Raw genomic sequence first — 53578 nt, forward strand, 5'->3', positions numbered from 1 at the left:
AGGCTATCGTATTGATTTTCTTGCTCGACAAATTCGGATCGATTTGGTTTGGGTGGGAGAGAATACAGAGGAAAATGAACAGAGTTTGCGTTATATAGCTACTCGCGCTTTAAACCCAGACAAATTAAACTTGCTAACCAAAGAAATTGGTGCAGCAGTGGCTTTACTTAAAGACCCTGAATCAATTAAAATTAAGGATGAATATCTGAATGAAATTCAAGTAATTTTGGTGAAAGATTTTACCAATCAACAAGATTTTGCAACAAGATTTAAGTTGAATTCAGATACGATCGATCGTTTCTTGAAGGGTGAACCAATCCATTACAAAGAATTTATTACAATGTGTAATGCTTTGGAACTTGACGATCGCAAAATTGAAGAAATTCATCAACCAGTATACAGCGATCTCGAACTCGAGGTGCGATCGGATGCGCGAGAATATGGCTTTCAAGTTTCTCGTTCCGATCTGCTGAAATTGTTGGAAGTTCCTGCTTCCGAGTCATTTGCAAACGATCCACCCGATACAACCCCAAAAATTGGCAAAAATATCCCCAAATTACGTACCGAATTAGCAGAGGAATTGAAAAAATATTCTCTCCCATCTCAGCGTGGTGCTTTAGTTGTTGTTACGGGTTTTAAAGAAAGAGAAACTTTCGCGCGATCGGGAGTTTGGCGAAGTTTATCCAAACTAATAGAAACCGAAGAGGATTCTTGGGAAGATGTCCCTGTACTCTCTAACGAAGATCGAGGAGATTATATAAGAACGTTGTTTCCCATGCCCTTTTCTTTGTTTAAATTGGTAACAGAAGCAATACAAAAAGTATGGGACGATATTGCCGATCGCCTAAAGTCATCCAGCGATCGCGATCTTAATAAGAATGACGATAATCCAACAAGGAGATCTTAATGTTTAACTCAAAGTATAATCCTATGGATGTAATTTTTTATTCTGCGATCGAGAGATTCTTAGGACGCTCTTTTGAACAAGGTGCAAAAGGTCAAAAATTACACCCGAATTCTTTAATCTATGTAGAGCGAAAAGCAGATGCAGAACTCTGGCAGTTTTTGACAAGCGATCGCGTTAAGTCCTCCATTTGCTATATTTTTGCAGCACCACAAATGGGAAAATCGAGTTTGATGGAAAAGACAGCTTACAAAATATCTAAAGCCAAAAATGTTCGCTGTATTACGATTCAAATTGAGTTGAAGCAATCCGAGGAACTAATTTCAGAAGATTTCTTCTATTTCAGATTATTACAAATCGTTTGCGAAAGACTAACCGCACAACAGATCGAGATTACCAATGAATTGAATGCTTTTTGGACAAGAAATAGCCAAAATTATCCTCTACAAAAATGCAGCGAATTTTTACAGCGAATACTTGCTGGGATTGGCGATCGCACTTTAATAATTTTTATTGATGACATTCAACATATATTGAACTGGAATCTCCAAGAAAGTTTGGTTACATTTATTCAAAGTTTATCCAATCTTGAAGCAAATCTGTTAAGACGACTCAAGTTCGTTTTTTTAGGAGTTGTGCATCCTGATGATTTTTGTCTTGATTTGAGAGCAACCGAGGAAAAGTCTAAGATTGTAGAACTAAATAGCTTTCAGAATAATGATTGTCAATGCTTGCTTGCTGGGTTAAAAAAAACTAGCTCAAAACCTAATCTCGTTTTGCAAGAAATTATGTACTGGACTCGAGGAAAACCTTTTTTAACAATTCTTTTATGCCATAAAATGACTCAAAATGATAGAATGAGAAATGAAGGAGACTTAAAAAAGCGAATTCAAAATTTAGTTAATAAGGAGATATCTACAAAATATTCACTTTTGCGATCTCACTGTGAACAAGTTACCAATTTTCTCATTCGAGGCGATCCTAACGATCTCGATCGCAAGTGTTACACTTTAAATCTATACGCACAAATTTTGCAAGGGCGATCGATTCAAAAAGATGAAAACTCGCGATCGCAGACAGATTTACTCATATCGGGTTTGGTAATTCAATCGGAAAAAATTCTACAAATTGCCAACTCGATTTATCAACAAATTTTTACCTTAAAATGGGTAGAAAAAACGCAAAATCAACTCAAACAACGGAGGCCTAAGATGGCTAGTTCAAAAATTTACAACCGTAAAGTCTATATGCTTATCGATCAAAGTGGCTCAATGGCCAAACGAGATGATTTGTTTAACAAAAAACGGCGTTGGGAAGCGATTCCAGAAGTCATTGAAAGTCATGTTTATAATATTCTCAAGCATCAAGGAATGAATGGTGAGAAAATTTGTGACGATATTACACTAACTTTATTCAGTCCCAATCGCCCTGCTACTGTTTCTCGTGTAATTTACGATGATGCAGAAGTTGCTGATATTTTTGCGGAAAATAACCCTGATAGTAACACTTTCGTTACTCCAACAATAACGCAAGTTGTCGATCAATGGTTTGGAACACGGAATAATCAAGGTGGATTTGTGATTATTTATACTGATGGTGTTCTTGACGATCCCGATCAATTTGAGAAATTCGTTGAAACAACTTGTCGTAAATTGAACAGTCAAGACGAATTGAAAATTGTCATTGTTGGTTTCGGGAGCGATATCAATCGAGATCCTAAGTTTTATCTTAAACTGGATGCCAATACGAGCAGTTTTTTAGATAAAAATGCCAAACCCTGTAATATTGTTGTTTTCGATTTGTTAAACAAAATGTCGGGTATTATCGATCTGCTTAATCGTCAATTGGAAAACCCTGAAGCGGGTTTAGCTGAATGGGGGCGCGAGTTTTGTCCGGAGTTGTACTAAAATCAATCTCGCTATTTGTATTGTAAAAAAAGATAAATTATTATATTTTACCCCTCTCTTTGGGGTATTTTTTATGAAAACTGAAAGATTAGTGACATAAAATAACACAATATTGAGGAAGAAAAACCCTATTCTCCCAAGGGTGAAAATTCTAAAATGATTTCATTGATTGAACTGGATAGGAGATTACGATGAAAGGAACGATGAAATTTGCCGTGCTGGTGGGAATTGCGAGTATGTTAGCGATCGCCAATCCCGATAAAGAAGATTATCTCAAACACGCAGCGTGGAATTTTCAGGAAAAGTCATGCAAACAAGACCCCATTGCTCTTCCCGCTAAAGTAGTTTGTGGAACCCTCGGTACGTTGCCTCCTGAAATTGCTACCCAACCATTAATTAATAGTTATAGCCGTCGTCAAAATTATGTTTTGTTCAGTCTCTATACCACTGATATATGGGGCATGAAAACAAATACCGTGGCGATCGCGGGACATTTTTTCACTCTTTAGCGGCATCGGTATGATGTCAACAGCGAGAGACGATTGTTAACTGATAACTGTTAATGGGGTTGCAACCCCGAAGAGACAATAATGCGATCGCGCCCTTCTTTCTTGGCTTGATAGAGGGCGCGATCGGCTGATTTGAGCAACCCTTCAGCAGTGCTTCTGGTTGTGGGAATTAAACTAGCAATACCAACACTAATAGTAACATATTGTCCCGATCGCGATTTCTCGTGGAGGATTTGCAATTTTTTTAGGGATTTACGAATACTCTTAGCCACGGTAACGGCTCCATAGGAGGGGGTACTCGGTAAAATGAGGGCGAACTCCTCCCCACCATAGCGGGCGACTAAATCTCCAGGACGTTGAGCAACTTCGGCGATCGCCGCCGCCACTTTTTGCAAGCAACTATCTCCAGCTTGATGCCCGTAAGTATCGTTATACAGTTTGAAATAATCGATATCGCACAATATTAGAGACAGTGGTTCCTCTTCTCGCACCATGCGCCGCCATTCTCGCTCCAAGGTTTCATCAAAACAACGGCGATTGGCGATTTGCGTCAAGCCGTCAAAAGTGGCCAAACGCTGTAGGACCTCTAAAGTTTGTTGTCGTTTTGTAATATCAATACCCACAATAAAAGCAGCGCGATCGCGGTTGTATTTCTGAGCCACAATTAAATAGTGCCGAGAAGTCCCACTAATATCCGAGACAATTTCCCCAAAGCGATCGCGCATCGGACTTTTGAAAAAATCCCGCACGAAATTATTAAAATCCGAACCTGCCCCTAAAAAACCGATATTTTTGCCAATAAAATCATCCGGTGTTAAGCCAAATAAATCGGCCAAATGGTCATTCACCCCCAAATAATTCAAATCCGCACTGATCCAAGACACCATCCCCGGCACCGCAGCCAGCACCGACTCAAGCTGATCCTTGGCAACCCGCAGGGTTTCCCCTGCTTTGGCCAATCTGGTCGCATCTGCTAACAGCCGTTCGTTCAAATTAAACAGGGCTTCTGTTGTGGTTTCATATTTTTGTGTTATACTTGTATCATCATCTTGTAGTATAAAAGAAAACGGCTCATGGGTCGAGCAAAGCGCTTCGAGAGCGGCAATACGCCGACGGAGGGCGATCGCCTCTTTAATGAGTTGTTCTTTACTTTTGTCTTCGTCTCTCATAAACTTTGCCTTTTCTCCCCAAGAGAGATGATAATGTCCCACACCTTGTTCTCTAAATCATAAAAAACTTGGAGGCCAATAAACGATTTTCTCCCATTGCTGGGAATATTCTTTAGGTTGGGATATTTTGGCGATCGCCAACTCTCTGACAATTTGTTCTCTTTTGCTGCCATTTTTTTCATAAATGTTACAATACTTAATATTGAGCTTCGGCAACTTGCCCTCAAGGTAGCCATGAAGAGGACAGTCAAAAGGGGATTTCTCAGGAAGCTGAGAGCAAACAAAAAATAATTAACTCAATGTGGGGGTTCGTGTGATAGAATGAAAAGTTCGCGACAATTTATTCTTGCCATTGATTCTCGATTTCCTGAATAAGGAATCCAAAGAATTATTAATTTTAACGTCGAGAATTCTCAGAAAACATCTAAACGCGACGTTAACTCAAGTGCCATTGATTTCTACCCAAATGCCATGAAAACTGCGAAAAACTCCACCGATCCCGTTCGGACCTACTTGCGAGAAATCGGTCGCGTTCCCTTACTGAGTCATGAGGAAGAAATTGTCCTGGCCAAGCGGATACAAAAAGCGATCGCTCTGCAACAAATCAAAGAAGAGCGCGAAAGCCAACAAGAAAACGAACTGAGCCTGGAAGCCTGGGCGAAAGCTGCCGAAATGACCCCAGCAGAAGTACGGCGCATTGTAGACGCTGGGGAAATGGCGAAGAACAAAATGGTGGAAGCGAACCTGCGCCTAGTTGTTTCCGTGGCCAAAAAATATATCAAGCGCAATCTCGATTTATTAGACTTGATTCAAGAAGGCACCATCGGAATGCAGCGCGGGGTAGAAAAATTCGACCCCACCAAAGGCTTTCGTTTCTCGACCTACGCTTACTGGTGGATTCGTCAGGCCATCACTCGGGCGATCGCGGAAAAAAGCCGCATGATTCGCCTACCCATTCACATCACCGAAAAACTGAATAAAATCAAGAAAGCTCAACGTCAATTGACCCAAAAATTGGGACGAGCAGCGACTATCCCCGAATTGGGCAAGGAATTGGATCTCACCCCCCAACAAGTGCGGGAGTGCTTAGAACGGGCGCGTCACCCCTTATCCTTGGATTTACGGGTGGGAGACAACCAAGACACCGAATTGGGAGAACTGCTCGAAGATGACGGACAATCCCCCGAGGAGTTCGCCACCCAATCTTCCTTGCAATTGGACTTGGAAAAGTTAATGGTAGATCTGACCCCTCAACAGCGTGAAGTCATCGCTTTGCGTTACGGTTTGCGGGACGGACAGCCTTTAACCTTGGCCAAAATCGGAACGCAACTCGGGATTAGTCGGGAACGAGTCCGACAATTGGAACGAGAAGCCCTGAAGAAATTGCGCCAGCGTCGAGGAGCCGTGCGGGAATACTTGGCGAGTTAACCCATGAGCGATCGCCGTTCTTCACTAAAGCTGACAGACTGGGAAACCCGTCTGTCAGTTTTGGCTGAGTCGGAATTGCGGCGATCGCTGTTAGCATGGTATCGCCAGCAGGGTCGGACGCTTCCCTGGCGAGGAGAAAGCAGCGATGCTTATAAAATTTGGATTTCGGAGATCATGCTGCAACAAACGCAAGTGAAAACCGTCATTCCTTACTATCAACGATGGTTGAAGCGTTTTCCCACCGTTGAAGTTTTAGCCGCAGCCGACGGACAAACCGTTCTCAAAGCCTGGGAAGGTTTGGGCTATTACGCTCGGGGTCGCAATCTCCATAAAGCTGCCCAGCAAATTTTAGAGAGATATGAGGGCAAGTTTCCTGATTCCTTAGAAGCGGTATTAAAGTTACCTGGAGTCGGTCGAACCACAGCAGGGGGCATTCTCAGTGCAGCATTTAATCAACCCATCTCGATTTTAGATGGGAATGTCAAACGAGTTTTGGCTCGTTTAAGTGCATTGCCGATACCGACGGCAAAAGCAACAAACGCTTTATGGTCGTTGTCCGATCGCCTCCTCGATCGCGCTAACCCTCGGGATTTTAATCAAGCCATCATGGATTTGGGTGCAACGGTTTGTACTCCCAAAAATCCCACTTGTCTCCTTTGTCCCTGGCAACAACAGTGTCAGGCTTATTCACAAGGACTTCAATCGCAATTACCCATGAAAGAAAAAGCAAAGCCTTTACCTCACAAGAATATTGGTGTTGCCGTGATTCGTAACGAACGGGGACACATTCTCATCGATCGCCGTTTGGATGAAGGGCTATTAGGCGGGTTATGGGAGTTTCCTGGGGGGAAGATCGAGGAAAATGAAACCGTTGAAGAGTGTATTAAACGAGAAATTTTAGAAGAGTTGGGGATTGAAATTGAGGTGAGAGAGCATTTAATTACCCTCGATCATGCTTATACTCATTTTCGCATTACTCTTAATGTTCATTATTGTCGCTATTTGGGAGGGGAACCCCAGGCGATCGAGTGTCAAGAAATTCGCTGGGTGACTTTAGATGAAATCGACCAATTTCCTTTTCCTAAAGCCAATATTCGCATTATTGAAGCATTACGAGAACAGAATTTAAAATCAATCTAAATTCTAAAACTCAAAAATGAGAGTTAGCCAAGTAATCAAAGCGATCGATACTTCAAGGTAATTTCAACAGAGATAAGAGCAAAAGAAAAACAATCTCTAGTAGATAGCTAATAAATACACTAGGATTTAAAAATCCATCCCACAGATAGCCCTTACGTTTTGGAGACTCATTACGCTTGAAAGCCTGGCACTATTCTCGGTATATTGCAGGACTGCATAGATTACTATCTTACGATTCCAGAAAAATTGACAAAAAAGAAGACAAAAAACCTGCCGAAGCAGGGTGACGAGATTCATGACCAAAAAAGTAATGGCAATGGCAGTTTCTGAGGTATTAGAAAGTTTAGCCATGACGCGATCGAGACTAAATCTTCGTTTACCTTGCCCAAACTTTCCCTCGATTCTGTTGCGGATTTTTTCATCTTCTCTTGCTTGTTTTTTCGCTTCTTTACTAACATTTTTTGGCGGCCTTCCTAAAGGCACTCCACTGATTCTAATCTCTCTCTCCTTGCACCAAGCTCGATTCGCTCTTGTACGATATATCTTATCAACATGAACTGATTCGGGATAATGTCCTGTAAATTCTTTGTAGGCTTCTACTTGTGCTTTTAAATCTCCACTTTCATTGAAATTATCCCAACTTATTTTGTCTCTCTTCACATAACTTTCCCTCCAAAAGGAATTCAAATGTTTCTCCTTGGTTATCTGTTTGCTCTCTTTTTCTGTACATCTGTTCGTAAAAATGCGGGGTTTTTCTCTATTTTACCCCTTTTTATCCCATTTAATTCTATTTTTTTGTTTCTCTAAGCCTTACACAGCAATCTTTTTATCTCTTTTCAGCAAACCCTAATTAAGCAATAGTGGTTAAACCATCGAGATAATCTTGGAGTTGGCGATCGTGATCGTGACTGAGAGTTCCTAATGGCAATTCTGCTCGGGAAAAAGCCCGCGCTTCTGAAATTTCGAGGGTATCTTCCACTTTTAAAGTTCCTGTGGCACGAACTTCTAATAGCAGACTAATTGAATGAATTCTCGGATCGCGATCGCGGGAAGAATAAATGCCAACCAAGCGACCAAATTCAACAACTTCTAATCCTGTTTCTTCTTTTAATTCTCGCCTTGCTGCGGTTTTTAAGTCTTCTCCCCAATCAATAATTCCCCCAGGTAGTCCCCATGTTCCTGTATCTCGGCGACGAACTAAGATGATGCGATCGTCGGGTAATAGGGGAATCAGGGTTGCGCCGGCGATGGGATGACGAAAAATAACACCGAGAACAGTAGAGATAAACTGCCAATATTGACGCATAAAAGTTCCCATGAAAATCGAGAGGTAAAGACGCATTTAATTATACGATCGCCTAACAACATCCCGATGTTCCCAGTATTGCTTGATGATAGTGCAACCCCAAACATTTCAATGGCTCGAGGCAGATTTGAACTGCCGACCTTGGGCTTATGAGTCCCCTGCTCTAACCAACTGAGCTACCGAGCCTTTCTTTTTTTGCCTTAACTATGATAACACAATTTTTATGAATTTAGCTACCCAGAAAGAAAACGAGTAAGAAAAACTTACTCGTTTTTTAAATTAAAATTCTGGATTCAAAGGAATCAATTTAGCGATTTCTGGGTAAAAACGCCATTGGATTCGCTGCACCGCTTCCGGAAGGGTGAACCTCAAAGTGCAGGTGAGGTCCCGTGCTAAAGCCCGTGCTACCCATCAGGGAAATTTGTTGACCTTGCTCAACCCGTTCGCCTTGACGAACCAGAATTTTGCTGTTATGAGCATAGCGGGTCAAACTGCCATCGGGGTGACGAATATCCACCAAATTGCCATAACCGCCAGAATTCCAACCGGCTGAGACAACTTCACCAGAGCCGGCTGCATAGACAGGGGTTCCCGTAGGAGCCGCAATGTCAATCCCTTTGTGCATCCGTCCCCAACGAGGTCCGTAGCCAGAAGTTAGGGTTCCGCGAGCTGGCCACATATAGCCGTTAAAGACTTGAGGGCTATCGGGTAAGTAGCGATCGCGATCCTCTAAAGGGGGAATTTGGGGTTCTACGGTTTGTCCCGCCGGCATTTGCGAGAGGCGGTTATATCCTTGTGATGGAGCCGGAGCCGTGGCAACTAAAGGTGTTTCAGAACCGTTAGACCGCTCTGTTGACGGGGTAAGAGGAGGATTTTGATTGCGACTCCGATTTTGACGGCGATCTTCAACCGGAACCGTCAGAGTCGGTTTTGATAAAGAATTACGCTCGATCGCAGTGGGTGCAGCAGGAACTTCTGCTACAGGCCGAGTCGAAACCCTGGGTTGAGAAGATACGGGAGCCGTAACTCCGTTCTGCTGTTGGCGATATTCTTCCCGCAGCCGCATAATATCGTTCTTGAGTTGCTCTAAACGAGCATCATCGGAATCAATAGATGGGATTCGTGCTTGGGTTGTCGTTTGGGCAATCAAAGTCGGTTCGGAAGTCTCCGTGACATCAACCACAGTGGGAGATTGACTGACGCGATCGCGGACTTCCCGAGAGCGAGGAATTTTCAATTCGCGATCGACTTGCAGCAAGCGAGGATCGCTAATTTCATTACTTTGCATCAACTCGGAGACCAAGATACCATGACCGTCGGCAATGGTCTGGAGGGTATCTCCAACGCGAACGCGATAAACGGCTCCCGTAACAGCAGATAAGCTCACGGCTTGGCTTTCTGCTTGTTTAGCGGAATCGAGATTAACCGTTGGCACAATGGTAGAGCTTGCGGATTTAATACCCACAACTGCCCCATTTTCTTGAGTCGTAGCCGCGATCGCTTCTCGGGGAACAACCACCGAACTTTTCCTAGCGGTAGGCGCGATTGCTTGAGGCGTTTTTAATGTGTCGGTAGATTCAGGAGATTTGCTTAAATCTTTACGAGTCGAAGATTCGTTCTCGTCTGTATTGTTTGCTGTGGAAATGAAGGATGTTTTACTTGTTTCTTGAAGAGCATCGGCCTTGGAACTCTCTTCACTCGCGCCACTAATGGCGGGAATTTTTAAAGTTTGTCCGACAGCTAGAACCTCTTCAGATTCAAGGGCATTGGAAGCGGCAATCGTTTCTGGGTTAGTCCCATAATCCTTGGAAATTTCCCAAAGGGTATCTCCTTGCTCAACTTTATGCTCGATAATTGGAGAGGCAACAACATAAGGTACGGGTGTTGTCTGTTCCGTTTTCATTTCCGTTTTCGTTTCGGAAATAGCCTCAATCCTTTTCGGGGCGATCGCACTAGGCGCAGTTGCCTCAGATTTGGCTTCAGATAAAGCCTGTAAAGGAATTTGAGCATTAGCGATCGCGGCTTCTGTGGCGATTGCTGCTTTAGTCTGACTGGGTAAAAGTACGCCAGCCGTTGCGCCCATTGAGAGAGCGGCAATTCCTAAGACGGCAGCACTAGCACGGCGGGCGGCTTCGCTGGAATTGCTTCTGGGGGCGTTGGCTTCCTTAGTAATGGGTTGGGAAGAATTTTGCAAGGAATTCACCGAACCGGAAGGAATAGATTTATGGTTTTGTGCGTGAGAGGATATCAACAACAACCTCCTAGTTGTAATGAGCGATTGACTTTTACGATTGAGACATTTGATTAAACACGGCTGACAATGCAACTCCTGCTCATCATTGTTCCCAAAAGCGCGATGGCGATCGCTGAAAGTTCAGTAAATTGAGTGACCTAGGTAAGATTACTCTGCTTTTCCAAACAAGTCAAATTTGTTTTGGGTGCGATCGAGATGGGAGCGTTAAAACAACTTACCCCATCTCAACCCTACTGTCCGGATCGAACGATTCAGGAATCGCCAGACCTTGGGATGTAGTTTATGTCCTGAATAGCAAGGAGTTGATGATTACTCTACGCTAACTTTGCAAAAATCGACAAGTCCCGAAAAGAGCAGATATAGAAATTTCTTATTAAACTTTTTGGTTTTTGTATAGTGTATTACTAAATTCTCTGTCATCTTGTCTTTTTTCGTCCACTCAAGTCTCATTATTTTTAGTTCTACTTTATAACTATTGAGATATTCAATAGTCTTGACAATCAAATTAGACAAGATAAATTCCTTTATTTACAGTATTTGCAAGCACTTGAGTCTAGATTTCTTTTCGAGTGCTTTAAAACGATAAAGCAATAAAAAGATTTTGTTCTCAATCTGATTCCGATCGCCTTGTCCGATCGCCTGAGTGGAGATAACCCAATTGTCTCCGCGCTTCAAATAAGACGATCGCAACGCTATTGGCTAAATTGAGACTCCGAACTCCTTTCTGAGTCATGGGAATGTATAGTGTTGTGTTACATTTGTCAAGAATTTGCGGCGATAAACCTGAAGTTTCGCTGCCAAATAACAACCAATCATCTTCGCGAAAGGCAAAATCTGCATAACTGCGATCGCCGCGAACGCTAAGTCCGAGGGTGCGACCTCCTGCCTCAGAGCAAACCCGATCAAACTGTTCGATATCTGCGTGGTAATGGATATCGACATAAGGCCAGTAATCCAAACCCGCTCTTTTGAGGTGGCGATCGCTAATCTCAAAGCCAAGAGGGGCAACTAAATGAAGTGGAGTTTCAGTTGCCGCGCAGGTTCTGGCGATATTTCCGGTATTGGGAGGAATTTGGGGTTGAACGAGAACAATCTTGGGCATGGGAACGGATTAATTACTGGTAGGAAATACTGACTCGAAGAGTAATTGTTCCTATATCTCTTTTTTTCAGAGCCGACGGCAAGGAACGATTGATTAGTATTTGTAAAGTCTTGTTAATTTAATGAAGAGAACGAGGAACGGAAAATAAACAATGGAGGGAGAAAAAAGTCAAGTCTTGAATCATCAGTTTGTTCATATCAGAGTTATAAGTAAATTTCAACAATCGATCGCCCTGCTGTCAAGCGATCGATTGGCGGTATCGTACTAGGCAAAAGGCAAAGTTTAGGGATTAATTGGGATCAAGCGGCCATCAGTTGACAGAGTTTATCTGCTAATTCGCGTTCTTGTTGTTCTGCCTGTTGAATGCTGCGAAGGAGAATTTCCCGAGGGGAGAGTCCTTGTTCTAATTGGGTCAGCCATCTTTGAGCCTCATTCCCTTCCCGCAGAATTTTGCGGAGAGGAGAGAGAAAACAACTCAAACCCCGTTGTTTGGCGAGAAGGCTTGTTTCGTCGTATAGTTCTTCAATCCAATCTCGTGCAGAAATAGTTCTCCCATCCTGCCAATGCTGTAATTGAGCGTCTAAGCTGTGACGCGCTACGGCAATTTCATTAGCATCGGCGAGATCCATGAGTTCTTCCGCAGTAAAGGAACTGAGAAGGAGGGGATCGAGGTCAAGTTGTTCTTGAAGTTGCAACAAACGCACCTCGAGAAAAGCGAGAATGGATAATAGAGCAATTGGATCGATAACCAGATCGCAAATTCGCAGTTCGAGACGGTTGAGATCGTAAGGACGGCGATCGCCATTGGGACGTACCGACAGCCAGAGATGTCGAACATTTTGCATGGTTCCCAGTGCCAATTGTTCTTCGGTCCAGCGAATATAATGGTCGTGACTGGCAAAGAGAGGAACTTGGGCAGGAGTTTTAGGGAACATTCCCCATCGGGTTGAATGGTAGCCTGTAATTTTGCCATCTAAAAAGGGGGAAGAGGCACTCAGTGCCAAATAAAGTGGTGCTTCTACCCGCAAAAGGCGACAGGCACGCATCAAAGTTTCGGGGTCAGAAATACCGATATTAAGATGGATACTCGCGGTTACGACTTTGGTGTGGTAGGTCGTTTCAATATAAGTATGATAAGGATTGCCAGGATCGGAGCGATAAAATTGGCGGGTGTCTCCTAGGGAGAGGGTGCTACCGGGAACGATGGTGTAATCTCCTAGCGATCGCAGATAGGTTCTCAAACGCTGTCTCGGACGCACTAAGGCACAGAGTAGGCGATCGTAACAGCAATAGGGAGCCGTGGTATATTCCACATTACGATTATCGGGTTCGCGCACAAAACCGTCTAAATTTTTAACGATCTGGTCAGAAAGACCAACAATATCCCCTTGAGGCGATCCGGTATAGAGTTCGATTTCACAACCTTTCGATAACAACATGATTAAAAGTTCCTTTGTTGGTGATTGGCTCTGGGAGACTATGGCCTAGAGTTAATGTTAAGCCGTTTCTGTATCCATTTTGTGCATTTCCAGGCGGCGATCGCAACTTCGGTACTGCCAATAAACGCAAATTAACGGAATTTGCCACGGGCAATAAGATTCAAATCGAATTAGCGAGTTAACCACTCCCTTTCCTCTGCTTCTTCCTCTGCTTCTGCTTCTCGAGCTTTTCTACCTGAGTCCAGCAATACAACGTTCGTCGAGTTTCCATGAATTAGCCAGACAGATAATTTTTTTCAGAGATGACATATATTGATATTTCCCCACTTTTTATTAAGATACTGTGCAACTAAACGACGATGACAATTATGCGGTTTTGCTTCGCTACAGAGCAGACAAGCATCATCAATTTGTTCTGGAGATATTTTTGTCTCAATTTTGCGATCGGCTATAAGTTGCAAAAAATTCTGTTCATAAGTTTCCCAATCTCCTTTCTTCTTTTTATATTCATCAAGAATATCTTTTGTTGGAGCTAGATCGAGAATGTGAATGTAATCAATATTGGCAATTTTTTTGAGAAAGTATGCCAGATCGGATTTTTTTGTAAATCCAGCTAACTGGGAAACATTGTTTAAACGAGTATCTATAATTCTTTTCACTCCTGCTTTTTCAAGTATTTCAAAAAATTCTCGAGCCGTTTTTTTTGTAAAACCGATTGTGAATAAATCAATTTTCTCCTTCATCATAACCCCCATTTTTTTCGATATACGCAATCTTTTCGCCTTGAATTTTATATGCTTTTGTTAAACATTCTTCTTTTGTTGGTAAATCCCTAACAAAGAGAGAAAGTTGAATCGGTTGATTTGAGTTAGGCTCAAAATTCCCAAATCCATGTTTTTCAAGGAGTCTTTTTTCTAAGTGGCTATGGGTTTCTAAATCACCGTTTTTCAAAATGTGATGAATCTCTAAATCGAGATGCCGTAGGTACTGACAGATGAGAATGGCTCGATGACAGTCTAATGGATCTTTCTCAGAACACATTAGAGAAATTCTATATTTCTCCACACCTTTCAAAATTCTTTTGATTCCTTCTCGAAATTCATGGGTTTCAGCAATTTTTTCATACACCGCTTTCCCATTAAGATAACATTCTCGATTACTTGCTCTTGCTCCTAGTTCCTTCCCTAGAAATACATATTTAATTCCCTCTCGATCTAGATATTTTTTCAAAGCTATTTGACTGAAATGGGGTAAGAAGCGGCTGTATGGATGCGATCGCACATCGGCAACGGCAGTGATTTCATGCTTTTGCAGCAGAAAGATAAAATCATTTATCTCTTGATTAGAATGACCAATAGTGAATAAATTCATGAAACTCTATAGATTAACTCTAGTCAATCAACTATAAAACATCATAATATAACAGGATAGATTTGCCAAACCAGAAGGATTGAGAAAAACAGGATGTTATTGTCACTCAGAATTGAAAATTTTGCCCTCATCGATCGCCTCGAATTGGAATTCGGACAGGGTTTGAATGTGTTGACGGGGGAAACGGGGGCGGGAAAATCGATTATTCTCGATGCTATTGATGCCACTTTGGGGGGCAAAATATCCAGCCGTTTTATCCGCACGGGAAGCCAAAAAGCCGTTGTCGAAGGAACATTTTTACTAGATGAGGCGATCGCCAATTGGCTGACGGAACAAGAAATCGAACCTATTGAAGAAGGCTGCGTCATTTGCGCTCGGGAATTAGCCGTCACAGCCAAGCATTTTCGCTCTCGATCGCGCATTAATGGCGTTCTTGTCAATCGTAACGTCATGGCACAACTGCGCGATCGCCTCGTGGAAATTACCGCCCAAGGGCAAACCGTACAGCTTTTGCTCCCCAACCGCCAGAGGGAGTTATTAGACTCTTACGGGGGCGATGCCCTCTTGCCCGCCCGTGAGGTCGTTGCACGGGTTTATGAGGCTGCCAAGGCTGCTAAAGATGCCTTAGAACAACGTCAGAGATCCGAACAGGAACGCCTGCAACGGATTGATTGGCTTAAATTTCAACTCCAAGACCTGGAAGCCGCAGAAATCGAAGATCCCGAAGAATTAAACAACCTCGAACAAGAAAGCGATCGCCTCTCCCACGTGGTTGAATTACAAAACCTCAGTTATGAAGGCTATCAACTCCTCTATCAAAGCGATGGTGAGGAAGAAGCGATCGCCGATCGGTTGGGAAAAGCAGAAAGTTTGCTGGAAGAGATGCAGGGCTACGACGGGCAGTTAGAATCTATTCTAGAAATGGTTCGCAGTGCCGTCGCTCAAGTGGTAGAAGCAGGACAGCAATTGAGCAGTTATGGGGATAGTTTGGAGTCAGACCCCCAGCGTTTAGCAGAAGTTGAAGAACGGATTCGCAACCTCAAACAATTGTGCCGCAAATATGGTCCCGATCTCAAAGATGCGATCGCCTATTACGAAAATCTGCAAACTGAACTCGCACAACTCACCGATCGCGGTCAATCCCTTGAAAGTTTAGAACAAACTTATCAAGAACGCTATCAAGATTTAACCGTAGCTTGTGAAACCCTGACCCAACAGCGCCAAACCGCCGCCCAACGCCTCGCCCAACAACTGATCGGCGAACTGAAACCCCTGGCAATGGATCGAGTCCGTTTTGAATGTCGTCTCATCCCGATCGCTCCCACCGCAACCGGAGGCGATCGCGTCCAATTTTACTTTTCCCCCAACCCCGGCGAACCCTTGCAACCCCTCTCCGAAACCGCTTCGGGAGGAGAAATGAGCCGCTTTCTCCTCGCTCTGAAAGCCTGTTTTTCGCAAATGGAAGCCCCTTCCAAAAGTCAGAAAACCTTAATATTTGATGAAATCGATGCGGGAGTTTCCGGGAAAGTCGCCGAGGCGATCGCCGAGAAGCTACATCAACTCAGTACCCCTCATCAAATCCTCTGTGTCACCCACCAGCCCTTAATTGCCGCCCTTGCCGATCGCCATTTTCGCGTCGATAAGCGAGTCGAAAAGCCGAAAACAAGTACCCTCTCTTCAGAGAAAAATGGAGAAAATGACGATAAACTATCAGTATCCCAAAGCGAACCTCGTACCCTAGTGGGCGTAACCCGGTTGGAACGTCACGATAGCCGCCGCGACGAACTGGCTCAATTAGCAGGAGGACACTCCTCCCGAGAGGCTTCTACCTTCGCCAATTCCTTACTGGCTCGAGCCGCAACCCGTCGCAAACAGTCAAATCCCTAAAAAAACAATTGAAAAAACAATAAAGATTTATTAAAGTTCCATTAATGTATAAACTCCTTCCGAGCAGTAAACTAGAGAAAAAATTGCTATTGTGTTGGCAGGATTGCGATCGCTGAGAATTTAACCGCTAGAATACATTCAATCAAACCCAACCAACCCCTTAATATTCCCAAATTTATACAACAAAACGAATATGACTGCTGCATCTCCTGAACCAACTATATTAGAACACACCGGGCAAACCATCGATATCGATATTGCCTCTGATGCTGGAGAGCAAAATGGTGCGAGTCCGTCCCCCAGTCCCAGTAATGGCGCTGGTAGCGCCCTAGTGACGGCAAAAGGGACATTCTCTAGCTTTCTCGCCCCTCTCAACAAAGAGTCGTTCCAAAAAGTTGTTGTTGATGTTGAAGATAAACTCAAAGTTGTCAATCAAACCCTATCTCTCCTCGATAGTGTTTTAGACAGCGAGGGATTTGACGCAATTCTTGATGAAATGTTGCGATCGATTACCCTCAAAACCGGGGAATTATTGGCCGCCGATCGCACGACCATTTATTTACTCGACGACGATCAAGACGAACTTTGGTCAATTGTCGCCAAAGGTAGCGATGGTAAACCGATCGAAATTCGCATTCCCGTAGGACAAGGAATTGCTGGAGAAGTAGCGCAATTTAAAGAAGTCATTAATATTCCCTTTGATTTTTACGACGATCCGCGCTCGGCCTCTGCCAAACAATTTGATAAAAAGAATAAATATCGCACCTATTCCATGTTGGCACTGCCCCTCTTAAAAGAAGCACAAGAAGAGGGAGAACAACCGGAATTAGTGGCCGTCGTCCAGTTAATTAACAAGCTAAAACCCGGTTATAATCCCAATGATTCCCTCGGCGATCGCATTTCCCACGAAGGATTTGCCGAAGAAGATTTACGAGTTTTTGCCAATTTTGCCCCCTCTATTCGCCTCATTCTCGAATCCTCGCGATCGTTCTACAAAGCCACCCAAAAACAAAGAGCAGCGAATGCCCTCATTGAAGCCACCAATTCCTTAAGTAAAGGGAATTTAGACCTAGATACCACCCTGAGAACGGTCATGGACGCGGCGAAAAAGCTCATGAACGCCGATCGCAGCACCCTCTGGCTCATCGATCGCGATAAAAATGACCTTTGGACCAAAATTCCCCTTCCCGATGGCAGTTTGAAAGAATTACGAGTTCCCATTGGAGTCGGATTTGCCGGACAAGTGGCGGAAACTGGGCATATTCTTAACATTGGTTTTGACCTTTACGATCATCCCGACTCGGAAACCTCACAAAAATTTGACCCTGCCAACGGCTACCGGACTTGCAGTATGCTCTGTATGCCAGTTTATAACTCCGATAACGAATTGATCGGCGTAACGCAACTGGTCAACAAACTGAAACAAGGAGAACATCCCGACTACGATGCCTCTACCTGGCCAGAGCCTCCGGAACGGTGGAAAGCCAGCTTTAATCGCAGCGATCAGGAGTTTATGAAGGCATTTAACATCCAAGCGGGAGTCGCCCTGCAAAATGCCACCCTCTTCGCGAAAGTTCAGCAGCAAGAACAAATGCAGCGAGATATCTTGCGGAGTTTGACCAACGGGGTCATTTCTACGGATAAAAATGGGGTTGTTTTGGCCGCCAATGAAAAAGCAAAAGAATTGCTCGGGTTTGACGAGAATAACCCCATTGAAGGCAGAATTATGAGCGAATTGGTGGAAATTAAGGGCAAGGATATTACGGATAAAAGTGATGTTGCGAAAAAAGGTGATTTTTCCGAGTGGTTTAATCGCGCTTTACATCCTGGGGAAGAAAAAGACAGCGAACAGTATTACCCCGATAAAATCATTATATCTGCTGAGGGAGAAGAACACAGCGTTAATCTCTCCATTAACTCTATTTCTGATGCGGCTGATGTCAGTAATGTTTATGGTGCCTTGGTGGTTATGGATGACATCAGCGACGAAAAACGCCTCAAGAGTACCATGTATCGTTATATGAACCAAGAGTTAGCGGAACAGTTACTCGATGGCGGCGGTAATATTGGTTTAGGAGGCGATCGCAAGGAAGTTTCGGTACTCTTCTCAGATATTCGCAGTTACACCTCCCTGACGGAAAAACTGCAAGCAGAAGAAGTGGTACAAATGCTGAACGAGTATTTTGAGAGTATGGTTGATGCCGTATTTGACCATAAAGGGATTCTCGATAAGTATATTGGGGATGCCATGATGGCGGTATTTGGAACCCCCAACCATTTACCAGATCATGCCATGCAATCGGTAAAAGCCGCTTTGGATATGCGAAAGCGCTTGGCTGCATTCAATGCGAAACGTGGAGGAGAAGGCAAGCAAACCATTAAAATTGGGATTGGGATTAACTCCGACTACGTCATTAGCGGTAACATCGGTTCGAGCAAACGGATGGAATTTACGGCAATTGGAGATGGGGTGAATTTGAGTTCTCGCTTAGAGGGTGCAAGTAAGCAATATGGCTGCGATATTGTTATTAGTGAGAATACTTATCGACAATGTGAAGGTCGATTAGTAGTGCGAGAATTAGACTGTATTCGCGTCAAAGGAAAAACGCAACCTGTTTCTGTGTATGAGTTAATTGCAGAATTAGGAGTTGATTCCCTTTCACCAGAACAAGAACAAATTATCGCACTTTATAACAAGGGACGAGAAGTTTATTTAGGGGGGAATTTTGGGTTAGCTCATAATTACTTTGCCACAATTCTCGAACTTAATCGTACTGATAAAGCAGCACGTTTGCACATGGAACGATGCCATCACTTTATCGATAATCCACCCGAGGAAGATTGGGATGGGGTATGGACGATGACAACTAAGTAAAAGGAAAGGGAAATAACGATTCCCCACTCCCTACTGCCGATCGCCCATGACGATGATACAATAAAGGAGAAATATAATTTCCCTAGCTTCATGAGCCATTTAGAGGAAGACCAGAACCATTCAAAGGCTGACTCAACGCAATGGATGTTGGCAGCCTTAACGGAAAAATTAGAGCAAACTTGCAAGGTTAACGAACAATTACAAAAATCTAATGGCCGCGCGATCGCGGCACTTGCAAATAAGTTTCAAGATGACCAAAAAGCTGAATTGGAGTTAATTCAAGCTAATACAATGGCGATGTCGAGTTTGATGGGAACTTTGGATAAGTTACAAGCAGGGCAAATGTCTATGACGCAAATCATCTACGAAAAACAAGCGATTCTCAAGGATTTTCGCGATATTATCGATACTATTTTGCAGAAAAGCGATCGCTATCAACAAGAAACCTGTCGTCAAATTGAAACAATTGCCAAGGAGGTGATGTCGCTACAAGAGAATTTTGCGAAAATGCAGAAAGATATATTCGCAATTTTGCAAGAACTATCTGCCGAACGGGATAATAAAAGAGACTCACAATTTTAATATCTCGTTGTTTCCGCCAAAGCAAAAATAAGATAAGATTATATTTGACTACCTACATTGAGAGATGAAAGTTTATGGAGAGATTTCGGAGATTCTGATGAAGAAGAGAACTTGAGATAATATCTGGAATTGAGAGTTTATCTCGTGTAGTTCTTAACAGTAGGAAACAAAGCTGAATTTACTTGCGTCATTGGTTCTCAGAATCAAAAAGTTTAAGAACTCGGTTTTTTCTACTTAACTCTGATATCTTTTCCATCGCCTTCTTTCTCAAAATAAGGACAGATTGGGGAACATCTACACCATCTACATCTACAGCTACAAAGCTCTGTAATTTAGCTTGAATCTCCTGTGGAGTCAAAATCGATGAACCCGAAATGCTTGGTTATTGCTACTTCTATCCTTCTCGTGCTGACAACACCTTTGCTGGCGAGAGCGAAAAATTTTACGCAAACCCGCGATATAATAGCTCAAGCGACCCTTCGCAACCGCACCTCAAACTTGTTCTCAGAACGAGTATCTTGCGATACAGTCATTACCGTGAGTGGTAAATTTAGCAAACTGTGCCGTCGTCGTTGAACGACAGAAACGAAAAAAATAATGTTGGCAATGTGCGATCTAATTAGGTTCAATACGCATGGCGATCGCTCCATGCAGCGATCGATTATGCAACGCGCTCCGATTTTTCCTCAAGGGGCTTTAAGGAGTTAAAATAACCTTGTTTCCATAATTGTAAAATAGCTTTTTCCATTGCTGCTTTGGTCAATTCGGGGACGACGATTAATCCGGGGAACGCTAAAAAAGGAGAGCCTAATTCAATCTCCTCATCTAAGTCTTGTTAAAGTTGTTTCCTCCTCGATAAAATTCTTTCTTTTCTTCGTTGTCCATGAATCGTATTTTGTATGAGTTGTTTAGCGATCGCCCTCCCGAGCCTATATTTAACCAGAAACGCGTTGTCGAATTCGATCGCGAAAATTTTCAGTAAGATATCGAAAGGAAAATCAGGAATTGGGGAAGAATCGTGATACGACGAAATTTGAGTCTCTTGCTACTGACGGGTTCCCTTGCATTGACTCCGCAATGGGCGCTTGCACAGACGCTGCAACAGTTACAAGACCAAGGAAACGCCGCTTTTGCCTCGGGAAACTACTCCCGCGCTCAACAAATTTGGCAAAAAATTATTGACAGCGATCGCACCAATGCTTTGGCCTATTATCACTTAGCCAATGCTCTGCGAGAACAAGAGAAATACGCAGAAGCGATCGCCGCTTATAATCGCTCCCTAGAAATCAATCCTAATGCCCCAGAAACCTACACGGGGCTGGGCATTGCCCTGATGGGTAGCCGACAGTTAGAAAGCGCCCTAGGAGCCTATCGCAACGCTATTCAACTCGATGCCGAATTTGCCCTAGCTTACATTGGTTTGGGGTTTGCTCTCACGGAAAGCGGCGATTTCCCCCAAGCGACGGCACTTTTCGATCGCGTCTTGACGCTACCGAATATCCCCGTCACGGATTTACCTGGAGTGGCTGCTAATAGCCATGCCGTGGCTCATAATGGTTTGGGCTATATTCACGTTAAACAAGGACAGTGGGAGGCGGCGATCGCGCAATATCAACAAGCGATCGCCCTGGATCCTAACGATGCTCAATCCTACCTCGAATTGGGGAGTGCTTTGGGTAAAGAAGAGCGCTACGAAGAGGCGATCGCCGCTCTAGAAAAATCCCTTTCCCTCGCTCCCGACAATGCTTGGACTTACTCGACTTTGGGGCTAGTTTTTCGGGAGCAAGGAAACTATCCTCAAGCGATCGCCGCTCATCAAAAAGCGATCCAACTTAAGCCCAAAGCTGCCATCCTCTACATTAATTTGGGCAATACCTTCAAACAACAGGGTCAGGGTATTGAAGCGATCGCCGCCTATAATCAAGCATTAGCAATCGATCCCGATTTTTCCCTCGCTTATGTGGGTTTGGGCTATGTCGTCGCCGAAACAGGGGACCTCTACGAAGCCTTGGATTATTTCCAACAAGCTACCCAAATCGATCCTAATGCGGGGGTGGCTTTCTTTCGGTTGGGCAGTCTATTGGCGGAACAACAGCGTTTTGAGGAGGCGATCGCCGTCTTCCAAGCAGCAATTCAAACCTATGACAATCTTGCCCGACAGTTCGAGGAGCAGAATCAACCCGAAAACGCCCGACAAGCCGCCCAAGGCAGTTCGACGGCTTATCTTGCCCTCAGTAAGTTACAACGCCGCCAGGAGCAACCTGATGCCGCTATTGCATCCTTGCAAGAGGCGATCGATCTGACGGACAATCCTACTGCATATATCGACCTCGGCAAGCTGCTCATGGCTCGCGGGGATAGTGAGGAAGCAGAACGGGTGTATCGCGACGCGCTAGAACGCCTTCCTAACGATCCGAAGATTTATTTATATCTGAGTTCTCTGCTGCAACAGCAGGGAAATTGGCAGGAGGCGATCGAATTGACTTTTCAAGGGGTGAAAATTGCGCCAGAATTTACAGTTTTTCATAGCAATTTGGGCTATTTACTCGAACGTCAAGGGAAGCTCAACGAAGCGGCGATCGCTTACGAACAGGCGATCGTCCTCGATCCCGAATACGCTCTTGCTCATAACAATCTTGCCATTATTCGCGAACAACAGGGACGCTGGGAGGAGGCATTACGCCATTATCGACGGGCGATCGCCATCGAGCCTGGCAATGCAGGTGCTTATAATGCTATCGGTACGATTTTGACCCAGCAAGACCAACTCGAGGAAGCTGAGGCAATTTTCCGCCAAGGAATTGAGGCACAGCCGGATTTTGCTTGGAGTTATTACAATTTGGGGGCGGTGTTGGAAAAACAACAAGATTGGGAGGGGGCGATCGCGGCTTATCGTCGTGCTATTCAACTCAATCTTGACGATCCCAAGGTCTATCTTAAGTTAGGGAATGCCCTCGAACAACAGGGCGATCGCGCTGGGGCTGCGGCTTTATTTCAAGAGGCGATCGAGATGAGTCCTGATTCTGTGGAAACTCGCTTCTTTTTAGGAATGACCCGCAAAAATCAAGGACAACTCGAGGAAGCTGAAAGAATTTTTCAAGAAGCCTTGCAACTCGCTCCCGAGGCTAGTGGAATTTATTATCAATTGGGTTTGACACAGTTGGAGTTAGAAAATTTGGAAAAAGCGGAAACCTCCTTCCGTCAAGCTGTTCAACTCGATGCCAGTAATATTCCTTCTTGGGTGCTATTAGGCACTGTCCTACACCGTCAGGGTAATTTGGAGGAGGCGATCGCCTCCTATCGGGAAGCCTTACAGCGCGATCCCGACAATGCTTATACTTACAATGCCTTGGGTTTAGTTCTGCGGGAACAAGGACAGTTTAATGCGGCTTTAGACCAGTTCCGACGGGCGATCGAACTCAATCCCGACTATGATGCGGCTCGGGATAATCTCCAACAAACCGAACGGTTTTTGCGCCAGTAGAAGTCGGGAGGTTAAATCTGTGGGGACGTGAAATTTCACGTCCCTAAAATAATACGATTTTGAGAATAATTGAGAATATTTCTTGAAAAAATTTGGATTGATAAAAGATTGCTATCTAGCGCGATCGCCATCAAAAATGAATATCATCTAGGTTTTCGGCTCTCCCGAAGGACATAAAAACAAATCTTGTTATCAATAATTGAGGCTTTTTGCTATTGTAGGACTATCAACAAAATTCTTTAATGAGAAGGAAAGGGCATTATGGTCGCAACTCAAGGTTTATTACGTTCTTTGAACGACATCGAGGAGAACGTCATTGGTTTGGAGAAAAACGTTACTATTCCTGTTTGTGAGGGCTTAAATATTGTCTTGGCAAGTTTTCAGGCGCTATATCTGCAATACCAAAAACATCATTTTGTAGTTGAAGGTTCTGAATTCTACTCCTTGCACAATACTTTTGATGAGTATCGCACGGATGTACAAGGTCACGTTCACGAGATTGGCGAACGCTTGAACGGTTTGGGAGGCATTCCCGTGGCGAGTTTCGGTAAACTTGCTGAATTATGCTGTTTCTCTCCAGAAGAAGATGGTGCTTACGATATGCGCCAGATGGTCGAACACGATTTGACTGCGGAACAAGCAATAATTAAGATATTACGCAGCCAAGCCGCACAAGCAGAAAGTTTAGGCGATCGCGCGACTCGCTATCTGTATGAAAAAATGTTGCTCGATACTGAAGAACGAGCTTATCATTTAAGTCACTTCCTTGCTTCTGATAGTTTAACAATGTCTTTTGTAGGACAAAGTTAGGATTCAGGTAAGATTTACGCGAACGAGATTCTGTCTTCCCGATCTGACCTAGAGACAAGATATACCTTGTCTCTAGGTCATACGTCGCCACAACTATATTTACTTACCAAAAAAACTGGGTTTAAAGCTCCGTCCTCTCTCACTTGGTTGGATATGCTGAGGAGCGGTCGAGGGATGCTGAATTTAATTTAGCATATCCAACTCAATGTCGCGAGGGGTCTCCCGTTATTGTCTTGGTGCGCGTTCCTTAGCTGTTCGCAAAGCGTTCCCGGAGGGAGTAGGAAACCTCAGCAGGGTCGCACCGCAATCTCCGATTTAACGGGAGAGGAATCGCGACTGGCTAAAAGCGTTCTTGATGCAGCATGGGGACAATTTATTACTATCATCGAAGCAGTGGCAGTCAAATGCGGCGTTCGAGTGGTAAAAGTTAATCCTCATGGAACATCTCAAGACTGTAGCGGTTGCGGCACGAAAGTCCCGAAAACTCTCTCGGTTCGCACTCATGAATGTCCGAAGTGTGGACTGGTGATGGACAGAGATGAAAATGCGGCAATTAATATTCTTAATCGGGCATTGGAAGAGCTACAGGTGGTGGGTCTCATCATCTCTGCTTGTGGAGGCTTAGGCGATAGTCAGCCTGTGAAGCAAGAAACTTCAAAGAATTGGGGGCGAGGGACGGCGAATCGCATTCGCCATGTCCAATCGCCCCGTTGGGTTCAACTTAGTCTTTTTTGAAGCTCCCGTTAGACCTGAAAGGTTAACGGGAGAGAACGTCACTAAGATAGCCAATCGCCTCCATTTTACTCGTTCTCATGTTCCTTTTCCTCATGTAATTTCGCAATCCAAGCATCCTCCCCCCCGACTGCTTTCCCCTTTTCAATATCACTAGAAGTTTTCCCCGTGATATAAATATAACCGCGCGGATCGATCGCCACCCCTGAAGAACCATCATAACCAGAACTACCCAATTGTTTCACCCATAAGCGATTTCCTAAAGTGTCGTATTTTGCCACCCAAATATCCATGCCTTGTACTCGTTTTCCTGCCTCTAATACCCCCGAAGTATTGCCTGTGAGATAAATATTATTTTCTGAGTCTGTTGCGACTCCGCAAGCGGCATCGTAGCTATAACTAGAACTGCCTAATTGTCGAATCCAGAGGCGATCGCCGTTAGTATTGTATTTTGCCACCCAAGCATCATAATATCCGGCAGCACCGATCGCATCTAAAGTTCCCGAAGTATAACCCGCGATCGCGATATTGCCTTCACTATCCGTTGCTACCCCCGCCGAAGAATCATAACCCGACGCACTTCCTAATTGACGAATCCAAAGTTTATTGCCATCTGGGTCACATTTAGCTAACCACGCATCTAATCCTCCCGTACCATTTTCTGTGTCGAGAATGCCCGTGGTATTGCCTGTCAGATAAACATTGCCTTTGCGATCCGTTGCTACACCATAACCGCGATCGGCACCCAGACTCCCCAATTGACGAACCCAAAGTTGGCGGCCACAAGTATTGTATTTAGCCAGCCAAACATCATGATATTCTGGTAATATCTGCTTCTCGGCATCGAGACAGCCAAAAGTTCTCCCGGTAATGTAGATATTATTCTCGCTGTCTGTGGCGATCGCCTCTGCGGAATTATCATGGACGCTGCCAATTTGTTCGATCCACAATTGTTGCCCTTGTGGACTAAATTTGGCTAACCAAGCATCCTCATCGCTATTGTGGGACTTTTGGGAGATCGCACCAAAAGTTCGCCCGGTAATATAAATATTGCTTTGGCGATCGAGGGCAATTCCGGCGGCAGAATCGTCTCTGGTAGTGCCAATTTGTCGAATCCAAACTTGATTGCCTTGGGCATCGTATTTAGCCAGCCAAGCATCCTCTGCCCCTGCTGAATCTCCTGCCGAGAGATTCCCAAAGGTACGCCCGGAAATATAAATATCGCCGTGGATATTGACTGCAACTCCAGTTGCCGAATCATCGTAAGAGGTTCCCAGTTGTTTGATCCAATCAATGACAATATTCATTTCCCTCACCAACTTTTGCATCGTGAGATTGTAATCAATCTATCTGGATATTACTTTACCAAGGCAGTTCACAAATTGGGAGGGTTTAATATTATTTCTTCAAAGTTTTTTTGGAATCACTTTTAAATGACTTCTACTTCATTCTCGCGAAAATGAGAACGAAATTTTTTGTCAAATCTTACTTGAATGGGCAAATTAGCACTAACAGGTCTGCCTTGCCATTCTTGAATAATTGCCGTAATTTCTCCCTCCATTCCCTTGAGATCGAAGGGTTCTTTTCTATGTTGGGGATGATGATAAACCGTAATAGATTCCTTGACTCGCACGCGATCGCCAACTTTCATAAAATTTTCGGTTCTCCTCTCTTAAGGTTTTTTAATGGGGGCTTTTCCAATGGGGGGATTAACGCGATCGCCTTCGGGCAGTTTCTAGGGATTTCTGCCTCCATCGGTCGATCGCCTTTATCATTGTCGCATAGGAGTGTCCCAATCTTTAAGTTTCCTTGCCTTGACTGCTATAGAAAGGTTTTTTCTGTCTTGAGAATTATTTTCTCCGCTTCTCAATGCGCTAAAATTCTGAAGTAGAGCTAGGATAATTACGAAATATAAATTTTTGTGGAGATTTCCTATGTTTTTTGAAGAACTCTTACCGATCGGTAAAGAATTACTACACAATCCCATTGCCTTTGCTGGAGGATTCCTGACTGGGGCATTGCATCTTAACCTGAACGAAGACCCTCTGAAAAGCTGGTTAGAGAAGCAAACGGGAACGACAGTCACAGGCAACGGCAGCGATCGCGCGGATAGCCAGCCTCAATCTATTGAAATCGAATGAGCCAAATCAACACTTAATCTTGAAAGAGTGTAAAGTTCTCCGTCGTTCTCGAAAAGCATCCCTATCATTAAGAATATAGGGAGAGCTTCTTGTCGGATATCGTTGAGTACGATGCACAAATTGCGATCGCAGCACTAATCATTGCTAGACGCTAGTTCCCAAAACCCAATATTAAGGCTGCTCTCCTCTATTCAACTCACAAAAAAAGAGAAAATTCAAGAGGAAACTCAAAAGACATTATGGGAAATTCAGAGCAGACCTTAACTCATGAACTAACCTTAGACCGGGATTGTACCACCCTTTCTCGCCACGTTCTCCAACAAACCGTTAAAACCTTACACGCCTCCTCCCTCCTATCTCCCGAGGCGCAGGACATTAGCGCCATTATGAACCGCATTGCCTTAGCGGGCAAGCTCATTGCCAAGCGCTTGAGTCGGGCGGGTTTAATGGCGGATGCCTTGGGATTTACAGGAGAAACCAACGTACAAGGAGAATCCGTTAAGCGCATGGACTTGTACGCTAATGAGGTTTTTATCTCGGTTTTCAAGCAAAGTGGCTTAGTTTGTCGCCTTGCTTCGGAAGAGATGGAAGACCCCTACTATATCCCCGAAAACTGTCCCATCGGTCGTTATACCTTACTCTATGACCCCATTGATGGCTCTTCTAACGTTGATATTAATTTGAATGTTGGGTCGATTTTCTCCATTCGCCAACAGGAAGGGGAAGACTTGGACGGAAAAGCACAAGATTTGCTCCAAGACGGACATAAGCAACTCGCTGCGGGTTATATCCTTTATGGACCCTCAACAGTTTTAGTCTACTCCGTGGGCAATGGCGTTCATTCCTTCATTCTCGATCCCAGTTTAGGAGAATTTATTTTAGCTGAAGAAAATATTAAAATTCCCGAACATGGTCCCGTCTACAGCGTCAATGAAGGAAATTTCTGGCAATGGGAGGAATCGATTCGAGACTATAACCGTTACGTCCATCGTCATGAGGGCTATACGGCTCGCTATAGTGGGGCTTTGGTGGGAGATTTTCACCGCATTCTCTTACAAGGGGGTGTTTTCCTCTATCCCGGTACCGTCAAAAAACCAGAGGGAAAATTGCGCTTACTTTATGAAACCGCACCTTTAGCTTTTTTGATGGAACAAGCGGGAGGCCGTGCGAGTACGGGTCGCGAGGATATTTTAGATTTCGTTCCCCAAAAGCTGCATCAGCGAACCCCTTTAATTATCGGTTCGACGGAAGATGTGAGTTTAGTGGAATCGTTTATTCAAGATCGTGCCAAACGGGAGGAAACAGAACCGATCGCGGTGCAGTAAAAAAAGAATGCAGGCTGAATAATAAGGGATGAGTGATGAAATATACAGACTCTCGCTTCATTACTCATTACTTATTACTCATTACTTGTTATCAAAAATAATCAATAATCAGGAGTTTAATTTTATGACAGTCGCTAATCCTATCTTGCAAATTGAAGAAGAATTCCATCAAAGTATTTGGATGGATAATTTGAGTCGAGATTTAATTGAATCCGGACAACTCAAAGAACTGATGGGGACGAGGGGAATTCTCGGTATTACCTCTAACCCGGCAATTTTTGAGAAGGCGATCGCGGGGAATAAGATTTACGATGCAGATATCGCAGCCGGAATTAAAGCGGGGAAATCTACCCTGGAAATTTACGAATCCCTCATATTTGACGATATTCGCAATGCTTGCGATGTTTTAAAACCCGTCTATGAGAAAACAAAAGGACTCGATGGCTATGTCAGCATTGAAGTGCCTCCAACAATGGCTAAAGATACCGAGAGTACCATTAAAGAAGCGATTCGTTATTACAAGGCGATCGGTCGGGAAAACGTCATGATTAAAATCCCCGGTACTCCGGAAGGATTGCCCGCCGTTGAAGCCGTCATTGCGGAAGGCATTAATGTTAATGTCACCCTGCTTTTTTCTGTCCAAAGCTATATCGATACGGTTTGGGCGTATATTCGGGGTTTGGAAAAACGGGTTTCTGAAGGTAAAGATATCAGTAAAATTGCCTCCGTTGCCAGCTTCTTTCTCAGCCGTATCGATGTGAAAATCGATAAAATGCTGGATGCCAAACTTAAAGAAGGGGTTAGCGAAGATACAGCCGGGAAATTAATTGCCCTCAAAGGCAAAATTGCGATCGCCAATGCCAAAGTTGCTTATCAAGAGTACAAAAAAATTCACGCTGGCGATCGCTGGAAAGCATTGTCCGCCAAAGGTGCCACCATTCAACGCCTCCTCTGGGCGAGTACCGGCACCAAAAACCCCGATTACAGCGATGTCATGTATGTTGACGGGTTAGTTGGAGAAAATACCGTCAATACCCTTCCTCCCGACACCATCGAAGCCTGCGCCGATCGCTGCGATCCCGCCAACCGCATTGAATCCGACCTCGATACCACTTACAAATATATCGAAACCCTCAAAGATTCCGATGTGGCGATCGACCTCGATCGAGTCATGGCTGAACTTCTCGAAGAAGGAATCGACAAATTCATCAAACCCTTTGATTCTCTAATGGCTTCCCTCGAAACCAAAGTCAAGCAATTGGCTGCCGTTTAAATCGCGAAATTCCTACACCCCCCTTATTAAGGGGGGCTGGGGGGGATCGATAACCGCATAATTGATAATTGAAACATGGTAACACTACTCGAAAATCCCCTACGCATGGGGCTACAACAAGAACGCACCGCCGAACCGCTAATTATCACCATTTTTGGGGCATCCGGCGATCTTACCCAACGCAAACTCGTCCCTTCCATTTACCGACTCAAACAAGAACGCCGACTCCCCCCAGAACTTACCATTGTTGGTTTTGCCCGTCGAGATTGGAGTCACGATTACTTCCGCGAACATATGCGGAAAGGCATTGAAGAATTTGGCGGTGGTTTGGGTGGCAAAGAATTCTGGAATGAATTTGCCAAAGGCTTATATTACTGTTCCGGTAATATGGATCAACCCGAAAGTTATGAAAAATTAAAAGCATTCTTGGCTGAATTGGATGGAGAAAGAGGAACGCGAGGCAATCGCGTTTTCTATTTATCAGTGTCGCCGCAATTCTTCAAACCCGGTTTAAGAAATCTTGGGGCGGCTGGAATGATAAGCGATCCCGTCAAGCATCGCGTTGTAATCGAGAAACCTTTTGGGAAAGATTTAGGAAGTGCCAAATCTTTAAACCGAGTCGTTCAACAAGTTTGTCACGAAGAACAGGTTTATCGGATTGACCATTACCTCGGCAAAGAAACCGTCCAAAATATTTTGGTCTTTCGTTTTGCCAATGCCATATTTGAACCCCTCTGGAATCGGCAGTTTGTCGATCACGTCCAAATCACCGTTGCCGAAACCGTGGGAGTCGAAGATCGGGCAGGATATTACGAAACCTCTGGTGCCTTGCGGGATATGGTGCAGAATCACCTCCTGCAATTGTTTGCCATTACTGCAATGGAAGCGCCAAACTCCCTCGATGCGGATAGCATTCGTAACGAAAAGGTGAAAATTTTGCAAGCAACTCGCCTGGCAGATACCCACAATTTAGATCGTTCGGCCATTCGCGGACAGTATTCTGAGGGTTGGATGAAGGGTAAACCCGTCCCCGGTTATCGCCAAGAAGCCAATGTTAACCCCGAATCCACCACACCGACCTTTGTGGCCATGAAATTGGAGGTGGATAACTGGCGCTGGAATGGGGTTCCTTTTTATCTGCGGACAGGGAAGCGATTGCCTAAAAAAGTCACTGAAATTGCCATCCAATTTAAAGAAGTTCCCTTACTCATTTTCCAGTCTGCGGCACAGCAAACCAGCCCTAACGTTCTGACCATGAGAATTCAACCGAATGAGGGGATTTCTCTGCGTTTTGAAGCCAAAATGCCAGGGGCGAACTTGCGAACGCGATCGGTAGATATGGACTTTAGTTACGGTTCGTCTTTTGGTATGGCAACAGCAGATGCTTACAATCGCCTCTTATTGGATTGTATGTTAGGGGATCAAACTCTCTTCACCCGCGCCGATGAAGTGGAAGAAGCATGGCGGGTGGTTACGCCTGCTTTAAGCGCTTGGGATGCCCCCGCCGACCCCAGTACGGTGCCGCAATATGAAGCGGGAACATGGCAACCCACAGAGGCGGAATTTTTCATCAACCGCGATGGCCGTCGCTGGCGCAGATTGTAGGAACGCAGATCATAGGTATGTAGGGACGTAGCCTGCTACGTCCCTACATCCATCCCCAACTATCAACTATCAACTATCAACTATCAACTATTAAACATGGCTACAGAAGCGCCTCCTTTAGTTTCCTTGCAAGCCCCGAAGGATGTATCGATTGATGATATTGAAGCGTCCTTGCAAGAGATTTGGCAAAGTTACGGAACTGGCGAAGACGGACCCGCCGCAACTCGGGCGACAACATTTAGTTTTGTGGTCTACGAACCCGATGGTACGCAACAGTATTTATCGGCTTTGGGATTTTATACCGGACCGATTGATGGTATTGCTGGGGCGCGGACGGAATCGGCAATTAAAGCCGCCCAAAAAGCCTACGGGTTAAGCATTACAGGGAAAAATGATGCTGTTTTAGCAGGACGCTTGCAACATGAGTTCCAAGCACTCACGGATCTCGATAAGCAAACCCCAGAAAATTTACGAACGGCACTTCAATATTCTCCCGACTCGGAAGGTGCTGGACTCGCCGATGCGATCGCGGCTTCTAATCCCTGTCGTATTGTCACGCTTTGTCCGATTCTCGGAGAAGACAAGGGCATATCGGTTCAAGTTTCAGCCTACTGCCCTATTCAGAAGCGAGGAGGCAGCACTTTGGTCTGTTGCGAGTATATCACCCTAAGCGGAACGGCAGATGCGTTAGAGCGCATTAGCGGGGTAATTGAGGCACTTCTCATTCCCGATTTACCGAAGTTTCTCTGGTGGAAGGCCACGCCACGACCCAGATTTCCCCTCTTCAATCGTTTGGCGGATATTTGCGATAACGTTATCGTCGATTCGAGTACCTTTAGCCGTCCGGAAAAGGATATGAATCATGTTGGCAATTTGATTAAGAAGGATGTGGCGATCGCGGACCTCAATTGGCGACGGATTTCTGCCTGGCAGGAGTTATCTGCGGAAGCCTTCGATCCTCCAGAACGTCGGGCGGACATTTGGGAGATCGATCGCGTTGTGGTGGATTATGAAAAGGGCAATCCTTCTCAAGCCTTACTCTATCTGGGTTGGTTGGCCAGTCGCTTACAATGGCAGCCGATCGCCTATGAGTACGAAGGCGGAGATTACGATATTCGTCGGGTTAAGTTTCTCGGCCAAGAACACCGGGAAATTGAAGCAGAATTGGCGGGGATTCCTACGGCAGATTGGGGAGATATTCCCGGTGATTTAGTGAGTTTAAAATTAAATTCTACTAATCACAATGCTGATTGTTGTACGGTTTTATGTTCGGAAACGACGGGTTGTATGCGAATGGAGGCTAGTGGCGGCGCTCAAAATTGTCGGGTCAATCAAGTGAGTTCCCTTGCGGATCAAAAGACAGAGCAGCTACTTGGGCAACAGTTACAACGCTGGGGACGGGAAGTTCTCTATGAGGAAAGCATGAATGTTGCCAATCAGATTTTGGCGTTACTCAAGGATGAATAAGTGCCTTTTTATTCGTCTCTTTCTAGTTCTTGGAGGTAAATTTCTCCGAATTCTTGGCCGTCGAGGGGGATGCTTTTGTATTCCACTCGACCCCGAACTTTAACGATCGCCCCGATCGCGGGCAAGGTTTGGTCACTCATAACCCAAATTTGCCCGCGTTTGTTTTCCAGTTGGTAGGCACCGCGATCGAGAAAGGGTGCCTGGGCGATCGCTTCTCCGCTAACGGATATAATTTTACCTGCTGACTGCGGGGTTAGGCGATCGATCTGGTTTGTCCCGACAAAATTACAGCCGGTTAAACCCAGCAATAATAAAGGAAAAACAAAACTTTTTAATTTAACCACGATTTCCTCCTAATTTGGGGTTTGGAGACCAAACCCCTACGTTTGGGGTTTGGGGGTTTGGAGACCAAACCCCTACCAACAATAACAAATTAAAAATAACCAACAATGCCGATTATTCTTGATGGTAAAGCGCTTGCGAAAAAAATTCAAACCGAATTAAAAACTCGTATTGAAGAATTACAATCTAAGTGCGATCGCCCCCCTGGTTTAGCGGTTCTAATGGTAGGAGATAATCCTGCAAGTGCCGCTTATGTTCGCAATAAAGAACGGGCTTGTCGGAAAATTGGCATGGCTTCTTTTGGCAAACACTTTCCTGTACAAATTTCTCAAGCAGAATTAACACAAGTTATTCAACAATTGAATGAAGATGAACGAGTTGATGGTATTTTAGTACAACTTCCTCTCCCCGATCGCCTAGATTCTGTAGCATTATTACACGCGATCGATCCCGATAAGGATGCAGATGGTTTACACCCTGTTAATTTGGGGCATTTGGTACGAGGAGAAGCGGGTTTGCAAAGTTGCACTCCTGCGGGGGTGATGCGTCTTTTACAAGAATATAATATCGAATTAAAGGGCAAAAATGTTGTTATTATTGGACGCAGTATTTTAGTGGGAAAACCTCTTGCCTTAATGATGTTAGCTAAAGATGCAACGGTGACAGTTGCTCATTCTCGCACGCAAGATTTAGCAAGTATTACTCGCAATGCCGATATCGTTGTTGCTGCGGTGGGAAGACCGAATTTGTTAACGCGAGATATGGTGAAGAATGAGGCGATCGCGATCGATGTTGGGATTAATCGTATTGTTGATGAAGAGACAGGAAAATCGCGTTTGGTGGGGGATATTGACTTTGAAAATGTTAAAGAAATAGCAGAATTTATTACACCTGTACCGGGAGGAGTTGGACCCATGACAGTCGCTATGTTATTATATAATACTGTGGAGAGTTATGCTCGGAAAATCGAAAATTGACTTTATCTTTCATCTTGTCTAGCTCTTAATTCTTCTATGTCTTCCGATAACTTTTCTAAGCGATCGTTTTGCGATTTAACTTGTCTAAGAAGTATGTCCCAGTCATCGGGAGGATTGCCATTCTCGATCATTTTTCTAAAGACTTGATACGCATCAGTTTTACTCCCATAAGCGCGTTTAGTATTTTCGTCATTAACCCAAACAAAAACAATAATTTTACTTTCTTGGTGATATCGAAAAAACAATCGGTACTGCTGAAAGAATTTTGCGCGAAACCAATGCTTGTAATCTTTTCCTAGAGTGTTACCTTGACGATATTTACTATCTGTCGGATCTTGAGGGATGATTTCAAATGCTAATTTAGCAATAGCTGCTAAACGTTTGAAATCATTTTTATTTTGGTAGCGATCGGGACATTTCTCGCGTAAATTTTTTACTCGTATCAGAAGTTCTTCCAATTGCTCGAGGAAAAGAGGATGAGCAAAAATATTCCATTCATTAATCTCTAACGAACAGTTCTCAAACAAATTTATTCATCCTCTTCAGATAATGGTGCATTTAGATCGATGTTAGCATCGGCAACTAATGATTGAATGTGCTTCACTAACTTTGCATCGATCATTTGAACATTTTGAGGATTTTCTTGAATATCCTGAGAGAGAAGACTTAAGAACTGATCTACGATCGGTTCTTCTTTATAGTTATTACACTTTACTGACTCTCTAGGAATGAAGCCCAACGACGAACCTAGGGTTATAATACTGAGATATGCCCAATCCAAAATTTCCCGTATGCGACACGGAATTATTGCTTGATATCGATCTGTTTGGCTAGGGCTTGATTTCCAAATACTTTTTTCAGTCATCAGAAAAACGGGTAGAAACCCCGTCCTTATAGGACAGTTTTATATTAGTCTCGTTATCGCCTTGGAGTTGTTTAATTAGGGTGCTTTTGTATTGCACTTTTAACAGGACAATTACTGTATCTAACTAAACAACCCTGTACGCATAACGGTTTTTGCTCTTTCGAGCCTCCTATTTCTAGGGTAATGTTAGCTTCGACAATGTTATTTTGGCTTGTTAGGTTAGCAGCACTATTTCAGTGACCTTAAAATTGTTTAACCACTAACGACAGAGCAGGGAACTAGCTTCGCATTCCAAGGTGTCGTGACCCAAATAACGTAGTACACGGGGTACTTAGTCTGGTCAGAATGGCTTGTCAGATTTCTCTTCCAAGCCTCACGCCTTTAGGCTGAGGTTTCTGACAATACTTTTACAACCCATAATTTAGATTATGCTTCACCCTAATGTAAGGTAAGTCGTGGGTATTGTCAAGAACCAAACTTCTAATAACCAAGTTTCATTGTATCGATCGCCTCCCCAATTCCCTATGAGGATATATCGTTGAACAATTCATTCATCTATAGAGTAGTCTTAACTCATAGCATAACCAGAAAATCGCCGCATAAACGGAGAATGCAGACCAATGACAATATTTTCCTTGGGAATTCCTTTTTCTACTAAACGTTTGGCCAGATCGATTTCAGTATTGTTGCGCTGTATCCAAATCTTATCTCCTCTGATATCTAAATGAATAATTGTTCCGTAAACAAACTGTTTTTGTTCCCAACCGACATCGATTAAAAGATAGTGATTTCGTTCTGTATCGAGAATAATCTGCGATTCAATACTATTCTTGCTTCCAGAAATATCATAACTATGAATTTCTTGTAGTAAATCTTGAATAATTGTTTGATATTTATTTAGGTCAACCATTCTATAATTACCTCCTTTTCAGGATCGTAAATAATCAGCCGAATTTGATATTTTTCAATGACAGTTTTTGCCAACAAGGATTGGAAAAAAAGTCTTATGGATTTACCACCTATTTTAATCTATATTTTATATCCTGAAAAATCAATAGTTTCTGGAAACAAGAACAAGATTGTTGTAGTCTCAGAAAAAGCCCTTTCCTGTTGTTTGCCATGACGATCTCTCTCCTCAATAATCGCTATCGTATCGTTAAAAACCTTGGGAAAGGAGGTTTTGGGCAAACTTTCCTTGCTGTAGATACGCACCTTCCTTCGCAACGTCAGTGCGTAATTAAACAACTTAAACCCTCTGTTCCAGTTCCACCAGAACAACAGCAATGGTTAGAGGATCGCTTTCAACGGGAAGCAGCTATTTTAGAAGCATTGGGGGAAGAACATCCGCAAATTCCTCAACTTTATGCTTATTTTTCAGAGGGGGGAGAATTTTTTCTCGTTCAAGAGTGGATCGCGGGGGTGACACTCACTCAAGCAGTGCGCCAAAATGGAGTATTATCTGCCGATCGCCTTCGACCTCTCCTCGTTGAATTACTGGGGATATTGGACTATATTCACGCTCAAAAAATGCTACATCGCGATATTAAGCCGGATAATATTATACTTCGTGGCGATCGCAAACCCGTTTTAATCGATTTTGGTGCGGTAAAAGAGACAATGGGTACCACGGTTCATACTTCAGGAAATGCGACCTCTGTAGCCATTGGAACCCCCGGTTTTATGCCTTCGGAACAGTCGATGGGTCGTCCTTTATATTCTAGCGATGTCTATGCGTTGGGTTTGACGGCGATCTTTGCGTTAAGTGGGAAAATGCCCTACGGTTTGGAAACCGATGCGGAAACGGGGGAATGGTTATGGCAAAAAAGCGTTCCTTCGTTACCTTCTGACTTAACAGAAGTCATCGATCGCGCTATTCGCTACCATCCCCGCGATCGCTTTTCCACAGCCAAAGCGATGTTAGAAGCGCTAGGAAACCCCATCTTAGCGCAACCGACTCAATTACCAGCAACTCAAGCGGTATCTCCTGTATCTGGGTCTTCTTTGTCAATGGCGAAAACCGTTGCAGTGTCTCCAGGTGAGAACGAACAAACTACACCTGTTGCAACTTCAGCCACTGTTGCAGTCCCTTCACCAAGGCGATCGCCAAAGAAAGGGATATTATTGCCGATCGCAGTGGGACTATTCGCGACGGGAGGAGTTGCGATCGCGGCTTTATTCTTTGGGTTTAGTCTGTTTCAACCGCGATCGACTTCCGATCGACCTTTTGGAACTGCTGATACAGATTTTCCTACACCAATAGAGACCCCCTCTCCGATACTTTCTCCTACTCCGAAACCTTCTCCTACTTCTCAACCCTCTCCGACTCCTTCTCCAATAGCTTCTCCTTCTCCGACTCCTCAACCCTCTCCCAGACCATCACCAACTCCTAAACCTCCTTCTACCCCTACTAATAATAATGCTCTCAATGTTCCTATTTTCCCCACGGGAACCTCTAAAAGTGCCATTGTTAACCAACTGGGACAACCTCGTTCCGATCGCCAGGGATTTTGGCCAGGAACGCGCATGATAAGTTATAGTCAACCCGATCGCGTTCGGTTAAACTATCTTTTTGAAAGCGATACTGGCAAACTGCGACAAACTGAAGTTTCTTTGCCTTTATCTGTAGAGTATCGCAGCATGGAAAAGACTTTAACAAAATTGCTAAATGGACAAACAAATCCCGCCGCAACTCAGTCCTTAAAAGATGCTTATAATGGGGCTAGTTTGCGATCGTTTACAGCAGGTTCATTTAGTGGCATGATTCGACATAAAGGCGATCGCCTTGAAATTGAAGTTCGAGATGTTGATTTTCGGCCTTAATTTTCGTTCCTGATTTTCGGTTTTCGTCATTAATATCTGGAAATACTTAAGGAGGAAAGTAAATGACAAAATATACAACCCTATCTGACGAGTTAAATAAACTTCCCAAAGAGAGACAAGAAGCAATTGAAGCTAGGGCTTCCCAGATTCTTCTTGAAGAAATTACACTAAAACATCTACGGGAAAAACTTGGTTTATCTCAATCGGAATTAGCAGAGTGTCTTGAAGTACAGCAACCAGCAATATCTAAACTGGAACGTAGGCAAAATTTGGAATTAAATACGCTGCGAGAAGTTGTGAATGCTTTGGGTGGAACTATAGAAGTTATTGTTAGAATTCCAAATAAAGAACCTATACTTCTTAGCGATAAAAGATACTTTTAACAATCTAAAAAAGATGACTGATTCGAGAATGCGATCGCTACTCCTCCAATCTTTAAAAAAATTATCTTCTCTAGGTGAAAATGAATTCTTTGAAGCACACCAAGAGGAAATTTTAAGCATTTTTACGGTTGAAGAAGTTAATGCTATTCTCCAATCTCGCACTAAAAAATTATCCTCTAAATATGTCTCTCAGCCTCAACTTAATTTCTTATTTGCTACATCCCGAGAGGTGGGACTATCGAAAACAGAACTGAGACAATTAATTAGCGATCGCTTCAAATGCGACTCGTTTAAATACATTTTGCGAGAACAATTTGATGAAATTATTAAGGCTGTAAATTCTTCAGCAGAGTTTTAATTTTAAAACCTTTTTAAGACATCAAATCAGTAATTAATTATTGGGTTTTAACAATTTTCAAGGCGATATTATAGGCAAAAATAGAATAGGGAATCCAATAGTCAATTTCTGCCAGCCATTTTAAAGGTTTGATGATGATAAGATTAGAAACTTTTTTGACGATATTTTCTTTAAAAAAGAGAGTGATGTAAAACTCCAAATTGTGAACGAAAGCACCGAGAAAGAGTCCCGATCGAAAGACCTCAATAACTTCATATTTGCCTTTCGCTTCCGAACGATCTAAGAACTCTAACAAATCCTCTTTTGTATAATGTCTGTGGGTATTGTTGCGATCGTAAACGGGTTTTTTCCATTCGATCTGTTCAGATATTTTTCCTTTACGAAACCAGTATGCAAATTGAAATAACCATCCTAAATAACGCCGCACAAAATATTCAACATAGGGAATGGCATTTTCAGGATCTAAAAAGCCAAATAATCCCCGATGAGGTGTTGTAATAACCAGTATCCCCTCGGGTTTGAGGATGCGGAAAATTTCTGATAAACAGCGTACTTCATCTTGAACGTGCTCTAAAGTATCACAAGTAATAATTGCGTCAAAAAACTCAGATGCAAAGGGCGTTTCTTCTAATGGAGATTGAATAAATTCAATATCATCATAGCGATACTTAGCGATCGCAATAAACATTGCATCGGGTTCAAGTGCATATATTTTTTGACTTTTTTCGCGGAAAAAACGAGTACCGTATCCCCAAGCACAACCCGCATCTAAAAACGTTTCCAAGCGATCGGGAACCCATTGGAATGCCTTTGCATAGCGACCAGACAAAGGAAATTCTCCGTAATGACTGGCAGCGAGTTCAGCAATGCGGTTAGAATCTAAGGAAGAGGCAAGATTTGTTTCAGTTCGATCGCTCATATTTTGACTATCACGTAGTTGATTAAAGAAGTTTCAAATCACATCCGCAAAAGTTCGTTCGGTTTTGCGAAAATAAATAATACTGCTAATACCCAACAAGACCAAGAGGAGTAAAGATAAGATAAATCCAGGTAAATAGAGATGAAATTTATCTCCTAAAATAGCCCAGCGAAAGCCATCGATTACCCCTACCATGGGATTGAGAGAATAGAGTAATCGCCAGCGATCGGGAACGATATTGCTGCTAAAACCCACGGGAGAGATATAGAGTCCCAATTGAACGATAAACGGTACCACAAAGCGAAAATCCCGATAGCGAACATTGAGTGCAGCCAGCCAAAGTCCGACTCCCATACTCGCGATCGCGGCGATCGCAATAAATCCAGGTAAGAAAATAATCCGCCAAGAAGGAACAAAATTATACCAAGCCATTAACCCCAACAAGATCGACCCTGAAAGGACAAAATCGACACAACTTACTACGACAGCACTGGCAGGGACAATCAAGCGAGGAAAGTAAACTTTAGAAATAAGATTGGCATTGCCCACCAAACTATTACTACTATTAGAAAGAGAACTCGCAAAGAATTGCCAAGGTAACATGGCCGCAAAGACTAAAATCGGATAGGGAGTGCCTTCCGAGGGAAATTTAGCCAGTTTGCCAAACACTACCGTTAACACTACCATCGTGACAAAAGGCTGTAGCAATGCCCAAGTTATCCCCACGGCTGTTTGTTTGTAGCGCACTAAAATATCGCGCCATGCCAAAAAATAGAAGAGTTCGCGATAGCGCCATAAATCTCGCCAGTATTGCTTTTCAGTTTTGCCAGCTTCAATAATTAGTTCGGTTTCGGAAGAGAGACTCATGAAATATGGGTAATGGAGAATCGGGAAGGAGGAATCGGGAATAAATAGACGATAATGGAGAATAAAATGGATGCCAAATCGTGAATTTCTTTCCCCAGTGGATATCATAGAATCATTATTCCCTATTCTTCTCGCCAATCACGAATAACCCATCCTTCGGCTTCGCTCAGGGCAAGTAACCAATAACTAACAAAAGTACATGGTCTCGAATCGCAATCAGCACTCTGCATCGAATGGAAGTCCGCCCCCTCTACCTTCCAAACCCGCGATCGCGGATTCTTTTCCTTCCCCCAATTTTTCCACCAGCCAAGAAGATTCTCTCAATCTTCGTCAGGCTCTTTCTGTGTTGCGCCGTCGTTGGTGGTTATTGTTATTGGTGAGTGCTGCGGTTACGTCGTCGATGGCCTTTAGAATTCTTAATGAAGTTCCGATCTATAAAAGCTCTTTTCGGATTTTAGTCGAACCCATCGCCAGCGATGAAACCTTCGATCGCTTCAGTCAGCGCCTTGTAGGACAGTCTGCGTCGGAGTTAGACTACGAGACTCAAATTGAAGTTCTCAGCAGTCCTAAAGTGATTAATCCCATCGTAGAAACGATTCGAGAACGCTATCCAGAACTCGACTATAACGGAGTTGCAGGGGGTTTGAGTATTGGTCGATTGGAGTACACAAAAATTCTGGAAATCTCTTATCAAGATGTCGATCCCGAGAAAATTAAATTTATTCTCGACACTGTTTCTGCTGGATTTATTGAATATTCCCAGATCGAACAGAAAACGGGCAAACAAAAGGGATTAGAATTCGTGCAAAAACAACTTCCTCTCCTCGAGGCTCAAGTGAGCGATCTGCAACAAAAAGTGCAGCAATTTCGCCAGCAACACAACCTCCTCGATCCGGAAGTGCAAGGACAGCGCGTCGCCGATCGCCTCAATCAAGTTCGCGTCTCCAAACAAGAAACCTCCGCCGAATTAAAAGCCTCGGCATCTTTGCAGCAAAAATTGCAGGGACAGTTAAATATCGAACTCGATCGCGCCATTACCGCTACGGCTTTAAGTGAAGCCCCTCGCTATCAATCCCTCCTCAACCAACTGCAAAAAATCGAAACCGATCTGGCGATCGAATCGACTCGTTTTACCCCCACCAGCCCGCAAATTCAAGTGCTGCGCGATCGCCGCGACAAAATTCTCCCTCTCATTCGTCAAGAGGCGATCGCGGTTTTAGGGAAAGAAGGAGCCAGCGAAAATATTGCCAGTCTCAATACATCCCCCAATTCCATTCGCCTCAAACTCACTCAAGAACTGATCGAAGCCACCAACCAAAAACAAGTTCTCGCTGTCCGCGAAGCCGCTTTAGCCTTAGCGGAGAATCAAACCCGAGGGGAAATGCAGAAATTTGCCCTTCTCAGTCGCCAATATACCGACCTGCAACGAGCGCTTGATGTCGCCACTGAAGCCCTCAAGCGTTTTCTCTCCGTTAAAGAAGACCTCGAAATTGAATCCGCCCAACGCACCATCTCTTGGGAAGAACTCAATTCTGCGGAATTACCTGTCTACCCCATCGCCCCCAATGTGTCTCGCGGTTTAATGTTGGGCGTTGTGGCGGGACTATTAGCGGGGTCTGGGGCGGCACTGATTGCGGAAAAACTAGATGTGCGCTTCCACTCTCCTGAAGACCTCAAAGATAATGTGGGATTACCGATCTTGGGGATTATTCCCTATCGCAAAGACTTTAAGGAACGTAAAGCCAGCGAAAAAGCAGCGCCTTTACCTTCCTTCGATCGCCGTTATCGCGCTTCTCCCTTCTTGGAAGCCTTTCGTTCTCTTAATGCCAATCTTTCTTTCTTTACTCCCGATAAGCCCTTACAGGTGTTAGTAGTGAGTTCTTCGGTGCCGTTGGAAGGTAAATCTACGACCTCAGTTCATTTAGCACAGTCGGCGGCGGCGATGGGACAGCGCGTTCTTTTGGTGGATGCGGATTTACGCCGCCCGCAAATCCACGCTATGACAGATTTACCCAATGTTTGGGGACTATCTCACGCAATTTCGATGGATCTCGAAGTAGAAGACATCGTACAGCAATCGACATTAGATGATAATTTGTTCATCCTCACTGCCGGACAAATTCCTCCCGATCCAACTCGCTTATTATCTTCCCAAAAAATGCGAGGTTTGATCGAGTATTTCCGTCAATCTTATGATTTAGTGATTTTTGATACCCCTCCTATGTTAGGGTTGGCGGATGCAAAGTTCTTGGCGGGACAGGTGGATGTGATGTTGATGGTCGTGCGCTTGGGATGGACCGATCGCACAGTATTCAAACAGGTTTTAGAAAATATCAAGATGTCTCAAACCGCCCCGATCGGTTTGATTGCCAATGGTGCAAAGGATTTCACTTCCGGTTCGTATTATTACTATCACCGTTATTTTGCCTCAGAAGAAGACGCTCAACCTTTAAGCTAATTTCTGGGGAGGCGATCGCGATCGCCTCCCCCATAAAATTGATAACCATCACTGCGGTTTCGTCAAAATTTCTACACCATCGACAGTTACGGCGATCGTATGTTCAAATTGAGCCGAGAGCTTGCGATCCTTTGTTAACGCTGTCCACCCATCCGATAATATGTCATGTTTCCACGTCCCCTCATTAATCATCGGTTCGATCGTAAATACCATCCCCGATCGCAGGCGTTTTCCCTTTCCTTGTCTGCCATAATGAGGAATTTGAGGAGGAGCATGAAACACGCGGCTGACCCCATGACCGACAAAATCTCGCACCACCGAAAACCCTTCCGCTTCAGCATATTTTTGAATGGCTGCCCCAATATCGCCAATTCTCCCCCCCGGTTTGACCGCCGCAATACCTCGATATAAACACTCTTCCGTCACTTCTACCAATTTCTTTGCCGTCGGGGAAGGCGTTCCCACAAAAAAAGTGCGCGATGTATCGCCGTGATAGCCATCTACAATGGGAGTAACATCAATATTGATAATATCTCCCTCTTTGAGGATTTGTTTGGCACTGGGAATGCCGTGACAAATTACCTCATTGACGCTAGTACAAATAGATTTAGGAAAAGGGGGTTTTCCGTATCCCAGAGGGGCGCTTTTAAAACCGCGTTCTTTTGTCCATCGTTCCGCCTCATCATTAATTTCGAGTGTACTAATGCCAGGTTTGACCATTTTGCCAACATGGTTGAGGAGTTCGGCGGCCACTTGTCCCGCACGTCTCATGCCCTCGATTTCTCTCTGTGATAGAAGTGTAATTTGTTCGCTACCCATGAACTTTTAATTGGTGATTCTGGTATTTGATTGGATCCTAATATTTCCATTCTAATTTCCCATCTCCCTTCTGCGATCGCCTCATCGGAGTTAATGTTGAATTTCCAAACTTAAAATATATTGTCCTAACTGCAATTTGCCAGAGTAGAGTTCATATTCGAGACGCAGGCGATCGGGTAGCAAATCCCCCGATAATTGCAACTGACGGGTAAAATTTTTCAGGTGCAGGGAGTTGGGGCGATCGCAGGTTTCGTCCTGTAACCAATAGCGACTCGTCCCATTACTATTTTTTTCCCAGCAATGACGATAGCCAAGTTTTCCTTGTCCCTGCATGGTCATAATGACGCGATCGGCGGACAATTCCAACCATAAGAGGTTATCTTTTGGATGTCCATTTAAAGCCGTCTGAGGCTGATGGGGAAGGCGATCGGGAAAAGGCGGTTGTTTTAAGACAACCTGAAATCGTTCGGCATCTTTACGATATAGGGTTGCGGCGGTTTTCAGGGTAGATTGTAGCGGCAGATCGACAGAGGTTAAAGACAGACTGATGAGTTTACGGTGGTGGGCAAGCATGAGGTTGCAAATATTGAAGGCATTTTTCCACCATAGCTTGAACCCTTGCTATAAATGGGGAATTATCACAAGAATTCGCAATTGAAAAATGTTTCAAGAAAAATTTTCTTCGAGGACTTGCCAAATTGAGTTGAGGGTGCTTATAATAAGAAACTGTTGCGGAAAACGCAGACATTCCTCAGTAGCTCAGTGGTAGAGCGGTCGGCTGTTAACCGATTGGTCGTAAGTTCGAATCTTACCTGGGGAGTTTTCAGAGATAACTTTACAGATTCAGTCCTCTTCAGAGGACTTCTTGTATGAGACAGGGAATTTGATTCCCTGTCTGACTCGATCTGCAAAATCACTTTGACAGCCCTAGAATCACCGCAGCAACCTAAAAGGGAATATCATCTAAATCTGCTATGAGACAGGGAATTTGATTCCCTGTCTGACTCGATCTGCAAAATCACTTTGACAGCCCTAGAATCACCGCAGCAACCTAAAAGGGAATATCATCTAAATCTGCTTCGTCTTCCATATCTGTAGATTCCGCAGAACTGGTTTCGGATTCAAAATCGCTAGAACTTGTAGCACGATTGTAATTGCCGATGGGAACGACATTCCCTAAATTGCTAGTCGGTGCAGGAGATGCAACGGCTACAGGAGTCGCAGCCACAGAAGGAACAACGGATTCAACCTGAGTTTCGCTAAATTCTCCCGTTTGCTTGTAAATACGGGAAAGGTTCAATTCTGCCCTTGTTTCTTTGTAGCGAACGCCTTGTTTTTCTACATCAAGGCGATCCATTTTCAGGCTACCTATGATAATGACGCGATCGCCGGCTCGATAATTAGCGCTGATTTCTTCCGCTAAATTCCGCCATCCCGTTACCCTGAGCATAGCTGGCGGGTCATTGTCTCGCAAGCCATCAAATCGTACTAGCATATTCGCGACGGGGGTATCGTCTGGAGTGCGCCGCAGTTGAGGGGATTCAACAATCTCAGCTATTAAGGTACAGCTATTCATAACTAAACTCCCTTGTCTACTCAGTTTCTAATTCTAGTCTAGAACAATTGTTCTTTAGTTTGCCGATTCTAGTCCCTGTTCGAGATCGATAAAATCTTGAACGCGCTGACGGTAATCCATGAGGGAGCGATCGACCCAATCGCGATCGTCACTATTGGCAAAAATATGTACCAATGGTTCCCCTGCATCCGGTAAGATTAGCACCCAATTGTCATTTTGACGATTGACAATTTTTACCCCGTCGATGAGTTCCAAATTTTCCGCCGGATGGGTTTCCACTAATTGCCGCATCAGAGACCCTTTTACCGTCCAAGGACAGCGCATAGTATAACTTTTATGACAAACTCGGGGTAATTCGCTGCGAATCTGTGCCAAAGAGCGTTCTTGGATGGTTAGCATTTCAATCAGTTTGGCGACACAGAACATGGCATCAAAACCGGGATGCAGTTGGGGGAAAATAAAGCCCATTTCGCCACTCCCGCCCAACACTACGCTACTGTCGGTTTGCGAGGCTTCCATTAATGCGGTAGGGTTGACTTTAGTACGAATGACTCGACCATCGTGACGGCGGGCAATTTGTTCTACGGCGCTGGAAGCATGAACCGGAACTACTACGGCACTTCTGGGGTGAGCAGTCATCATCATATTAACCATTAAAGCCGTCAGCATTTCCCCACGAATGGATAAACCGGCTTCATCGACTAAAATCAACTGTTCTCCATTGGCGGATACTTGTACCCCTAAATTGGCCTTCAGGGCTTCTACGACGTGACCTAGCTGCACCAGCAGTCCTTCTCGTTCCTCATTGGAAATGGCGATTTGACTTAAGCTGGCGTTAAGAACGACGGCATCGCAACCAAATTTAGCCAAGAGGCGCGGTAAAATTGCCCCAGAAACCGCATAACCGTAATCGATGACGACTTTGGCGTGAGAGTTGCGGACGGCTTCGACATTGAGGTGAGTCTCAAAACTCTCGGTGTAGATATCGAGGGTCTGAGTGAGGTAGGTCATAGTCCCGATATCCGCGATCGCCACTCGTCGCAGGTCTTCTTTAAAGTAAGACCCTTCGATTTTCTTTTCTTTGGCTTTGGTAATATTGATGCCTTGGCGATCGAAAAATTCAATCAAAATGGAGTCAGGACGGTTAGGATGCAAACGGACGTGAACCCCCCCCGTAACAGCAAGGGTTGAAATGACAGTTCTGGCGAGGGGAATGGCGGTTGATTCTAAGTTTTGAATTCCTACCCCAGAAGACATAATCCCAGCAATTAAAGAGCGACTGACCATGCGAGAAATGGGTCGTTGATCTCTCGAAACTGTTACCATTGCCCCTGGTTTGAGGGTCGAGGCATAAGCGGCACCGAGTTTAACGGCAAATTCTGGTGTAATGTCAATATTGGCCAAACCGGAAACACCTTGTTGACCGAAGAGATTGCGTTGCGCCATATTTCCCCAAATCAAGTTGATATTTAAAATTGCTCCTGATTCAATTTTTTTACTCGGCCAAACCCTCACCCCTGGACTGATTTGTGCTTCTTCTCCCACGGAGGAGAGGGATCCCACCACGGCACCTTCAAGAATGTGGGCGCGGCGATCGACCCGAGTTCCTCGAGAGATCACGCAGGCGCGTAAATGTGCTTCGTCGCCGACGATCGCGCCGTTGGCCACGATCGGGCGTTTGAGATTGGCATCGGCACCGATGGTAATATTATCCCCAAGGACGGTTCCCGCTTCAATATGAACCCTCGGTCCGATGCGGCAATTGTTACCAATTAGAACTGGGCGATCGATTTTCGCGGAAGGATCGATATAAGTATCGGAACCCAACCAGAGACCGGGTTCTACTTCGGGATAGGCGAAGTCGAGTTTAACTTTCTTCTCCAAACCGTCGTACTGAGACTCTCGATAGGCATCGAGGTGGCCGACATCGCACCAATATGCTTCGGCAATATAACCATACATGGGTTCTCCTTTGGCGAGGAGTAAGGGAAAGAGGTCTGTAGAAAAGTCAGATTCTTCGTTTTCCGGTAGATAGCCTAAAACTTCTGGTTCGAGGATATAGGTTCCGGTGTTGACGGTATCGGAGAAAATTTCGCTGGTGGAGGGTTTTTCGAGGAAACGAATGATTCGATTTTCTTGATCGGTAATAACTACGCCAAATTCTACGGGATTGGGGACGCGGGTTAAAATTAGGGTTGCTTTGGCTTGCTTTTCTTTATGAAAGGCGATCGCGGCTTTTAAATCAAAGTCGGTAATACTGTCTCCACTAATGACTAAGAAAGTATCGTCTAAGAGTTCGGCAATATTTTTGACACAGCCAGCAGTCCCCAAAGGTTGATCTTCTTCGACTGCATAGGTCATCTGCACGCCAAAATCGTGGCCATCTTGAAAGTAGTCTCGCATGACATCCGGGAGATAGTGGAGTGTAGCGATTACTTCTGTAATGTCATTGCGCTTGAGCAAATTCACTATATGCTCTGCGATCGGTCGGTTGAGAATGGGAACCATTGGTTTGGGAAGGTCGCAGGTCAAGGGGCGAAGTCGCGTTCCCGAACCCCCTGCCATTAGCACTGCACGCATAAATACTCCTTGATTTTTGGTTTTTTATTGGGCTTAAGGTCTTTTCATACAGCCGAGTGGCTTAATTTTCTACTCGATCGACTTTGGTAATTCTGTTTCTGTGCAATTTTTGGCGATCGCTTCATCATTAATTTTGTTTGTTATTCCAAGGCTAAAGTTGTCTTAGGGGTATTTTATCCTCCTTTCAGACAATCTACCCAAATGCTGCATTTTGAGTGCGATCCTTCCTAATCTTTACTCTACAATCTATCTCGATCGTTCTCATAAATCTTTTGGCTCTTGGCTTGGCGATCGCGGCTTAAACCTCTGTTCTGTATAGATTGTTTCCATTTTTCCGCTATTTTTCCTCAAGTTAGGGGATTTTAATTTAAGTTTTGCAACATTAATTAAATTAAGAATCAGCCCTTGACAGTTTTGTCAATAACAAGTTACATTAATTCACAAAGCAGCAGAGGGAAGGTACCGCAATACCTTAAGACTAAAACAAGCAATCACATCACCCAGGGGGGCGAACTATCGATCGCCAACGATCGTCTATCGAAATATATAGAGAAGGAGACCCTAGCATGGAAAACCCCAATAATTTCCTCAGTCTGGAACAACAATTCGAGTTACGCAAATTCGCGCAACAGGCTAAATGCGTTTCTCGCGACGAACTTGAAAATCTTTTCATTGAAATTATTCAGCAGAAAATGAGACAGGAAAATCTGTTCAAAACTATGTTCAAGGGTGCTTAGGGCGGATTAATTGACCAAAAGCTCAAGAAAAGACACCTAAGTTCTAGATTATTTTCCTTACTTATCTGTTATCCTTTCAACGAGGTTCGATCTTTATGTCATCATTGGTATTAACAACTGAGGTAAGTCTCGGAGAATTGGCGATCGCATTTCTGCAAGAATCTGTAGGAAACTGGCACTCTCAACGGCGCTATTACACCCTAAAAACCGATGAAGTGCAGGAAGTTGAGAGTTTTATAACGGTTAGCTTTCTCCCTCGCAATACTCCAGAATTGCAGCATTTAGCAATGTTACATCAATTAGAGGATGCAGATATTCTCATGGGTGGTTCTCGAGTAACCTGGGAGAGTAATTACACTAAAGAGGATCGCAAGCCTCTGAAAGGTTCGACCACATTTGGTATTTCAGAAACTCTCATGTATCGCGATCGCGGTTTTGCGACGATAAAACCGATTACAGCAGAATACACTTTACCCCCAGATAGTCCTCAAACCCTGCGTCTGCGAACAGAATATAAAGGCTCTGTCTTTGAAGAAGAGTTAAAATTAATCGGTCGCAAGTATCGCACTCGCCAAACTATCATTTCTCGGGCGGGAGAGGAGCAAACCATCGGACAGTATCTCGAAAAACGGGTCGGTTAATGCGCCCTTCCCAGGATATTCAATCGCGATCGCCAGACTTTTGCTAAAAAGTCTGGTATTTTTAGGAAATAACTTGGGAATAGGTAATCAATAATCCCGAACTCATCACTTAGTCAATGCAAGAGTATTTCGGTGCAGAAAATTTAACCCCTCCCGATGGCGAAACCCTGACGATCGCCAAAGCGATCGCCAACCTGAAGCAAAAGAAAGATACGGGGTTGCGCTACTATGCTGCTTGGTGGTTGGGACGATTTAGAGTTGACGATCCCGAGGCGATCGCGGCATTAATTGAAGCCCTTGAAGATGAAGATCTCCTCACTCCAGATGGCGGATATCCCTTGCGCCGGAATGCAGCAAAAGCCTTGGGGAAACTGGGGGCGAAAGAAGCGATTCCCGCTCTTTTGCGGTGTTTTGATTGTGACGATGTTTATGTGCGAGAATCGGCGGCTCAAGCACTGGGGGCGATCGGCGATCGCGCTTCCATTCCTCAGTTACTTAAATTTCTCGAAGGAGGAGTAGAAGCCGCCCAATTTGTGCCGGGTAAACCCCATCTAATTCAACCTTATGAAGCCATTATCGAAGCCTTGGGAGCCTTGCACGCGACGGAAGCAATTGAGGCGATCGCGCCTTTTTTAGAACACCCTGTAGAAAAAGTACAGTATGCGGCGGCTCGAGGATTGTATCAAATCACGGGAGAGGATCGCTACGGACAGAGGTTAATTCTAGCTTTACAAGGCGATCGCCTACAATTGCGCCGCTCTGCTTTAATGGACTTAGGAGCCGTGGGTTATTTACCCGCAGCCGAGGCGATCGCGGAAACTCTGGCGGAAAATAGTTTAAAGTTAATTGCCCTCAAAGGCATTTTAGAACATCATCTCCAAGCCGTATCTTCCTCATCTCTTCAGTTATCCGAAGATAGTATTCGCGTAATGGATTTTATGGACTCCCTCTTATAAAAGTCACCAGTTATCAGTTATTGAACAAACTATGAATGAAATAGCAACAAAACCTCCAGTTCAAGACTATATTAAAGCCGTCGATCTAGCTGATTCTTCAGATGGTTTGCTCGATGCGGTGAAAGCCTTGGCAGATTTGCGCCAGGAACAGGCTCTCCCGAAGTTAATTGAAATTCTGGGTTACAATAACCCAGGAGCCGCCGTTGCTGCGGTTGAGGGCTTAATTAATTTAGGCATTCCGGCGGTTCCGGCTCTCCTCGAACAACTCGATGGTTACAATTATGGGGCGAGGGCTTGGGCGATCCGCGCTTTGGCTGGTATCGGCGATCCTCGGGCGATCGATACGTTGACCCAAGCAGCGAAAGAAGATTTTTCTTTTAGTGTTCGTCGCGCTGCATCTCGGGGATTGGGTAATATTTTATGGTCGGAACTTCCCGCTTCGGAACGAGAAACCACTCAAAAGCAAGTTATTGATACTCTTATTCTTGTTTCCCAGGATGTGGAATGGGTAGTTCGTTATGCGGCTGTTTTGGGTTTACAAGGATTAGCCACTCAGCAATCCATATTTACAGAAAAAGTTTGCAACCATTTACAAACTTGGCAAGAAACAGAATCCGAACTCACTATCCGCGCTCGCATTCAACTCGCTTTACAACGTTTACAAAATGTAAATCTGTAGGTTTTTTGTCTTCATTGGTAAATATAGCGCTAAAAACCAGCAATTTTCTGTACACTCTATAGAGATGAAAATATTTTTGTTTGTACGCCCAAGAACTTGTGAGGAGCGATCGTGAATAAATTTGCGGATAAATACCGTTGCATATCTGTTGGACTTATGGCTTTAACCCTTGTCCTCAGCCCTTTACCCAGTCAAGCAGAAGCTGAAACAAGCGTTCCACCTGTAGGCAATTCTGCCAATTCTCCTCGTAGATTACCTGCGCTTCCCCCACTTCCCCGCGTCAGTCAACCCAGCCAAAATGCGATCGCCCCGGAGAGTGCAACCCCTTCTCGTCGTCTCAGTCCCCTCCCGCGCGTTAATCAACCCCCCGATCGCACTAAAATTCTTCCCAAACTGAATCGCAAAGTTATTTCCAGACAAAATTCCCTCTCTCAGCAAAATTCTCCCCCCCAACGAAATTCTCCCTCTCAGACAGTGCGATCGCAAGAAACGTCTCAAACTGCCAGTTTAGAGACCAAACCCGCTTCTATTGAAAATCGCCAAGTTGCTCAAACCGATAATGTACGCCGTCGCTACATTAATCCTACCTGGAGTTATGCGGGCTTGGGGGGGAATTTGGGCTTGTCCGATAATGGCATCACGGATCTCGGTAAAGGTTCCGTTGCGATCGATGCCAAAATTGCTTTAACCAATTACCTTTCCCTGCGCCCGGCGATTTTGATTGGAGATAGTACGACGATCTTGCTACCTCTCACTTACGATGTTAATATTCAAAGTGGCGATCCCTTTGAACCTTCTGTCGTCCATCCCTTTATTGGAGGCGGTCTTGCCCTTTCCAATCGCAATACGGAATTAAATAATAATGTGGCACCCCTTGCGACGGCGGGAGTCGATCTGCGAGTCAGCGATCGCGTTGTCGTCTATAGTAACCTCAGTGCGGGCTTTTTTGGCGAACAAACTGAAATCGGCGCACGTATTGGGGTTGGTTACGTCTTTCCTAGCAAAAAATAGATATCCCATCTTAACTCGGGCAGAATCTAAGCGGGGTGGGAATATCTCGCAAAACCTTTAAAGATGAAGGCCAATTTCATTTCGCAAGCGATAAACGATCGCATTAGGTTCAACCCGAGAGAGAATTTCTGCAATCACTGTATTGGGTCCCGCCTCTCCCCAAGTACATCCAGCCTCTAAATAGCGTTGTGCTACTTTTCCCACGGCATAAGCACCATATCCCGCTAATCCTCCTTGAATGGTTGCCGCCGATAGCCAAGTTGTCAAAGTTGCCGATCCTTCTAATCCACCCACGGCTGTTGTTTTACCAATTCCCAAGAGAAAACTACTCCCCAATTCTCCTAATAATAAACTCCCCGAACTCAATAAAATTTTACGCCAAACTTTCCCAGCTTCATAACTGGTCATGGGGAAACCATATAACCGCGCCAAAGCACGAATGAGGGCTAAATCTGCCAGCGTTCCCACGATAACATCGAGAATGGGAATGGGATTGAGTGCCACGGCTAAGGCTTTATATTTGGCATAACTCCAGATGGTTTCTTCGGCTTCCTTTTGACGTAACTCAACGGTTTTTCCGGCTAATTTCTTTTCTGCTTCTCTGCCTTGTACTAGGGCATTTAAGGCTAGAAGAGTGCGCCCTTCTCGATTCAAAATTTCTAAAATCTTCTCTCGTAATGGATCGATTTGAGGGTCTGGGGTTTCCCATTCTTGGCTGACTCGACCATCAGGCCATTCTACTCTAACTGGAAATGGAGCAGGGGCGGCGGCGGTCATGACAATTTCTTGAGGAGATAATAGGGCTTGTAATTTTTTATCTTCTTCTTTTCCTGTGCCTAGTTGTTGCAATTGTTGATAAATAATTTCGCGATCGCAGTCTGGATAGAGATCGGTTTTATTAAAGACTAAGAGTAACGGTTTTTGATAAGCGCGTAACTCACACAAGGCTTCATATTCGGTTCGGGTAATATCTCCTGCAACAATGAATAAAATTAAATCTGCTTGATAAGCGACTTCTCTGGCCATTGTTGCTCTCATTTGCCCGTCAATTTCATCCAGTCCTGGGGTGTCGATTAATTCAATTTGCACTTTATCCGCGATCGCCCAGTGAATGGACTTAGGATATTTAGTTACACCATGTATGGGTCCGGTGTCAAGGACTTTTTCCCCTAATAATCCATTGAGAACCGCCGATTTTCCTCGACTGACTAGACCAAATGCCGCAATACAGATAACCTTACGTTCTAATTTATCCAACGCACCTTTCAAGGTCTGTAATTCGCTTCTGACGGCGGCTTGCAGTTCCATACTGGGGCGATAGCGTCCGTGACGCTGAAAGCTGGAATACCAAGAGAGAGCTTGTTGCAAGCTCATTTTAGCGCGATTGTAGTGGGTTTCTTGGGACAAGGTAAAACTACGGGTAAAATAACGAGGCATTCTCTGCCTATTCTAACCGATAATTTGCTTAAATGTACATCACTGTGACGGTAAAATTCATGCAGGCAAAGAAATTAATTTCTACTCAATTTTAAATGCGTTTACTCGATTCTCAACGCCAATTTTTGACCATTATTAGCTTTCTGATTATTGGTACGATTCTCAGGCTAATTTGGGCTGCAGATATGGAATGGAAAAATGAAGAGATATGGACCTTTGAACAAGCGCGTAAAATTGCAATGGGAGAGATACCACTTCCTGCGATCGGCATTCTCAGTTCGATCGGTATTCCTCAAGGGGGACTCAATATGTGGTGTTTTGCGGCGATCGCCAGTTTTTCTGAAGATCCTGTGGTTATGGTGCGTTGGATCGGTGGGATCAATAGTTTGGTCTTATGGTCGTTTTTCGCTTTTATTTTGTGGCAAATTACCGCTAATGAGAGA

At 44.3% G+C, this 53578-nt stretch carries 50 protein-coding genes, 2 tRNA genes and 2 pseudogenes; 30 read left to right on the plus strand and 24 right to left on the minus strand.

Translation table 11 applies throughout. The features are described 5' to 3' along the window. From VB714_RS00280 to VB714_RS00290, 3 genes and pseudogenes are all read left to right on the plus strand, one after another. A pseudogene (locus tag VB714_RS00280) lies at positions 1 to 907 on the plus strand (hypothetical protein); the annotation flags it as partial. A 23-nt stretch (positions 908 to 930) separates the two neighbouring features. Beyond that, positions 931 to 2811 carry an AAA-like domain-containing protein gene (locus VB714_RS00285; RefSeq protein WP_323220015.1) on the plus strand — a complete coding sequence of 627 codons (1881 nt, stop codon included), beginning with the start codon at positions 931 to 933 and terminating at the stop codon, positions 2809 to 2811. Positions 2812 to 3002: 191 nt separating this feature from the next. Continuing rightward, positions 3003 to 3320: a DUF4359 domain-containing protein gene (locus VB714_RS00290; RefSeq protein ID WP_323220016.1), complete on the plus strand. Its 318-nt coding sequence runs from the start codon at positions 3003 to 3005 to the stop codon at positions 3318 to 3320. Positions 3321 to 3370: 50 nt separating this feature from the next. Here the strand turns inward: VB714_RS00290 and VB714_RS00295 are convergent, their stop codons facing one another. Continuing rightward, positions 3371 to 4489: a diguanylate cyclase gene (locus tag VB714_RS00295; protein ID WP_323220017.1), complete on the minus strand. Its 1119-nt coding sequence runs from the start codon at positions 4487 to 4489 to the stop codon at positions 3371 to 3373. Next, positions 4486 to 4662: a hypothetical protein gene (locus tag VB714_RS00300; RefSeq protein ID WP_323220019.1), complete on the minus strand. Its 177-nt coding sequence runs from the start codon at positions 4660 to 4662 to the stop codon at positions 4486 to 4488. Before VB714_RS00300 ends, VB714_RS00295 begins: the two co-directional genes overlap by 4 nt. A gap of 298 nt (positions 4663 to 4960) precedes the next feature. On the opposite strand from VB714_RS00300, the gene VB714_RS00305 reads away from it, so the two are divergent. Continuing rightward, positions 4961 to 5917 (plus strand): RNA polymerase sigma factor, RpoD/SigA family, encoded by a 957-nt coding sequence (locus VB714_RS00305; RefSeq protein ID WP_323220021.1) that lies wholly within the window; start codon positions 4961 to 4963, stop codon positions 5915 to 5917. Between the two features lie 3 nt (positions 5918 to 5920). After that, complete coding sequence (gene mutY, locus VB714_RS00310; protein ID WP_323220024.1) at positions 5921 to 7057, plus strand: A/G-specific adenine glycosylase; 1137 nt, start codon at positions 5921 to 5923, stop codon at positions 7055 to 7057. A gap of 126 nt (positions 7058 to 7183) precedes the next feature. Here mutY and VB714_RS00315 read toward each other — a convergent pair. The 9 genes and pseudogenes from VB714_RS00315 to VB714_RS00355 all read right to left on the minus strand — a co-directional run. Then, a pseudogene (locus VB714_RS00315) lies at positions 7184 to 7726 on the minus strand (transposase); the annotation flags it as partial. Between the two features lie 181 nt (positions 7727 to 7907). After that, positions 7908 to 8363 carry an NUDIX domain-containing protein gene (locus VB714_RS00320; protein WP_416309567.1) on the minus strand — a complete coding sequence of 152 codons (456 nt, stop codon included), beginning with the start codon at positions 8361 to 8363 and terminating at the stop codon, positions 7908 to 7910. Between the two features lie 112 nt (positions 8364 to 8475). Next, a tRNA-Met gene (locus VB714_RS00325) sits at positions 8476 to 8549 on the minus strand. A gap of 121 nt (positions 8550 to 8670) precedes the next feature. Next, complete coding sequence (locus VB714_RS00330; protein ID WP_323220028.1) at positions 8671 to 10614, minus strand: peptidoglycan DD-metalloendopeptidase family protein; 1944 nt, start codon at positions 10612 to 10614, stop codon at positions 8671 to 8673. A gap of 610 nt (positions 10615 to 11224) precedes the next feature. Then, the gene (locus VB714_RS00335) at positions 11225 to 11719 is read right to left on the minus strand and encodes a tRNA (cytidine(34)-2'-O)-methyltransferase (RefSeq protein ID WP_323220030.1); all 495 of its coding nucleotides are present in this window, start codon (positions 11717 to 11719) and stop codon (positions 11225 to 11227) included. Between the two features lie 299 nt (positions 11720 to 12018). Continuing rightward, complete coding sequence (gene gshA / locus VB714_RS00340) at positions 12019 to 13158, minus strand: glutamate--cysteine ligase (protein ID WP_323220031.1); 1140 nt, start codon at positions 13156 to 13158, stop codon at positions 12019 to 12021. Between the two features lie 57 nt (positions 13159 to 13215). Then, positions 13216 to 13344, minus strand: coding sequence for a hypothetical protein (locus tag VB714_RS00345; protein ID WP_323220033.1), 129 nt, complete (start codon positions 13342 to 13344; stop codon positions 13216 to 13218). A gap of 110 nt (positions 13345 to 13454) precedes the next feature. Beyond that, positions 13455 to 13901 (minus strand): DUF488 family protein, encoded by a 447-nt coding sequence (locus VB714_RS00350; RefSeq protein ID WP_416309568.1) that lies wholly within the window; start codon positions 13899 to 13901, stop codon positions 13455 to 13457. Further along, complete coding sequence (locus VB714_RS00355; protein ID WP_323220037.1) at positions 13885 to 14529, minus strand: DUF488 domain-containing protein; 645 nt, start codon at positions 14527 to 14529, stop codon at positions 13885 to 13887. Before VB714_RS00355 ends, VB714_RS00350 begins: the two co-directional genes overlap by 17 nt. A gap of 93 nt (positions 14530 to 14622) precedes the next feature. Here VB714_RS00355 and recN point away from each other — a divergent pair, with 93 nt between their 5' ends. The 7 genes from recN (at position 14623) to VB714_RS00390 (ending at position 24902) form a co-directional block, all read left to right on the plus strand. Further along, positions 14623 to 16416: a DNA repair protein RecN gene (recN, locus tag VB714_RS00360; protein WP_323220039.1), complete on the plus strand. Its 1794-nt coding sequence runs from the start codon at positions 14623 to 14625 to the stop codon at positions 16414 to 16416. 193 nt (positions 16417 to 16609) lie between these two features. Continuing rightward, positions 16610 to 19291 carry a GAF domain-containing protein gene (locus VB714_RS00365; RefSeq protein WP_323220040.1) on the plus strand — a complete coding sequence of 894 codons (2682 nt, stop codon included), beginning with the start codon at positions 16610 to 16612 and terminating at the stop codon, positions 19289 to 19291. 90 nt (positions 19292 to 19381) lie between these two features. Continuing rightward, a complete protein-coding gene (locus VB714_RS00370) occupies positions 19382 to 19873 on the plus strand; it encodes a hypothetical protein (RefSeq protein WP_323220042.1) in 492 nt (163 codons plus the stop codon). 363 nt (positions 19874 to 20236) lie between these two features. After that, entirely contained in the window at positions 20237 to 20449 is a 213-nt protein-coding gene (locus tag VB714_RS00375; RefSeq protein ID WP_323220044.1) for a hypothetical protein, read from the plus strand. A gap of 442 nt (positions 20450 to 20891) precedes the next feature. Then, positions 20892 to 23357, plus strand: a complete 2466-nt coding sequence (locus VB714_RS00380; RefSeq protein WP_323220046.1) for a tetratricopeptide repeat protein — start codon at positions 20892 to 20894, stop codon at positions 23355 to 23357. Between the two features lie 261 nt (positions 23358 to 23618). Further along, the gene (locus VB714_RS00385) at positions 23619 to 24167 is read left to right on the plus strand and encodes a Dps family protein (protein WP_323220047.1); all 549 of its coding nucleotides are present in this window, start codon (positions 23619 to 23621) and stop codon (positions 24165 to 24167) included. A gap of 228 nt (positions 24168 to 24395) precedes the next feature. Next, entirely contained in the window at positions 24396 to 24902 is a 507-nt protein-coding gene (locus VB714_RS00390) for a transposase (RefSeq protein ID WP_323220048.1), read from the plus strand. A 65-nt stretch (positions 24903 to 24967) separates the two neighbouring features. Here the strand turns inward: VB714_RS00390 and VB714_RS00395 are convergent, their stop codons facing one another. Both VB714_RS00395 and VB714_RS00400 read right to left on the minus strand, forming a co-directional pair. Continuing rightward, positions 24968 to 26206 (minus strand): SBBP repeat-containing protein, encoded by a 1239-nt coding sequence (locus tag VB714_RS00395; RefSeq protein ID WP_323220050.1) that lies wholly within the window; start codon positions 26204 to 26206, stop codon positions 24968 to 24970. A gap of 122 nt (positions 26207 to 26328) precedes the next feature. Then, on the minus strand, positions 26329 to 26550 hold the full coding sequence (locus VB714_RS00400) for a ferredoxin-thioredoxin reductase variable chain (RefSeq protein ID WP_204103393.1): 222 nt from the start codon (positions 26548 to 26550) through the stop codon (positions 26329 to 26331). Between the two features lie 283 nt (positions 26551 to 26833). On the opposite strand from VB714_RS00400, the gene VB714_RS00405 reads away from it, so the two are divergent. The 5 genes from VB714_RS00405 to opcA all read left to right on the plus strand — a co-directional run bounded on the left by VB714_RS00405 (position 26834) and on the right by opcA (position 32710). Continuing rightward, positions 26834 to 27040 (plus strand): hypothetical protein, encoded by a 207-nt coding sequence (locus tag VB714_RS00405; RefSeq protein ID WP_204103395.1) that lies wholly within the window; start codon positions 26834 to 26836, stop codon positions 27038 to 27040. Positions 27041 to 27279: 239 nt separating this feature from the next. Beyond that, positions 27280 to 28365, plus strand: coding sequence for a class 1 fructose-bisphosphatase (fbp, locus tag VB714_RS00410; RefSeq protein WP_323220052.1), 1086 nt, complete (start codon positions 27280 to 27282; stop codon positions 28363 to 28365). A 124-nt stretch (positions 28366 to 28489) separates the two neighbouring features. After that, positions 28490 to 29638 carry a transaldolase gene (gene tal / locus VB714_RS00415; protein WP_323220054.1) on the plus strand — a complete coding sequence of 383 codons (1149 nt, stop codon included), beginning with the start codon at positions 28490 to 28492 and terminating at the stop codon, positions 29636 to 29638. Between the two features lie 75 nt (positions 29639 to 29713). After that, complete coding sequence (gene zwf, locus VB714_RS00420; RefSeq protein WP_323220056.1) at positions 29714 to 31243, plus strand: glucose-6-phosphate dehydrogenase; 1530 nt, start codon at positions 29714 to 29716, stop codon at positions 31241 to 31243. A 96-nt stretch (positions 31244 to 31339) separates the two neighbouring features. After that, positions 31340 to 32710 (plus strand): glucose-6-phosphate dehydrogenase assembly protein OpcA, encoded by a 1371-nt coding sequence (opcA, locus tag VB714_RS00425; RefSeq protein ID WP_323220058.1) that lies wholly within the window; start codon positions 31340 to 31342, stop codon positions 32708 to 32710. Between the two features lie 8 nt (positions 32711 to 32718). Here opcA and VB714_RS00430 read toward each other — a convergent pair whose 3' ends face one another. Beyond that, complete coding sequence (locus tag VB714_RS00430; protein ID WP_323220060.1) at positions 32719 to 33054, minus strand: hypothetical protein; 336 nt, start codon at positions 33052 to 33054, stop codon at positions 32719 to 32721. A gap of 105 nt (positions 33055 to 33159) precedes the next feature. Between VB714_RS00430 and folD the strand changes: the two genes are divergently transcribed. Continuing rightward, positions 33160 to 34029, plus strand: coding sequence for a bifunctional methylenetetrahydrofolate dehydrogenase/methenyltetrahydrofolate cyclohydrolase FolD (folD, locus tag VB714_RS00435; RefSeq protein ID WP_323220062.1), 870 nt, complete (start codon positions 33160 to 33162; stop codon positions 34027 to 34029). A 2-nt stretch (positions 34030 to 34031) separates the two neighbouring features. Here the strand turns inward: folD and VB714_RS00440 are convergent, their stop codons facing one another. The 3 genes from VB714_RS00440 to VB714_RS00450 form a co-directional block, all read right to left on the minus strand. After that, a complete protein-coding gene (locus tag VB714_RS00440) occupies positions 34032 to 34556 on the minus strand; it encodes a type II toxin-antitoxin system YhaV family toxin (RefSeq protein ID WP_323220063.1) in 525 nt (174 codons plus the stop codon). A 2-nt stretch (positions 34557 to 34558) separates the two neighbouring features. Then, on the minus strand, positions 34559 to 34894 hold the full coding sequence (locus tag VB714_RS00445; protein ID WP_323220065.1) for a type II toxin-antitoxin system PrlF family antitoxin: 336 nt from the start codon (positions 34892 to 34894) through the stop codon (positions 34559 to 34561). A 568-nt stretch (positions 34895 to 35462) separates the two neighbouring features. Further along, on the minus strand, positions 35463 to 35804 hold the full coding sequence (locus VB714_RS00450) for a XisI protein (RefSeq protein WP_323220067.1): 342 nt from the start codon (positions 35802 to 35804) through the stop codon (positions 35463 to 35465). Between the two features lie 57 nt (positions 35805 to 35861). Between VB714_RS00450 and VB714_RS00455 the strand changes: the two genes are divergently transcribed. The 4 genes from VB714_RS00455 to VB714_RS00470 all read left to right on the plus strand — a co-directional run bounded on the left by VB714_RS00455 (position 35862) and on the right by VB714_RS00470 (position 38455). Next, complete coding sequence (locus tag VB714_RS00455) at positions 35862 to 36017, plus strand: hypothetical protein (RefSeq protein ID WP_323220068.1); 156 nt, start codon at positions 35862 to 35864, stop codon at positions 36015 to 36017. Continuing rightward, complete coding sequence (locus tag VB714_RS00460; RefSeq protein WP_323220069.1) at positions 36014 to 37714, plus strand: serine/threonine protein kinase; 1701 nt, start codon at positions 36014 to 36016, stop codon at positions 37712 to 37714. Before VB714_RS00455 ends, VB714_RS00460 begins: the two co-directional genes overlap by 4 nt. 62 nt (positions 37715 to 37776) lie before the next feature. Beyond that, positions 37777 to 38097: an XRE family transcriptional regulator gene (locus tag VB714_RS00465; RefSeq protein WP_323220071.1), complete on the plus strand. Its 321-nt coding sequence runs from the start codon at positions 37777 to 37779 to the stop codon at positions 38095 to 38097. A gap of 13 nt (positions 38098 to 38110) precedes the next feature. After that, a complete protein-coding gene (locus VB714_RS00470) occupies positions 38111 to 38455 on the plus strand; it encodes a hypothetical protein (RefSeq protein WP_204102581.1) in 345 nt (114 codons plus the stop codon). 37 nt (positions 38456 to 38492) lie between these two features. Here VB714_RS00470 and VB714_RS00475 read toward each other — a convergent pair whose 3' ends face one another. Continuing rightward, complete coding sequence (locus tag VB714_RS00475; protein WP_323220073.1) at positions 38493 to 39374, minus strand: class I SAM-dependent methyltransferase; 882 nt, start codon at positions 39372 to 39374, stop codon at positions 38493 to 38495. 33 nt (positions 39375 to 39407) lie between these two features. Next, a complete protein-coding gene (locus VB714_RS00480) occupies positions 39408 to 40241 on the minus strand; it encodes an ABC transporter permease (protein WP_323220075.1) in 834 nt (277 codons plus the stop codon). Between the two features lie 199 nt (positions 40242 to 40440). Here VB714_RS00480 and VB714_RS00485 point away from each other — a divergent pair, with 199 nt between their 5' ends. Beyond that, positions 40441 to 42699, plus strand: a complete 2259-nt coding sequence (locus VB714_RS00485) for a GumC family protein (RefSeq protein WP_323220077.1) — start codon at positions 40441 to 40443, stop codon at positions 42697 to 42699. 48 nt (positions 42700 to 42747) lie between these two features. Here VB714_RS00485 and map read toward each other — a convergent pair whose 3' ends face one another. Beyond that, positions 42748 to 43518 (minus strand): type I methionyl aminopeptidase, encoded by a 771-nt coding sequence (gene map / locus VB714_RS00490; protein ID WP_323220078.1) that lies wholly within the window; start codon positions 43516 to 43518, stop codon positions 42748 to 42750. A 90-nt stretch (positions 43519 to 43608) separates the two neighbouring features. After that, entirely contained in the window at positions 43609 to 44091 is a 483-nt protein-coding gene (locus VB714_RS00495; RefSeq protein WP_323220080.1) for a hypothetical protein, read from the minus strand. Positions 44092 to 44266: 175 nt separating this feature from the next. Here VB714_RS00495 and VB714_RS00500 point away from each other — a divergent pair. Then, positions 44267 to 44338: transfer RNA gene (locus tag VB714_RS00500), tRNA-Asn, on the plus strand. 231 nt (positions 44339 to 44569) lie between these two features. On the opposite strand, the gene VB714_RS00505 is transcribed toward VB714_RS00500, so the two are convergent. Continuing rightward, positions 44570 to 45094 carry a single-stranded DNA-binding protein gene (locus VB714_RS00505; RefSeq protein ID WP_323220082.1) on the minus strand — a complete coding sequence of 175 codons (525 nt, stop codon included), beginning with the start codon at positions 45092 to 45094 and terminating at the stop codon, positions 44570 to 44572. 54 nt (positions 45095 to 45148) lie between these two features. Further along, positions 45149 to 47674, minus strand: coding sequence for a mannose-1-phosphate guanyltransferase (locus VB714_RS00510; protein WP_323220084.1), 2526 nt, complete (start codon positions 47672 to 47674; stop codon positions 45149 to 45151). A 566-nt stretch (positions 47675 to 48240) separates the two neighbouring features. Between VB714_RS00510 and VB714_RS00515 the strand changes: the two genes are divergently transcribed. From VB714_RS00515 to VB714_RS00535, 5 genes are all read left to right on the plus strand, one after another. Next, positions 48241 to 48411, plus strand: coding sequence for an NblA/ycf18 family protein (locus tag VB714_RS00515; RefSeq protein WP_323220086.1), 171 nt, complete (start codon positions 48241 to 48243; stop codon positions 48409 to 48411). Between the two features lie 95 nt (positions 48412 to 48506). Then, the gene (locus VB714_RS00520; RefSeq protein WP_323220088.1) at positions 48507 to 49052 is read left to right on the plus strand and encodes a phycobiliprotein lyase; all 546 of its coding nucleotides are present in this window, start codon (positions 48507 to 48509) and stop codon (positions 49050 to 49052) included. A 116-nt stretch (positions 49053 to 49168) separates the two neighbouring features. After that, positions 49169 to 50008: a HEAT repeat domain-containing protein gene (locus VB714_RS00525; protein ID WP_323220090.1), complete on the plus strand. Its 840-nt coding sequence runs from the start codon at positions 49169 to 49171 to the stop codon at positions 50006 to 50008. A gap of 31 nt (positions 50009 to 50039) precedes the next feature. Next, on the plus strand, positions 50040 to 50687 hold the full coding sequence (locus VB714_RS00530) for a HEAT repeat domain-containing protein (protein WP_323220092.1): 648 nt from the start codon (positions 50040 to 50042) through the stop codon (positions 50685 to 50687). Positions 50688 to 50843: 156 nt separating this feature from the next. Next, positions 50844 to 51698 (plus strand): hypothetical protein, encoded by an 855-nt coding sequence (locus VB714_RS00535; protein ID WP_323220094.1) that lies wholly within the window; start codon positions 50844 to 50846, stop codon positions 51696 to 51698. 57 nt (positions 51699 to 51755) lie between these two features. Here VB714_RS00535 and VB714_RS00540 read toward each other — a convergent pair whose 3' ends face one another. Then, positions 51756 to 53135, minus strand: a complete 1380-nt coding sequence (locus tag VB714_RS00540; RefSeq protein ID WP_323220096.1) for a GTP-binding protein — start codon at positions 53133 to 53135, stop codon at positions 51756 to 51758. 95 nt (positions 53136 to 53230) lie between these two features. Between VB714_RS00540 and VB714_RS00545 the strand changes: the two genes are divergently transcribed. Further along, the coding region (locus tag VB714_RS00545) for a hypothetical protein (protein WP_323220098.1) at positions 53231 to 53578 on the plus strand (348 nt) is incomplete at its 3' end.

The sequence above is a fragment of the Spirulina sp. 06S082 genome, assembly GCF_034932145.1.
Lineage (GTDB): Bacteria > Cyanobacteriota > Cyanobacteriia > Cyanobacteriales > Spirulinaceae > CCY15215.

Excerpts from the sequence above, each read along its gene's own strand:
- VB714_RS00485 (WP_323220077.1), top strand. The coding sequence starts at position 40,441 with ATGGTCTCGAATCGCAATCAGCACTCTGCATCGAATGGAAGTCCGCCC.
- tal (WP_323220054.1), top strand. The coding sequence starts at position 28,490 with ATGACAGTCGCTAATCCTATCTTGCAAATTGAAGAAGAATTCCATCAA.
- VB714_RS00395 (WP_323220050.1), bottom strand. The coding sequence starts at position 26,206 with ATGAATATTGTCATTGATTGGATCAAACAACTGGGAACCTCTTACGAT.
- VB714_RS00540 (WP_323220096.1), bottom strand. The coding sequence starts at position 53,135 with ATGCCTCGTTATTTTACCCGTAGTTTTACCTTGTCCCAAGAAACCCAC.
- VB714_RS00495 (WP_323220080.1), bottom strand. The coding sequence starts at position 44,091 with ATGCTTGCCCACCACCGTAAACTCATCAGTCTGTCTTTAACCTCTGTC.
- VB714_RS00475 (WP_323220073.1), bottom strand. The coding sequence starts at position 39,374 with ATGAGCGATCGAACTGAAACAAATCTTGCCTCTTCCTTAGATTCTAAC.
- VB714_RS00365 (WP_323220040.1), top strand. The coding sequence starts at position 16,610 with ATGACTGCTGCATCTCCTGAACCAACTATATTAGAACACACCGGGCAA.
- folD (WP_323220062.1), top strand. The coding sequence starts at position 33,160 with ATGCCGATTATTCTTGATGGTAAAGCGCTTGCGAAAAAAATTCAAACC.
- VB714_RS00300 (WP_323220019.1), bottom strand. The coding sequence starts at position 4,662 with ATGGCAGCAAAAGAGAACAAATTGTCAGAGAGTTGGCGATCGCCAAAA.
- VB714_RS00460 (WP_323220069.1), top strand. The coding sequence starts at position 36,014 with ATGACGATCTCTCTCCTCAATAATCGCTATCGTATCGTTAAAAACCTT.
- VB714_RS00505 (WP_323220082.1), bottom strand. The coding sequence starts at position 45,094 with ATGAATAGCTGTACCTTAATAGCTGAGATTGTTGAATCCCCTCAACTG.
- zwf (WP_323220056.1), top strand. The coding sequence starts at position 29,714 with ATGGTAACACTACTCGAAAATCCCCTACGCATGGGGCTACAACAAGAA.
- VB714_RS00455 (WP_323220068.1), top strand. The coding sequence starts at position 35,862 with ATGACAGTTTTTGCCAACAAGGATTGGAAAAAAAGTCTTATGGATTTA.
- VB714_RS00400 (WP_204103393.1), bottom strand. The coding sequence starts at position 26,550 with ATGAAAGTTGGCGATCGCGTGCGAGTCAAGGAATCTATTACGGTTTAT.
- VB714_RS00405 (WP_204103395.1), top strand. The coding sequence starts at position 26,834 with ATGTTTTTTGAAGAACTCTTACCGATCGGTAAAGAATTACTACACAAT.
- mutY (WP_323220024.1), top strand. The coding sequence starts at position 5,921 with ATGAGCGATCGCCGTTCTTCACTAAAGCTGACAGACTGGGAAACCCGT.
- gshA (WP_323220031.1), bottom strand. The coding sequence starts at position 13,158 with ATGTTGTTATCGAAAGGTTGTGAAATCGAACTCTATACCGGATCGCCT.
- recN (WP_323220039.1), top strand. The coding sequence starts at position 14,623 with ATGTTATTGTCACTCAGAATTGAAAATTTTGCCCTCATCGATCGCCTC.
- map (WP_323220078.1), bottom strand. The coding sequence starts at position 43,518 with ATGGGTAGCGAACAAATTACACTTCTATCACAGAGAGAAATCGAGGGC.
- VB714_RS00320 (WP_416309567.1), bottom strand. The coding sequence starts at position 8,363 with ATGCGTCAATATTGGCAGTTTATCTCTACTGTTCTCGGTGTTATTTTT.
- VB714_RS00370 (WP_323220042.1), top strand. The coding sequence starts at position 19,382 with ATGAGCCATTTAGAGGAAGACCAGAACCATTCAAAGGCTGACTCAACG.
- VB714_RS00375 (WP_323220044.1), top strand. The coding sequence starts at position 20,237 with ATGAACCCGAAATGCTTGGTTATTGCTACTTCTATCCTTCTCGTGCTG.
- VB714_RS00510 (WP_323220084.1), bottom strand. The coding sequence starts at position 47,674 with ATGCGTGCAGTGCTAATGGCAGGGGGTTCGGGAACGCGACTTCGCCCC.
- fbp (WP_323220052.1), top strand. The coding sequence starts at position 27,280 with ATGGGAAATTCAGAGCAGACCTTAACTCATGAACTAACCTTAGACCGG.
- VB714_RS00290 (WP_323220016.1), top strand. The coding sequence starts at position 3,003 with ATGAAAGGAACGATGAAATTTGCCGTGCTGGTGGGAATTGCGAGTATG.
- VB714_RS00445 (WP_323220065.1), bottom strand. The coding sequence starts at position 34,894 with ATGACTGAAAAAAGTATTTGGAAATCAAGCCCTAGCCAAACAGATCGA.
- VB714_RS00335 (WP_323220030.1), bottom strand. The coding sequence starts at position 11,719 with ATGCCCAAGATTGTTCTCGTTCAACCCCAAATTCCTCCCAATACCGGA.
- VB714_RS00470 (WP_204102581.1), top strand. The coding sequence starts at position 38,111 with ATGACTGATTCGAGAATGCGATCGCTACTCCTCCAATCTTTAAAAAAA.
- VB714_RS00350 (WP_416309568.1), bottom strand. The coding sequence starts at position 13,901 with ATGAAGGAGAAAATTGATTTATTCACAATCGGTTTTACAAAAAAAACG.
- VB714_RS00520 (WP_323220088.1), top strand. The coding sequence starts at position 48,507 with ATGTCATCATTGGTATTAACAACTGAGGTAAGTCTCGGAGAATTGGCG.
- VB714_RS00515 (WP_323220086.1), top strand. The coding sequence starts at position 48,241 with ATGGAAAACCCCAATAATTTCCTCAGTCTGGAACAACAATTCGAGTTA.
- VB714_RS00385 (WP_323220047.1), top strand. The coding sequence starts at position 23,619 with ATGGTCGCAACTCAAGGTTTATTACGTTCTTTGAACGACATCGAGGAG.
- opcA (WP_323220058.1), top strand. The coding sequence starts at position 31,340 with ATGGCTACAGAAGCGCCTCCTTTAGTTTCCTTGCAAGCCCCGAAGGAT.
- VB714_RS00530 (WP_323220092.1), top strand. The coding sequence starts at position 50,040 with ATGAATGAAATAGCAACAAAACCTCCAGTTCAAGACTATATTAAAGCC.
- VB714_RS00355 (WP_323220037.1), bottom strand. The coding sequence starts at position 14,529 with ATGAATTTATTCACTATTGGTCATTCTAATCAAGAGATAAATGATTTT.
- VB714_RS00285 (WP_323220015.1), top strand. The coding sequence starts at position 931 with ATGGATGTAATTTTTTATTCTGCGATCGAGAGATTCTTAGGACGCTCT.
- VB714_RS00465 (WP_323220071.1), top strand. The coding sequence starts at position 37,777 with ATGACAAAATATACAACCCTATCTGACGAGTTAAATAAACTTCCCAAA.
- VB714_RS00535 (WP_323220094.1), top strand. The coding sequence starts at position 50,844 with ATGGCTTTAACCCTTGTCCTCAGCCCTTTACCCAGTCAAGCAGAAGCT.
- VB714_RS00450 (WP_323220067.1), bottom strand. The coding sequence starts at position 35,804 with ATGGTTGACCTAAATAAATATCAAACAATTATTCAAGATTTACTACAA.
- VB714_RS00305 (WP_323220021.1), top strand. The coding sequence starts at position 4,961 with ATGAAAACTGCGAAAAACTCCACCGATCCCGTTCGGACCTACTTGCGA.
- VB714_RS00480 (WP_323220075.1), bottom strand. The coding sequence starts at position 40,241 with ATGAGTCTCTCTTCCGAAACCGAACTAATTATTGAAGCTGGCAAAACT.
- VB714_RS00525 (WP_323220090.1), top strand. The coding sequence starts at position 49,169 with ATGCAAGAGTATTTCGGTGCAGAAAATTTAACCCCTCCCGATGGCGAA.
- VB714_RS00295 (WP_323220017.1), bottom strand. The coding sequence starts at position 4,489 with ATGAGAGACGAAGACAAAAGTAAAGAACAACTCATTAAAGAGGCGATC.